This is a genomic window from Streptomyces sp. NPDC026515 (assembly GCF_055567595.1).
The window spans coordinates 112,004-168,556 of the sequence record NZ_JBVHQD010000003.1; the positions used below are offsets into that span (position 1 = coordinate 112,004).

Below are 56,553 nucleotides of genomic sequence, written 5' to 3' on the forward strand. Positions count from 1 at the left end.
CGAGGGCGGCGCGGACCAGGGGGGCCGACGAGGAGGCCGCGGGAGGGCAGGGCGCGCATGGGGTTCCTTTCGAGACTGCTGTCCTTTCACCCACCCTTGAAAGGCGCGCGGGACGCCGCAACCGGTGTCCTGACCGACGACCGGCCGGCAACTCCGCCCTGAGCTGGCGTTTTGTCGCGCCCCGAGGCCCGTTCCGGGTGGCGGTGGAAGGTGTGCCCATCAGAGCACCTGCGGAGGCCGCCGAAAGCCGCGCGCACCGGCACGGGTGGGCACAGGCGAAGAGCCCCGCCCCCGACGGATCGGGGGGCAGGGCTCTCGGGCGGAGCGCCGGGCAGGCCTTGCACCTGCATCTCCCCACAGGAAGTGGGGCGTCTTTCCTTGGACCACCAACGCATCGCGCGCCACCCGAGATCGGAGTGCCGCGCGCACGGTCGACCATAGCGTGGTCACAGGGCGGACGCCACGTCGCGGGCGGCGGCGCTATGCCTCGGGTACCCGTTCCAGGTCGTGCAGCCAGGCCGTGGCCGAACCGTCCGACGGGGCGCGCCAGTCGCCGCGGGGGGACAGGGAGCCGCCCGCCGAGACCTTCGGGCCGTTCGGCATGGCCGAGCGCTTGAACTGGGCGAAGGCGAAGAACCGGCGGCAGAAGTAGTCGAGCCAGTGCCGGATCGCGGCCAGGTCGTAGGCCTGGCGGTCGGACTCGGGAAAGCCGGGCGGCCAGACTCCCGCCTCCCTGTCGTGCCAGGCGTGCCAGGCCAGGAAGGCGATCTTCGACGGCCGGAACCCGTGCCGCAGCACCTGGTGGAGGGTGAAGTCGTGCAGCGCGTACGGGCCGATCCTGGACTCGGTGGACTGCAGTTCCTCGCCGGGCACCAGTTCGGGGCTGATCTCCGTGTCGAGGATCGCGGCGAGGGTCTCTCCGGTCTCCGGGTCGAACTGCTCGCTGCTGATGACCCAGCGGATCAGGTGCTGGATCAGCGTCTTCGGCACACCGGAGTTGACGTTGTAGTGGCTCATCTGGTCGCCGACGCCGTAGGTGCACCAGCCGAGCGCCAGCTCGGAGAGGTCACCGGTGCCCAGCACGATGCCGCCGCGCTGGTTGGCGAGCCGGAAGAGGTAGTCGGTGCGCAGCCCGGCCTGCACGTTCTCGAAGGTGATGTCGTACACCGGCTCGTCGGCCGCGAACGGGTGGTCCATCTCCTTGAGCATGAGCCGCGCGGTCGGCGTGATGTCGAGTTCGGCGGCGGTCACGCCCAGCGAGGCCATCAGCCGGTGGGCGTTGCCCTTGGTGTGCTCGCCGGTGGCGAAGCCCGGGAGGGTGAAGGCCAGGATGTCGGTGCGGGGGCGTCCCATCCGGTCCATCGCCCGGGCCGCGACGATCAGCGCGTGCGTGGAGTCGAGGCCGCCGGACACCCCGATGACGACCTTCGGACCGCCGATCGCCGTCAGCCGCTGCTGGAGCGCGGCGACCTGGATGTTGTACGCCTCGTAGCAGTCCAGGGCGAGCCGCTCGGGGTCGGCGGGCACGAACGGGAAGCGTTCGACCCTGCGGCGCAGGCCCAGGTCGGCGGCCGGCGCGTCGAGCCGGAAGGGTACGGTCCTGAAGTCGCCGGTGCGGGCCGCGTGGGTGCGCCGGTTGTCGTCGAACGAGCCCATCCGGGCCCGTTCCTGGCGCAGCAGGTCCAGGTCCACGTCGGCCACCGCGTACTGGTCGTCCAGCGGGAACCGGTCCGTCTCGGCGAGCAGCGCGCCGTTCTCGTAGATCATCGTCTGGCCGTCCCAGGACAGGTCCGTGGACGACTCGCCGAGCCCGGCCGCCGCGTACACGTACGCGGCCAGACAGCGCTGCGACGCCGAGCGGCACAGCAGCTTGCGGTCCTCCGCACGGCCGACCGTGATCGGGCTGCCGGAGAGGTTCACCAGCACGGTCGCGCCGGCCAGTGCGGCCTCGGCGCTCGGCGGCACCGGCACCCACATGTCCTCGCAGACCTCGGCGTGCAGCACCAGACCGGGGACGTCCTCCGCGTCGAACAGCAGGTCCACCCCGAACGGCACGGACTCGCCGCCGATCCGGATGCTGCCGCCCCGCTCGTCGTCGCCCGAGGCGATCTGCCGGCGCTCGTAGAACTCCCGGTAGGTCGGCGGGTACGACTTCGGCGCCACACCGAGGATCCGGCCGCGGTGGACGAACACCGCGCAGTTGTAGATCCGGTTGCGATGGCGCAGCGGGGCACCGACCACGAGGACCGGCAGCAGTCCGGCCGAACCGGCCGCCACCGTCGCGAGCGCCTCCTCGACCTGGTCGAGCACCACGTCCTGGAGGAGCAGGTCCTCGATCGAGTAGCCGGTCAGTCCCAGCTCGGGGAAGACGGCCACCGCGACCCCGTCCTCGGCGCAGCGGCGGGCCTGGCGCAGGACGGCCTCGGCGTTGGCACGCGGGTCGGCGATGACGGTGTGGCCGGTGCACGCGGCGACACGCGCGAAGCCGTGCTCATAGATCGACCAGAAGTTCAACGGGGCTTCCTCGGGAGAGACGGACACGGTGCGGATACCGGACGAGCAGCGTCGCCGTACCCGGGCGTCCTCTCCTTCGACGGTCCGGCGAACCTCCTGCTCCCAGAAGCATAGATCGGCGGCGATCGGTGCTGACCAGCGGATTCCGGGCGAGCCGCGGTGCCCGCCGAGCGGATGTACGGGGGCGGCCGCGGAGGTACGGGCAGGACCGCCCGGTGCGCGCCGTGCCCGCCCGGCCCGCTCTTCCGGCGGCCCGGGCGCTACGCGGCGGTGCCGCCCCGGCAGTCGCCGTCGAACGTGGACAGGGAGCTGCCGCTGATGTTCATGGGGCCGGGCCTCGCGGGTGTCGTCGGTGAACACCCCCTAGTCCCGGCCGGTCGGGTAGTACGGCGAGGTCAGGTCGCCGGTCAGGACCAGCGACCTGGCGGTGTCCACGGTGATGGTCCTCTGGTGGGTGCGGACGAATCCGGAGGGCGACCACGCGACCTCCACGCCCGCCTCGGTCAGGGCGCTGTGCGCGGAAGCGCCGGCACTCTCTGTGACGGACCCGGTCCAGGACCACCCGCACGGTGACGCCCTTGTTCCCGAGGGCGACGAGGTCGTTGACGTCCGTGGTGTCGTCCAGTTCGTACACCGTCATGTCGAGGGAGCTGGGTGAACGCACCATCACCCGTGCGCCGCCGGGGCGGACATGACGGACCCCGTGCACGTCGGGGCCGGTTCGTGGACGTCCCGTGAGAACAGGAGATCTTCGTGGCCGAGCCCGGCGGGGCGGGCCGGCGGATCGCGGTCGGCCGGAGCGGTCAGGAATGGAGAAGCGCCAGGGTTCGACCCCGGCTAGCGTGGCGGCCGTCGACGGAGGCCCCGCGCAGCGGATGGAGACGGGTTTGAGCATGGCCGGAAAGACCGAGAAGCAGGTGTCCACGCCGCACGTGGCGGACGGCCACGACCTGATCCGTGTGCACGGCGCGCGCGAGAACAACCTCAAGGACGTCAGCATCGAGATCCCGAAGCGCCGGCTGACGGTATTCACCGGAGTCTCCGGCTCGGGCAAGAGCTCGCTGGTGTTCGACACCATCGCCGCCGAGTCGCAGCGGCTGATCAACGAGACCTACCCCGCGTTCGTCCAGGGCTTCATGCCGAACCTGGCCCGCCCCGAGGTCGACGTGCTCGACGGACTGACCACCGCGATCATCGTCGACCAGCAGCGGATGGGCGGCGACCCCCGCTCCACCGTCGGCACCGCCACCGACGCCAACGCACTGCTGCGGATCCTCTTCAGCCGGCTCGGCACCCCGCACATCGGCTCGCCCAAGGCGTTCTCCTTCAACATCGCCTCCATCAGCGGGGCGGGAGCCGTCACCGTCGAACGCGCCGGACAGCAGGTCAAGGAGCGCCGCAGCTTCAGCATCACCGGCGGCATGTGCCCGCGCTGCGAGGGCCGCGGCGCCGTCACGGACCTCGACCTCGGCCAGCTCTTCGACGACACCAAGTCGCTCAACGAGGGCGCGATCACCGTCCCCGGCTACAAGGGCGGCGGCTGGAACTCCCGCCTCTACGCCGAGTCCGGCTTCTTCGACCCGGACAAGCCGGTCCGCAGGTTCACCAAGAGGGAACTGCACGACTTCCTGCACCGCGAGCCGACCCGGATGAAGATCGCGGGCATCAACATGACCTACGAAGGTCTGATCCCGCGCATCCAGAAGTCGATGCTGTCCAAGGACAAGGAGTCGATGCAGCCGCACATCCGCGAGTTCGTGGAGCGGGCGGTCACCTTCGCCACCTGCCCCGACTGCGACGGCACCCGCCTGAACGAGGGCGCGCGCTCCTCGAAGATCGCCGGGATCAGCATCGCCGACGCCTGCGCGATGCAGATCAGCGATCTGGCCGCCTGGGTCGGCGGCCTCGACGAGCCGTCGGTGGCACCGCTCCTGAAGACACTCCGTGACACCCTGGAGTCGTTCGTGGAGATCGGCCTCGGCTACCTGTCGCTGGACCGTCCGGCGGGCACCCTGTCCGGCGGCGAGGCACAGCGCACCAAGATGATCCGCCACCTCGGCTCCTCGCTCACCGACGCCACCTACGTCTTCGACGAGCCCACCACCGGCCTGCACCCGCACGACATCCAGCGCATGAACGGCCTCCTGTTGCGGCTGCGCGACAAGGGCAACACCGTCCTCGTCGTCGAGCACAAGCCGGAGGTCATCGCGATCGCCGACCACGTCGTCGACCTGGGCCCCGGCGCCGGTGCGGGGGGCGGCACCGTCTGCTTCGAGGGCACCGTCGAGGGCCTGCGCAAGTCCGGCACCGTCACGGGCCGCCACATCGACGACCGGGCCGGCCTCAAGGAGAGCGTCCGCAAGCCCACCGGGGCGCTGGAGATCCGCGGCGCGAGCACCCACAACCTCCAGGGCGTCGACGTCGACGTCCCGCTCGGGGTCCTCACCGTGGTCACGGGCGTCGCCGGCTCCGGCAAGAGCTCCCTGGTGCACGGCTCGATCCCGGCAGGGGCCGGGGTGATCTCCGTCGACCAGGGCGCCATCCGTGGCTCCCGGCGCAGCAACCCGGCGACGTACACGGGCCTCCTGGAGCCGATCCGCAAGGCCTTCGCCAAGGAGAACGGCGTCAAGCCGGCCCTGTTCAGCCCCAACTCCGAGGGCGCCTGTCCCACCTGCAACGGCGCCGGCGTCATCTACACCGACCTGGCGATGATGGCCGGGGTGGCCACCACCTGTGAGGACTGCGACGGGAAGCGGTTCGAGAGGTCGGTGCTCGACTACGCACTGCACGGCCGGGACATCAGCGAGGTGCTGGCCCTGTCGGTGAACGAGGCCGTGGTGTTCTTCGCGGCGGACGAGGCGAACGTCCCGGCCGCCCAGCGGATCGCCCAGCGGCTGCGGGACGTCGGTCTCGGCTACCTGACCATCGGCCAGCCGCTGACCACCCTGTCCGGCGGCGAGCGTCAGCGTCTCAAGCTGGCCACCCACATGGCCGACAAGGGCGGCGTCTACGTCCTCGACGAGCCGACCGCGGGCCTGCACCTCGCCGATGTCGAGCAGCTGCTCGGCCTGCTCGACCGGCTGGTCGACGCCGGCAAGTCCGTGATCGTCGTCGAGCACCACCAGGCGGTCATGGCCCACGCGGACTGGATCATCGACCTCGGCCCCGGCGCCGGCCACGACGGCGGCCGGATCGTCTTCGAGGGCACCCCGGCCGACCTGGTCGCCGCCCGCAAGACCCTCACCGCCGAGCACCTCGCGGAGTACGTCGGCGCCTGACGTTCTCCCAGTGGTGTTTGAACATTCAAACAGAGGCGATCATGGTAGGCCCATGACCACGACGCCACGCCAGCTCAAGCCGTAGGAACGACGGGCGTGGCTCGCCTGCGTCCAGTTCTCCACCCATCTGTCCGACCACCTCGACCGCCGGCTGCGGCGCGACGCGGGCATGACCCATGCCGACTACACCCTGCTCGTGCATATGTCCTCGGTCAGGGATCACAGCCTGACCATGTCCGAACTGGCCGAACGCCTGACGATCACCCGGAGCCGGCTCGCCCACGCGGTGACCCCCCTCCGGGGGACCGGCTGCCCCGACCGGCGTCAGGACCCCGGAAACCGCCGCCACCAGTTCGCCGTCCTCACCGAGGAGGGCATGCGGCTGCTGGAGCGCGCGGCCCCGGCCGTGTGGAGGCGGTCCGCCGGGCCGTCTCCGACGCCCTGAGGCCCGAGCAGGTGACCCAGTTCGCGGCGATCGGCGAGGCGGTCGGCACCGCGCTCCAGCGCAGGGAGGCCGACAGTGACGAGCGGGACGCACTGCCCTGGCGCCGACGCCAGCGACGGCTTCGGCGTGTCCCGGGGCCCGCACGAGCCCCGGGGCCGCCGCGGACACGGAAGTCCACGGCGGCCCGGGGCCCGGGTCCGGTTCAGCCCTGGTGCTGGGGCTCCGGGGCGAGCAGGATCGCGGTGTGGGCGCGGTGGGCGACGGCGTCGCTGACCCGCGGGTCGAACAGCGCCCGCGCGGCGCTGCGGTGGTGCGGGCTCAGCACGATGAGGTCGGCACCGAACTCCTCGGCGGTCTCCGAGATCGCGGCCGCGACCTGCGTGGTGAGTCCCCTCAGGAGGGTTCCGTCGGCCTTGACGCCGAGGTCCCGGAGTGCGGCGAGGGCCTCGTCGAGAACGGCCTGCGCCTCGGTGTCCTCCTCCAGCGGGACGATCGCCGCGAGGGAGGCGGCGGAGGCGATGACGTGCACGACGCGGACCTCGGCGTTGGCGAGCTGCGCCAGCTCGCCCGCCAGTCGTACGGCGGAAGCGCGGGCGGGACTGGGATCGACGGCGACGAGAATGCGCTGGAACACGGACACGGTACTTCCCCTTTCGGGGTGCGGAAGGTCGACTCGGTGGTCTGGGACGCCTGCTTCCGGCGTGACGGCTCGGCGCGTCCGGCGCCGAACGAGTTCTTCCGTCCCCATGGTGTGATCATCTCACCACCGGCCGATCGGGGAGACAGCGGTCCATGTAACACCCACTGAACTGCGGTCGTCGTGGTCAGGGTGTGCTGAGGTCGATGGCGCGGTCGAGGGCCTGCGGGTGGAGGATCCGGTGGATGCCTTCGAGGAGGTAGTAGTCGGCGTAGGGGAGGGAGACCTCGATGCCGTCCTCGGCGGGCCGGTTGCGGGTGCACCGGGCGACGACGGCGTCCGCCCGGGTGGAGGCCCTGGTCAGACAGGTCTGTGCGAGTGCGGTCAGCATCCGCAGAGCGACCGTGCGGTACTTCTGGTGGCCGGTGGCGGCGGCAAGGTCGAGGAGCCCGCAGGCCATCACGGCGCCGGCGGACGCGTCCTTGATGTCGTGGGGGTGCTGGGGCGCCCGGTAGTCCCAGACGGGCACGTGGTCGGGGGTGAGTACGCCGATGGCGTACTCGGCGAGACGCGTCGCCGTGGTGAGGAACCGGGGGTCGGCGGTCCGGCGGTAGAGGGTGGTGAACCCGTAGATCCCCCAGGCCTGTCCGCGGGACCAGCAGGAGGTGGGGCTGTAGCCCTGGACGGTGTCGGGGCCGATGGGGGCGCCGGTGGCCGGGTCGAGGTCCCAGACGTGCGGGGTGGAACCGTCGGCCCGCGGGAAGAGGCGCTGCGCGGTCTCGGCGTGGGCGACGGCGATGTCGCGACAGGCGGTGTCTCCGGTCTGCTGCGAGGCGAAGAGGAGCAGGTCGAGGTTCATCATCGTGTCGATGATGATGCGCCCGGCGTTGGCGGGGTCGTTCAGCGCGCCCCAGGCCCGCAGGAACCGGCCGCGCGGGTTGTAGCGCCGGCTGAGCGAGCGGGCCGCCTCGATGGCGCCGGTCCGCCACTCGTCCTGTCCGGTCAGGCGCCAGGCGGTGACCCAGGAGGGGGTGAAGAGGAAGCCGAGGTCGTGCGTGGTGGTGTCGGTGCGGCGGGGGGCGAGCTTGCGGGCGGAGTCCTGGGCGAGGGTGCGGAACCGCTCGTCGTCGGTGTGGAGCCAGCACATCCACAGGGTGCCGGGCCAGAACCCGCCCACCCAGTCGCCGTTCTGGGAGTAGGTCCACTTCTCGAACCGGGTCGAGACGGGGAAGCCGGTGACGCCGGGTGCCACGGCGCGGACCTTCTCGACCGCGTAGTCGGCGGCGGCTCTGAGGACCTGCGTGGTGGCGGCCGGCACGTGCCCGGCCTCGGCATGCGCGGGCAGAGGTGCGCTGGCGTAGGCGGCCGCGGCGCCGCCTGCCGTGGCCAGCACGGCCCGCCGGGAGATGGACATGACTGCCTGCCTCTCCAACTGGACTGTGGTGCACAGAAGTTGAAGGAGTGTGGCATGCAGTCTCGAACCCTGTACACCCATGTGCATGATGTTCACCTATGTGGACGCGCCATGCGACTTCTTCCCCACCCGGCCGACGCAGCTGCGGCTTCCTGACCGTGGTCGTCCGGCGGATCGGGGGGATGGTGCGGCGGTGGGACCCGGCGGGCGGGGTCAGCGGGTCTGTCGGGCCGGGTGCGCCGCGCTCGGGTTGCCGGGCGGGGCCGCCCAGCCGAGCAGGATGCCGGCGACGGTGGCGAGCGGCCGCGACCGGATCTTCACGGCGAGGCTTTCGAGGAGCCGGACCGTCGTGTAGTACGCGCCGGTGAGAACCGTGGTGACCACGCTCGCCACCGACGCCGAGCCGACGTCGACGCCGAGGTGGACCAGCAGGGTCAGCAGGAGCCCGGCGACGATCGGCACGACCGTACGCATGAAGCGGGCGAAGAGGTTCACGGGACAGCCCTTCCGGCGTCTCAGGACGTGGGGTCGAGGTGGATGACGACCTTGCCCACGGCCGTCTCGATCGCCGTGGTGATGGAGGAGACGAGAGCGGCGGGGTCGGTGTTCTTGTCGAACGTCGCGAGGGACGCGGTGAGTTGCGCGATGACCGCGTTCTGGGGCGCCTCCGTCGCCTGCGCGAGCCGTATCCGGCCGTTGGTGTCCTTGATGCAGGACTGGAGTGCCCAGTAGGGATTGGTCTTCGTGTCCGGGGCGTCGGCCGGAGCCTTGATGACTCCGTTCATGGTCAGGACCGCCTTCGACGCGGCGGACGCGACGTGCGTGATGTCCGCCGTCTCCGGCACACCGCCGCCGCCACGAGCTTCGCGACGACCGCGGCCGCGACCTTGTTGATGTCGTCCGTGGTGAGCGCCATGTCTTCGGTTTCCTCTCCGGCGGCCCAGGCGCGCAGCGCCGGCTCGCTCGGACAGCAGATGGACAAGTCCAGGGGAGTCGAGGTGAACTGCCGGAAGAGCGGAGACCGGCCGGACGGGCTGGGCCTCGGGTGGGCCTCGGCCTGTGTGCAGGCCGGCGCACCGGACCGGGGACAGGCGGGGTACCAGAGCGGGACCGCGGCCGGCGCATGGCCGGCCGCCAGGTCACTGCCCGCCGTGTACAGGCCGACCCGCTGGTGCGTGAACGCGGTTTCCACCTCGGCGATCCAGGCCGTCGCGGAGACCCTGATCCCGGCCGCCGTGACCCCCGCGTAGTTGGAGCCGTCGGGCCTGCGTTCCAGGTCCGGCCAGTGCACGAAGCCCGGGCCCGCGTACGGCTTCACGGCGGCGATGCGGTTGGCCGCCTCGGTGGGCTCAGCGTGCTGCGGGAGGGCCGGACGCTGGTCCTGGACTGGACCCCCGGGGACAACGCCGGGGCACTCGGCCGCACCCTGGACGCCGGGACCTGGCCGTGGGTCACCGCTGCGGGAAAGGTCCTGGTCGCCGGGGCGTATCCGCGGATCCCGCTGGGCCCGTTGCCCGGGTCCTGGCGCCGGGAGACCGAGACGATCGGGGACCGGGGCGCCGCCTTCGACCGGGAGGACGGGGCGGCCGGAATCTGCTGTGCGGCCGTGCCGGTGTAAGGCCCGCACGGCGCGCCGTCGGCGTCCCTGAGCGTCGTGACCGGTCAGCCTGTCGTCCAGTGAATGAGTTTGTCCGGGTTGCGCATCACCCAGATGTTCCTGATCCGGTCGCCCGCGACATCGAACGCGAACACCGACACGACCACGCCGTCCTGGAGGGCCACCAGTCCGGGCTGACCGCTGACCGTACGCTCCAGGAGCGCCATGCCGCCGGTCCTGCGGCGGGCGATCTCCAGCCAGGCGGACGCGATCCGCTCACCGCCTTCGATGGGGTGCGGGAAGGTCACGGCGAGGCCGCCGCCGTCGGCGGTCGCCGTGGCGTCGGGGTCGAGCAGCGCGATGAGCGCCGCGATGTCCTGTGCCTCCCACGCCCGTTTGAAGTCCCTGACGACGTCGGCGCGTTCGGCCGCCGGAGCCGCCGCGGGCCGCGAGGCCCGGACCCGGCGGCGGGCCGAGGAGGCCAGCTGGCGGCAGGCCGCCGGGGCGCGGCCGACGATCCCGGCCACTTCGGCGAAGGGCAGGCAGAACACATCGTGCAGGATGAACGCGACGCGTTCCGCCGGGGTCATCGATTCGAGCACGACCAGGAAGGCGAGGTCGACCGACTCGTCCAGGGTGACCCGTTCGGCCGGGTCGTCGGTGGCACCGCCGGACCGCCCGGTGGTCCACTCCGTACGTTCGGGCAGCGGTTCGGGGATCCATTCACCCACGTAGGTCTCCCGGCGCACCCGCGCGGAGCCGAGCACGTTGAGGCAGACGCGTCCGGTGACCGTCGTCAGCCAGGCACCGGGGGACTCGATGGCGTCCCGCTGCGCCGGTGACAGCGCGTACCAGCGCGCGCAGGTCTCCTGGACGGCGTCCTCGGCCTCGGCCAGGGAGCCGAGAAGCCGGTAGGCGATGTTCATGAGCTGTCGCCGCTCGCTCACGATCGCTTCCAGGCCCCGATCGGCCTGTCCGTGTCCCTGCCCGGATCGGGTGGTCATGGTGCCGGCGGCTCCCTCGGTCGCAGCTGTCCTCACCGGTTCGACAGGACAGCGCACCGGAATGTGAGGCCGCGCGCCGCCTCACATTCCACCGCGCCGCGCTGTCGAACGGTCAGACGCACACATCATCCAGCGAACAGGGAGTCCGGAGACACCATGACCACCTCCATGCCGGCGACACAGTTCACCGATCCGGCGCCCGCACAGCGCCTGGAACGGGCGGCCGCGGCGCTCACCGCACACGGCTTCACCGTGGAGATCCTCGACGACGTCATCGCCGCACGCGCCCGCGTCAAGGAGCTGATCCCGGAGGGTGCCAGTGTCTTCACCGGGGCGAGCGAGACCCTCCGGCTGTCCGGGATCGACGAGGACATCAACGGCGGTGACCGGTACCGGGCCGTCAAGCCCCGTGTCCTGGCCATGGACCGGGCCGCCGAGGCCGACGGCATCCGGCGGCTGCTCGCCTCCCCCGACGTCATCGTGGGCAGCGTCGCCGCGCTCACCGAGACCGGCTCCCTCGTGATCGCCTCGGGCAGCGGAAGCCAGCTGCCCGGCTACGCGGGCGGCGCGGGCCGCGCGATCTGGATCGTCGGGGCGCAGAAGGTGGTACCCGACCTGGACACCGCGCTGCGGCGCGTCGAGGAACACTGCCTTCCGCTGGAAAGCGCCCGCACCCGGAAGGCCTACGGGTGGCCCAGCGCCGTCAACCGGCTCCTCGTCCTCAACGGGGAACACCAGGCCGGACGCGGCACCGTCCTGCTGCTCCGCGAGGCCATCGGCTACTGAACCCGCGGGGGCGCCGCCGCCGTGAACGATCCCGAGCGGTACACGGCCGGGAGGGCGCGCGGCAGGTTCGGGTCCGCGTGCGGCGGGGGGCGCCTGCCACCGGCCGCCAAGGGTGCGGCCGGCGGCAGGTTCTTCATGACGCCCAGCGGGGCGACTCGCGGCATCGGGGATCCGGTGACAGGGACCGGCTTCCCTGTGGGTGAGCGGATGGCTCCGCGGCCTGACGTCGTGGGTGTCGCCGAGTGGCGGCAAGCCACCCGAGTGGCGACGATGCAGCCAGGAGCACGACCACGGCGTGCACGTGCCCGGCTGCCACGCGCAGGCTGATCATCCGATTGGAACCACCCGTCATGACCGTGCCCCGTCCCGACCGAGGTCGAACGCCGGCACGGGCGGGGCGTCCACCGGGGCAGCGACCAGGCGTTCACCGGCTGACGCCGGGCTGCGCCAGTCCCGTTGACCCAGCACACAGGAGGAACGCTCATGCGAGCCGTCACCGCTACCGACCGCGACGCCGGAGCCGGCGGGCTGACCCTGACCGACCTGCCGTATCCCCACGCCGCCGAGAACGACGTGGTCGTGCGCGTGCATGCCGCGGGATTCACCCGGGGGGAACTCACCTGGGCCGGCACGTGGACCGACCGCGCCGGCCGCGACCGGACACCGAGCGTGCCCGGGCACGAGGTCTCGGGTGTCGTGGCGGAACTCGGCTACGGAACCACCGGTCTCACGGTCGGCCAGCGTGTCTTCGGGCTGACCGACTGGGCCCGCGACGGCTCGCTGGCCGAGTACGTCGCCGTGGAGGCCCGCAACCTCGCCCCGCTGCCCGCCGACGTCGACCACACGGTGGCGGCCGTGCTGCCGATCTCCGGGCTGACCGCCTGGCAGGGCCTGTTCGGCCACGCGCGGATCGTGACCGGCCAGACCGTCCTGATCCACGGCGCGGCGGGGGGCGTCGGCTCGCTCGCGGTGCAGCTCGCGCAGGAGGCGGGAGCCCGGGTGATCGGCACCGGCCGGTCCGCCGACCGGGACACCGTCCTCGCACTCGGCGCGCACACGTTCCTGGACCTCGACGCCGTCGGTCTCGCGGACGCCGGTGAGGTCGACGTGGTGTTCGACGTGATCGGCGGTGACGTCCTCGATCGGTCGGCGGCCCTGGTACGGGCCGGCGGCACGCTCGTCTCGATCGCCGAGCCGCCCAGGGTCCGGCCCGAGTCCGGCCGGGCGGTGTTCTTCGTCGTGGAACCCGACCGGTCGCGCCTCGCGGACCTGGCACAGCGTCTCCGGGACGGACGCCTGCGGGTACGGGTCGGCGCGGTCCGCCCGCTGACCGAGGCGGTCGCGGCCTTCGCCCCCGGCCAGCGCGTCCCCGGCCGGACGGTCATCCGGGTCGCCGAGGACTGAGCCGCCGGCCGTCACTGCGCCGGTGGCCCCCTCGTGATCCGCATCGCGGAGCCCGGCCCCCCGAGCGCCGGCGCCCCCTGTTCAGCCGGCCGGGACCGCCGGACGTCGTGCCACGAAGACGAACTCCCTTCCCGGTCGGTCAGGGGCGCCGCGGACCTCCTCGACCACGTAGCCCAGCGTGGACAAGTCCCTTTCGACCTCGGCCCGTTCCCGGAAGCGCAACGTCGAATCCGACGTCAGCACCTGTCCGTCCGCGGCGAAGACGTACGTCTGCCGGAAGGTCACCAGGGGCGGGTCAACCTCGATCAGCTCGACCCAGTTCTCGACGGGGCCGACGCCCGGGATCTCCGTCACGCGGAAGGAGATCTCGCGGGTCCACTCCTCCCAGGCGCGCCGGGCCGGATCACGGGTCTCCAGGACCAGACGCCCGCCGGGTCGGAGCGCTTCGTAGGCTCCGCGCAGCGTCCTCCGCCACGCCTGCGGATCCACGACGGCCTGGGCGACGTTCGCGGTCATCGTCGCGAGGTCGGCCTGCATCGGCGGCAGGTCGCTCACGTCACCCCGGACCCAGCGCACCCGCTCACCTCCCGGCTTGGCCCGGGCGACATCGACGGACGCCGCGGCGGGATCGACGCCGACGACCTCGATCCCCCGGCCGGCCAGCAGAAGCGCGAAGACTCCGGTGCCGCAGCCGATGTCCAGGACCTGGCGCACCCCGAACTCCTCCGCCATCCGCAGATAGGCGTCGAGATCGCTGCGGTCGGGGTCGAGGGGGTCGTAGATCGCGGCGAGCCGTGGATGCCCGAAACACTCGTCAGCCATCGCAAGAACGTACGCGAAACCGGGACAGGACGGCTACACCGTCGCACCCACGGCGGGTATCCGCCCCAGCCGGCCACACGGACGCCCGGCAGCGGTGACCGAGGGCGGCGACTGCACGTGGGCCGGTGCGGTCGACGGCCTGCGGATCGGCCGGACCGTCCACGGCGTCGAGGCCGACGGAGTCAGAACGCGCAGGGCCGGCTGAGCGAGCGGCCGTGCGCGCCTGGACCGAGCGGGTGCCTTCCGGCGTGCCGGGCGGAGCTTCGGGTGCGGGCACCACCTAGCCTCGACGCCGTGCGCACCCGGACCGCGAAGGCACGTGCGGCCGCCCGGAACCGTCCGTGCGACGAATGTCTCCGCAAACACGTTGCCAGTGAGACGACCGGATCCAGGAGTCGCGGTGATCACTCATCCCAGTTTCACGGTGGAGCCATGGTGTCTGCGTGAGAACGAGCTGAACCTGGACCTGCTCGCCCAGAGCGAGTCGGTGTTCGCCCTGTCCAACGGTCACATCGGATGGCGGGGCAACCTGGACGAGGGAGAGCCCCACGGGCTGCCCGGCGCCTACCTCAACGGCGTGTTCGAGCGGCATCCCCTGCCCTACGCGGAGGCCGGCTACGGGTATCCCGAGTCCGGCCAGACGATGATCAACATCACCGACGGCAAGATCATCCGTCTGCTGGTCGACGACCACCCGTACGATCTGCGCTACGGCAGGCTCCTGGAGCACGAGCGGGTACTGGACTTCCGTACCGGTGTGCTCAGCCGTACCGCACGGTGGATGTCTCCCGGCGGCCGTACGGTTCGGATCACCTCACGGCGGCTGGTGTCCTTCACCCAGCGGGCGGTGGCCGCGATCGTGTACGAGGTCGAGCCCGAAGACGGACCGGCCACGGTGGCCGTGCAGTCGGAGCTCGTCGCCAACGAGCAACTGCCGCGCCTGCAGGGCGATCCGCGGGTCGCCGCGGCGATCGAGTCCCCGCTGACGCCGGAGGAGAGCTTCGCACAGGGCACCCGCCTGCGGCTGCTGCACTGCACCGACCACAGCGCGCTGCGGGTGGGGGCGGCGGCCGACCACCTGGTCGAGGGGCCGGAGAGCACCCACTGGACGGCACAGAGCGAGCCCGATGTCAGCCGCCTGACGGTGACGGCGGACCTGGCTCCCGGACAGCCCCTGCGGCTGTACAAGTTCGTGGCCTACGGCTGGTCGGGCGAGCGTTCGCAGTCGGCCGTGCGTGACCAGGTGGACGGCGCGGTGGCGTCGGCGGTCAGCGCCGGCTGGGACGGGCTGGTGGCGGGGCAGCGGGCGTATCTGGACGAGTTCTGGGCCGGAGCGGACGTGGAGGTGGAGGGCGACGCGCAGATCCAGCAGGCGGTGCGGTTCGCGCTGTTCCACGTGCTCCAGGCGGCCGCCCGGGGCGAGAACCGGGCGATCCCCGCGAAGGGGCTGACCGGCACCGGATACGACGGGCACTCCTTCTGGGACACCGAGTCCTACGTGCTGCCGTTGCTGACGTTCACCGCACCGGAGGCCGTCGCGTCGGCGCTGCGCTGGCGGCACAGGATGCTGCCGGCGGCCCGGGAGCGCGCCCGTGAGCTGAACCTGGCGGGGGCGATGTTCCCCTGGCGGACGATCGACGGTTCGGAGTCGTCCGCCTACTGGCCGGCCGGGACGGCGGCCTTCCACATCAATGCGGACATCGCCATCGCCGCGGTCCGGTACGTCATGGTCACCGGCGACGAGGAGTTCGAGCGGAACGAGGGCTTCGACCTCCTCGTTGAGACCGCCCGGCTGTGGCGCCGCCTCGGCCACCACGACGCCGACGGGGTCTTTCACATCGACGGCGTCACCGGGCCCGACGAGTACAGTGCGATCGCGCGGGACAACCTGTACACCAACGTGATGGCCCGCCAGAACCTGATGGCCGCGGCGGACGTGGCCGCGCGCCACCCGGACCGGGCCGAGGAACTCGGTGTCGACGACGAGGAGACCGCCGGCTGGCGCGAGGCCGCGGCCCGTATGGCGATGCCGTACAACCACGCCCTCGGCGTGCACGAACAGTCGGCCGGATTCACCACCTTCCAGCACTGGGACTTCGACGCCACTCCGCCCGAGCACTACCCGCTGCTGCTGCACTACCCCTACTTCGACCTGTACCGCAAACAAGTGGTCAAGCAGGCCGACGTGGTACTGGCGATGCTGGAGTGTCCGTACTCCTTCACCGACGAGGAGAAGGTACGCAACTTCGCCTACTACGAGGCGATGACCGTCCGTGACTCCTCTCTGTCGGCATGCTGCCAGGCGGTGCTCGCCGCCGAGACCGGACATCTGCGGCTGGCCTACGCCTACCTCACCGAAGCCGCACTGATGGACCTGGACGACCTGGAGCACAACACCCGCGACGGTCTGCACATCGCCTCCCTCGCCGGGACCTGGCTCGCCCTGGTCGGCGGTTTCGGCGGCCTGCGGCGACACCTCGACGCCGACGGGAAGCCGGGCCTGCTCGGCTTCGCACCGCGTCTGCCCGAGGCACTGTCCCGGGTGGCGTTCACGGTGCAGACGCGCGGGCAGAGGCTGAAGGTCGACATCGGGCCGACCCGTGCGCGCTACCGTCTGGTGGAAGGCGAACCCCTCACCGTGCTCCACTTCGGGGAACCGCTGACCGTGACCGTCGACGAGCCGGTGGACCGGCAGGTGCCGCCCGGCTCCGTCCGCCCCGAGCCCCAGCAGCCGCGCGGCCGCCGCCCGGAGGGCCTGCCGAGCGAGGAGGAGCCCCACGACGAGACGCCGGACTGACCCGGGCGGCTCAGGACCCGCTCCGCCGCCCCGGCCGGGCGAACCGCACCCTGGGCTCCCGGAGCGGCGGATCCATGGACGTACCCCCGCGGCAGGTGCCATGATCATGCGGACACACCCGGGGGAGAGACCATGAAGCTGTACCTGGCCATCGCGCCCCTGCTGGGGGCGGCACTCATCGCCGCCTCCGGCGCCGCCTCGGTCACCCGTGGCTGGGTGCTCCCCATGAACCGTCGCCATGTCCGCTCCCCGCGCGTCTACGGCTGGGGCCAGCTCGTCATCGCCTTCGCGCTGTGCTGGCAGGTCGTCTTCGGCCTCGTGATCGACACTCCCGGTGTCCGCCAGTCGGGCACGCTGATCGGCAGCGTGATCCTCCTGGCCGGCCTCGCCGTGATGATCACCGGGCAGGTCGCCCGCGGCGGCCGCGGCGGCAGCGGTGACGACGCCGGCCGTACGACTCGGCGCTCCGGGTAAGCCTTTGACGGCACCGGCGCGGGGCGTCCAGGGTGTGCTCGTCATCACGGCGGCCCACGGCCGCCCATGTCGATGACACACCGTCAATCCCGCCTGGACGAAGGAGACGTGGGTGATCGTCGTGTCGGCGGCCTCGGCGGCCTCGGCGGCCTCGGCGGCCTCGGCGGCCTCGGCGGCCTCGGGGGCACTGGGGCGGCTGGTCGTGGAGCGGTTGCTGGCCCGGATCCCGGCGACGGATCGCACCGTCGCCGTGCGCTCCCCCGATCGCGTGGACGACCTCGCCGCCCGGGGCGTCCGGGTCCGCCGCGGCGACTAAGACGAGCCGGCCACCCTGAACGCCGCGTTCAAGGGCGCCGACCGGCTGTTGCTCGTCTCGTCCCCCGAGCTCGACCCGACCCGCGGCCACCACCGGGCCGCCGTCGACGCGGCCCGGGACGCCGGGGTCGGCGCGGTCGTCTACACCAGCTTCCTGGACGCCGGCACCAGGGCCGACGGGCTCACCTCGGCACATCACCTCACCGAACAGGCGCTCCGGGACAGCGGTCTGCCCCACACCCTGCTCCGCCACCCCTTCTACAGCGAGGCGTTCCTGAACCCCGGGCTGCACGTGGCCGTATCCGACGGGGAGCTGTCCGACGGCACCGGCGGGCACGGGATCAACACCGCCTCCCGCGCCGACCTCGCCGAGGCGGCCGCCCGCGTGCTCACCGAGGACCACCCTCTGGGCCGCGCCTACGACTTCACGGGCGTCCGGTGGACGTTCCCCGAGCCGGCCCGGATCCTCAGCCGCATGCACGGCAGGCCCATCCGCCACCGCGAACGCGATCCCCTCCCCGGCGTCAGCGGCTGGCTCGAGCGACAGGTCCGGTCCGGCGCCCTGGAGCGGCAGACCGACGATCTCACGCGCGTCCTCGGCCGCCCGCCGACCTCACTGCGCCAGGCCGTGGGAGAACTCTTCCCGGCCGCCGGTACCTGACCACGAGACGCCGCGGGACAGGGGGGCCGCCGAGGTCCGCAGGGCGAACGCGATCTACACTGGCGGCCCGTACCCGCCAGGTGACCTGGGAGGCCGCTCGCTCATGGATCTGCAACTCGCCGGAAAGTGCGCGATCGTCACGGGCGCGAGCCGGGGCATCGGATACGCCGTCGCCCGCGCGCTGGCCGCCGAAGGTGCCGCTGTCGTGCTGGCCGCCAGAGGCGGGGACGCGCTCGACGCGGCGGCCGCGCGCATCGTCGCCGACGGCGGCCGGGCACTGGCCGTGGTCACGGACACCACCGACGAGGCGTCCGTACAGGAACTGGTGCGGCGCGCGGCCGACGAGTTCGGGAGCGTGGACGTCCTCGTCAACTGCGCCGCCACCCCTGCCGCTTCGGGGTTCGCCAGTGCGCTCGCCGACATCGACGACGACCGGCTCCGCCAGGAGGTGGAGACGAAGGTCCTCGGCTACCTGCGCTGCGTGCGGGCGGTGGCACCGCTGATGACCGCGCGCGGTTGGGGGCGCGTCATCAACGTCAGCGGTCTGGCGGCCCGGCAGACCGGGTCGGTGATCGGCTCGGTGCGCAACGTCGCGGTGGCGGCGATGACGAAGAACCTGGCGGACGAACTCGGCCCCCAGGGCGTCAACGTCACCGTCGTCCACCCCGGCGCGACGATCACCGAGGCGTCCCCGGCGTTGTTCACCGCCATGGCCGAGGCGCAGGGCGTGGACGAGACGGAGGCCGTACGGCGCCTCGCCTCGGAGGTGAGCATCGGACGTCTGGTCACCGCGGAGGAGGTCGCGAGCACCGTCGCCTTCCTGGCCAGCCCGCTGAGCGTGGCGATCAACGGCGAGTCGATCGCCGTCGGCGGCGGGAAGGCCGGCCCGATCCACTACTGACCCGCTCCCGCCTTCCGTCCGGCGGTGCGGTCCTGGGGCGCCCTCACCGGCTGCCGGCCGGGGTCACAGGGCTGCCAGCCAGGCCGTGGTGTCCTGGGGGCGGCGGAAGCGGAGGGTGTGCAGCGGGGCGAAGCGCGGATCGTGCAGACGGCGCTCGATCTCGCGGGTACGGGGCGCGTGCTGCGCCCAGGCCCACCAGGCGGGGTGGTCGCGGTGCAGCCAGCCGGTCCAGGTCTCCCTGTTGCCGCCGAAGACGACCTCGCGGGTGACGGTGCGTCCCAGGGAGCGGCGCAGGACGCGGGGCATGATGACGTGTCTGGGGTAGTCCAGCCAGATCACGGTGTCGGCGCGGTCCCACATCAGGTCCCGGACCTCGGGATATCCCAGTGAGTCGATGATCCAGCCCTGCCCGGCGGTGAGCCGCGAGACGTCCGCGGCCAGGTTGCCGTTGGTGGCCCACTGGGGACCGTTGTAATACAGGGCGTCCATCTCGTGGTAGGGCAGGCCCAGGCGGCCGCTCAGCGCACGTGCCAGCGTGGACTTGCCCGCGCCGGTCACACCCACCACCAAGATCCGTTCCACGGCTGCACCCTACCGGTCAGCCGATGGGGCGCATGACGCCGGTTCCGCAGCCGAGGCCGAGGCAGATACCGCCCGCGCCGCCGTTGCCGCCGCGGCCGCCGGTGCCGGTGCCTGCCGCGGTACCGCCGGTCCCACCGGTGCCTCCGCCCGCGCTGTTGGTGCAGATTCCGGCGCAGATCCCGCCGTTGCCGCCGTTGCCGCCGTTGCCGCCGGTTCCGCCGTCGGTGTCCTGGCGACCAGGTGTGCCGGGTGTACCGGTGCCGCCGTTGGCGCTGTTGTCGCACAGTCCGGCGCAGATCCCGCCGCGGCCGCCGTTGCTCCCGTTCACGGTTGACTTGCAGTTGCCCGCGCACACCCGGTCCCCGATGCGGACGCTGCCGTCGCCCGCCTTGACGGTGACGATCCGGCCGCTGCCGAACAGGCTGCCGCCGCCCGGCCGGGCACTGTCGGCGGGAAGCTGCCGGGTGGGTGCGGCTGTGGCCGCGGCCGACGTGGCGGGGTGGCCCTGCGGGACCGGTGCCGCCATCGCGGCCGGTGCCGCGACCGCCGCAGCCGCACCAGCGGCCAGGACGGTGGAGACCGTGAGACCGAGACGGACCTTCCAGGAGCGCGTACGCATGGCAATCCTCTTTCCAAAGGCTCGGGCTTGGCAGAAGGACACCGGCCCGCACCGGGCCGGTGCGGGCCGGGAACAGCTCCTCAGGAGCCGAACAGGGAATTCAGGCCGGTCAGTGTGGCCCAGTTCCCCTCACGGAACTGTTTGTCCCAGGTGTCGAACTCCTTCTCGGAGATCTTGTATTTCTTGATCACGTCGTCCTTCTTCGCCTGTCCCGACTCCACGGCCAGCACGATCCTTGTCCGGTCCAGGCCGGTGAGATCCGATCCGTTCCTGTCGGGCAGCTCGCCGATCGCGAGGCAGCCGGGTCGGCCGGGTCTGCCGGGCTCTCCGGGCCGGCCGGGAGCACCGCCCTTGCCGCCTTCCCCGCCCGCTCCGCCCTTCCCGCCGTGGCCGCAGAGGTGCGGGTCGGCCGGGGCGGCGTGGTGGGTGCCGGCAGTGCGGTACGAGGCTGCCTGGGCGGCGCAGGCCGTGCCGGAGGCGAAGGCCACCGAGGCGACAGCGAGGACGAGCGGACGCCGCCAGAGACTTATGGACATGGGGTTCTCCGTTTTCGTTGGTCGGGTCGGATCGGATCGGGGCCGGGGGTGCAGGCCCGCCGGCCTGCACCCCGCCCGGGACGGGAGGTCAGAAGAGGCTGCCGCCGCCGGCGCCACCGTTGCCGCCCAGGCCGCCGAAGAGCAGACCGAGCCCGCCCGCGCCGCCCTTGCCGCCGTTGCCGCCCTGGAAGACACCGAAGCCGCCGTTGCCGCCCTTGCCGCCGTTGCCGCCCTTGAGGATGCCGGAGCCGCCGGAGCCGCCGGATCCGGCGCTGCCGCCGAACAGCCCCGTGCCGCCGTTGCCGCCGGCGCCGCCGTTACCACCGACGACACCGTCGCCCCCGCCTCCGCCGCCGCCCCCGCCACCGCCGGACAGGATGCCGGCGCCCCCGTTGCCGCCCTTGCCGCCGTCGCCCCCGGCCCCCAGGACGCTGCCGCCGCCGGAGCCGCCGGAACCACCGCCTCCGCCGATGAGACCGCCGCCTCCGGCGCCTCCGTCCCCGCCGGCGCCGCCGCCCTGGACGAGGCTCACGACATGCCCGGTGGGCATCGGTGCGGCCATCGCGGCGGACGTGGGAAGGAGGATGCCCCCGGTGATCACCGCGGCCGATGCGGCGAATGCCGCGAGACCGAGGCCCCGGCGCCTGGAACGGACGCCGCTGTCGGTGCGGCGACGGCCGGCACGGATCTTGCTGTTGGTGTGGAAAACACGGCTCATGGGATTTCTCCTGTCGATGGGGGCTCCTGTTCCTGCCCCGGAAAGTACGGACGGTCCGGATGTCCTTCCGGTGAGGCCCGCACTTCAAGTAGGCCCGAGGGGCACGACAGGGTCACGTTCCGAGGGATCGTGACTTGACCCGATGGAGCAAACCGGGTAAAGGCCGCAAAAGGACCGTGCCGGAGGGGCGGTCGTGGACGGCTGTCGATCCGGCCGTCTCCCGTTCGACGTCATGGTGTGCGGCGCCCCGCCGCACGACGACGCACCAGGACCTGATGAGGAACCCCATGGATCAACTGCTGAAAGTCATGAATTTCTGCGTCTCGAGCGACGGTGTCGGCGCGGGTGAGCAGCAGAGTCTTGAGCGGCCGTTCGGTCTCGACGGTGCCCAGAGACTGTTCGCCTGGGCGGGAGCCACGGCGAGCTGGCCGATGCGCACGGAACCCGGTGGCAGCCGGGGCCTCGACGACTGCTTCACCCGGGACTTCGCGCGCAACATCGGCGCCGAGATCATGGGCCGCAACAAGTTCGGGCCCCAGCGCGGGCCGTGGTCCGACGACGAGTGGCGCGGCTGGTGGGGTGAGGAACCGCCGTTCCGCACGCCGGTGTTCGTCATGACCCACCACGAGCGTCCGTCGTTCACGCTCTCCGACACCACGTTCCACTTCGTCGACGGCGACGCGGCCGCGGTCCTCGAACGGGCGCGGGAAGCGGCGCAGGGCCGGGACGTGCGGCTCGGCGGCGGGGTGTCCACGGTCCGGCAGTTTCTCGACGCGGGCCTGGTCGACACCATGCACGTGGTCGTCTCGCCGGTGAAGCTAGGGCCGGGGCTGCGGCTCTGGGAGTCCCCCGACGAGCTGCTCGACCGCTTCCATCTGGAGGTCGTACCGAGCCCGAGCGGCGTGACGCACCACCTGTTCTGGCGAAGGTGACGCGAAGCCCCGCGTGAGCGCACGCCGGTGCCGGCACCGGAGCGCGGCCGGCGGCCGCTCGGACCTGGGGCCGCAGAGCGGTGCCGGGTGCGCCGCGGCACCCGGCACCCGCTCCGCGGGCGACCGGCAGTGGGCCCCGGTCGCCCGCCCGGGTCAGGCGGCCGGGCCGAAGTAGTGGCCCTTGTCCAGGTCCTCCAGCAGGCCCGGGTGGGCCGGCCGCCACTCCAGCAGTTCACGGGTGGCCGTGCTGGAGGCCGGGTTGTGCATGCCGATGAAGCCGCCCAGCCAGGTGAAGTGTTCGGCCGCGTCCGCGGGCGGCACGGAGACGACCGGCACGTCCAGGTGACGTCCGATCACCTCGGCGACGTCACGGATCGCCACGCCCTCCTCGCCCGCGCCGTGCAGCACCGAACCGGCCGGCGCCTTCTCCACGGCCAGCCGGAACAGCCGGCCGACGTCGAGCCGGTGCGCGGCGGGCCACCGGTTGGCGCCGTCGCCGACGTATCCGGAGGCGCCCCGCTCCCGGGCGATCCCCACGAGTGCCGCCATGAATCCGTTGTCGCCCTCGCCGTGGCAGGTGGGCGCGAGCCGGACCACCGAGGAACGCACACCGTGCGCGGCCAGTTCCAGCGCCGCCATGGCGGTGGCCTGCCGTTCGGATACCGGCGAGCCGTCGACCGCCGGCATGTCCCGCTCCGTGGCCAGTCGCCCGGGAGTGAGCCCGAGCAGGCCCGATGCGAGCACGAAGGGCCGGTCCGAACCGGCCAGCACCTCGCCGAACGCGTCCACGGCCCGGCGGTCCGCCTCGGCCGCCCCTCGGAAGTCGCCGCTGAAGGCGATGTCGTGCTTGAAGGCGAGATGGATCACGCCGTCCGACGCGGCGGCGGTCGCGCGCAGCACGTCCAGATCGTCGACGGTGCCGCGGACGGCTTCGGCCCCGGCGCTGGTGAGCGCGGCGGCGGAGGAGTCCGAGCGGGCCAGTCCGACCACCTGGTGCCCGGCGTCGAGGAGTTCGGGAACGACGGCGGAGCCGAGCCAGCCGGACGCGCCGGTCACGAAAACACGCATGGGGAACTCCTGACTATCGATGACAGTGACTGACATCGACGGTAGCACTCGATGTCAGTCACTGTCATCGCGTAGGATTCGGGCCATGGGCAGATGGGAGCCGAACGCGCGGGAGCGCCTGGCGGCAGCGGCGTTGCAGCTCTACGCGGAGCAGGGGTACGAACAGACGACGGTGGCGCAGATCGCCCGGCAGGCCGGCCTCACCGAACGGACCTTCTTCCGGCACTACGCCGACAAGCGCGAGGTGCTCTTCGCGGGCTCGCCGCTCCAGGAGCTGTTCGTGGCCGCCGTCGTGCAGGCCCCGGCGTCCGCCCCGCTGCTCGACGTGCTCGGCGCGGGACTGGACGCGGCGGCTGAGATGTTCGCCGGCCGCCACGAGTACGCCCTGCGCAGGCAGGCCGTGGTCGTCGCTCACCCCGAGCTCCAGGAGCGCGAGCTGATCAAGCTCGCCTCGCTGGCGGCCGCCCTCGCCGAAGCCCTGCGCGGGCGCGGCGTGCCGGAGCCCACCGCGACCCTGACCGCGGAAGCCGGGGTGGCCGTCTTCAAGGTCGGCTTCGAGAGGTGGCTCGCGGCGGCCGAGGAGACCGACATGGCGCCCCTGACGCGGGAGCTGCTGGACGAGCTCGGCAGGGTGACCGCCAGGTCCTGACGAGGGCCGGCAGCCCGGCGCGGCGCGGCGGTGCCGGCGTGAAGCCCGTCGGAGCCACGCCCGGCACGGCCGGCGCGTCGGATATCCCGGTGCCGCGCCGGGCGGATGCCCCCGGCGCGGCCGGAATGTGCCCCGGCTCAGTCCCGTCCGGTGCGCGGCAGGACCTGGACCGTGTCGCCGACGGCACGCTCGCCGGTGGCGTCGGACGTGACGTTGACCAGGCTGCCGTCGACGGCCATGGCGGAGGAGCCGCCGCCGTCCAGGTTGAGTGCCTGTACCGCGCCGAGTGAGCGCATGAACCGCGCGGCCTCGGCGAGCGTGAAGCCCTCGCTGACACCGGGCTGCCGGCCGTCCACGGTCACGAGCAGCAGCCGCCCGCGGCCGTCGATGCCGGCCAGGGTGCGCGGCTGGCGCACGTTGGACCAGGCGAACCCGAAGGAGAGGTCGAGCGGGTCGAGTGTGCCCTCGGTGGCCGCGTCGATGTGGACCCGGCCGTCCTCGACCAGCGTCGGGGCCGCGCTGACGACGCTGTCGTCGGGACCGAGCCGGACCTGCCTGCCCGAGGCGTCCCGGACCGTCTCCCGCAGCTTCAGCCGGCTGCCCGTTGCGGCGTGCTCGGTGAGCCAGCCGGCCGCGGCCCCGGTGCCCTGGAGGACCGAGCCGCCGTCGGGTACGGAGCCGCCCCGGTCGCCGCGGGACACCACGACACCGTGCCGGTCCAGGACCACCTGGACGCCGGCGCCGGCCGGCAGTGGCGCCCCGAACTCGGAGGTGAACTTCACCAGGTCGTCCGCGAGCGAGCAGGTGACGTCCTGGCGGGGGAGTTCGGTGGGCACGGAGCCGGGGCGGCCGCAGTTGCGCACCTTGCCAGGGACCCGGTTGATGCCCTCCACCGCGCGGACGGCGGAGCCGGAACGGACGGTCACCGTGGTGGACAGGTCGGCGACCCGGGTGTGGCGTCCGCCGTCGGCGAGGATCAGCGCGGCACGGGCGCCGGCCGCCATGGACTGCAACTCGCCGTGGACCGCGGACAGTCCGGCCGAGGTGCCCTGGACGCCGTCGGCGTCGGAGGTGACGAAGAATCCGCCGTTGACGCCGACCAGGGAGCCCAGGCGGGCAGCCACCGTCGAGGTCTTCTCGCGGTCCGCGGTGTCGCCGCCGTCGCTGACCTCGACCGTGCCGCGCAGCCGGGCCGGATCGACGACGGCGACATGGATGCGTTCCGCGTCGGTGCCCGTGCGCCCGTCGTAGCCCGTCCACTCGACGGAGGTACGGAACCCGGCGGCCGACACCGCCGAGCCCAGCGTCGCCGCTTCGGCCTGCGTGGCGTACCGGCCGACCCGGACCTGCCATCCCATCGTGCCGTGCGGGGTGTCGGTGTACTGGTCCCACGGCACCCGCTCGGCGCGCGGTGTGAACCCGGCGGCCCGCAACTGTCCGGCGGTGGTGTCGGCCCAGCCGCGGTCACCCAGCGGGGCCCAGGCGGCGGCGCCCGTGAGGCGGTTGACGGCCGGGGCCTGGACGGTGACCGTCCACACGCCGGCGGCCCGCGGATCGCTGAGCACCCCGGTACGGACCTCGACGCCGGGGGCCACGTACCGAGTGGTCCACGCGACCGCGTCCGCGTCGGGGTCGTCGGCCTGCGCGCTCGCGCCGGCCGACGGAACGAACGCGACCAGGGTCAGTACGGTCCCCAGCACCAGACCTCGTCCGGCCCTCCGGCGCACACTCCGTACCGCGCACCCGAACGTCTCGGCTCTGACAGACATGCCTCTCCCGACGTACGACTCGACCTGTGCGGCGCCACCGGTCGTACCCGCACCGCCCTGCCATCCCAGGCCGACGCGAAGGCTCCTGGGTGAAGCGGCGGACACGTGCGGGAAAAGCCTGTCTGACATCCGACACACCGTCATGTCCCCTCCCGTGGGCGAGCATTCCTCCTCGCGACCCCGGTCCGGTGCACGGCTCACCGGTGGGCGCGGCGCTCCGCCCGCCCATGCCCCTCGAATATATGGACGGCGCGTTCATTTAGTGGTTATATGAACGAGCGGTTCATTTGAGTGCCACCTCGGACAAGGAGTCCCTCATGAGCACGATGAGCACCCCCATCACCGACCGCGTCGCCCTGGTCACCGGAGGCTCCGGCGGCATCGGCCGGGTCGCGGCCGAGCGGCTCGCCAAGGACGGCTTCGCGGTCGCCGTGCAGTACGCGGGAAACAGGGCCAGGGCCGAGGAGACCGTGGCCGCGATCACCGCCGCCGGCGGCAGGGCCCTGGCCGTGGGAGGCGACGTAGCCGACGAGAAGGCGATGAGCGAGGCCTTCGACGCGGTCGAGTCGGCCTTCGGCGGCATCGACGTGGTCGTGAACACCGCCGGGATCATGGTCCTGGCGCCGATCGCGACGTTCGACCTCGCCGACCTGGACCGGATGCACCGCACGAACGTCCGCGGCGCCTTCGTCGTCTCCCAGCAGGCGGCGCGCAGGGTCCGTCCGGGCGGCGCGATCGTCAACGTCTCGACCTCGGTGGTCCGCACCCAGCTGCCGGGCTACGGCGCCTACGTCGCCGGCAAGGCCGCGGTCGAGGGGCTGACCCTCATCCTCGCCCGTGAGCTGCGCGGCCGGGACGTCACCGTCAACGCCGTCGCCCCCGGCCCCACCGCCACACCGCTGTTCCTGGACGGCAAGGACGACGCCACCATCGCGAACTTCGAGAAGGCCACCCCGCTCGAACGGCTGGGCCGGCCCGAGGACATCGCCGAGGTCGTCTCGTTCCTGGCCGGTCCCGCGCGCTGGGTCAACGGACAGGTTCTCTACGCCAACGGCGGACTCGCCTGACCCCGCCGCACTCGCACCACCCCGCTCCTCCACCAGCACTGCGGAAAGGAACCACGCCCATGTCCACCACCGGCCACGTCGTCGTCATCACCGGCGCCTCCAGCGGTTTCGGAGCACTCACCGCCCGCGCACTCGCGGACGCCGGCCACACCGTCTACGCGGGCATGCGCCAGACCACCGGCCGCAACGCGCGCGAGGTCCAGGCCGCCGCCGGCTACGCCGACGAGCACCACGTCGACCTGCGGTCCGTCGAGCTCGACGTGAACTCCCAGCTCTCGGTCGACACCGCCGCCGCCCGGATAGAGGCCGAGCACGGCCGCATCGACGTACTGATCCACAACGCCGGGCACATGGTGACCGGGCCGGCCGAGGCCTTCACCCCCGAGCAGCTCGCCGAGCTCTACAACGTGAACGTCCTGTCCACCCAGCGCGTCAACCGCGCCGTGCTGCCGGGTATGCGCCGCCGCCGGCAGGGACTGGTCCTGTGGGTGTCCAGCAGCAGCGTCAAAGGCGGCACCCCGCCCTACCTCGCCCCCTACTTCGCGGCCAAGGCCGCCATGGACTCCCTCGCGGTGTCCTACGCCGGTGAACTCGCCCGCTGGGGCGTGGAGACCTCGATCGTCGTCCCGGGTTCGTTCACCAGCGGCACCAACCACTTCGCCCACTCGGGCCACCCCGACGACACCACCGTCGAGGCCGAGTACGAGAGCCGGTACCCGGGCCTGATGGACCAGGTGGCGACGGAGCTCGCCGCCCTCGCTCCCGGGGGCGCCCCCGCGTCGCTCGTCTCCGACGAGATCGCCCGCATCGTCGCCCTGCCCGCCGGACGGCGCCCCTACCGCGTGCACGTCGACCCCGCCGACGACGGATCCGAGGAGGTCTCCGAGACCGCCGACCGGATCCGCCGCGGCTTCCTCACCCGCATCGGCCTCGCCGACCTGCTCACCGTCCAGAGCTGAGACGCGTGTCGCGGAGCGGCAAGAGGGGCGCCGGTTCCCGCGTCCCGGCCCCACCCACCGAGGAGGCACCCCGCATGAGCACCGACGACATCCCCGCCGCGTTCACCCAGGACGCCGAACTCGACGACCGGGGCCGCGAGTACCACGGCCGCGAGGGCGTGCGCGCCTGGGACCGGACCGACAACATCGGCGTCCAGGCACACTTCGTACTGGACGCGATCGAGCCGGGCACGTCGTCCGACACCCATGTCGCCACCCTGACCGTGACCGGCAACGGTCACAACGGCACCGGTCCCCTGGCCTTCCGCCTGCGCGACGGGCTGACAGCGAGCCTGCGGATCGCTCCGTGACACCCGCGCGGGACACGAGCGTGCAGACTCGATGGGGGAAGCGCCCACCGCGGACACCGACACGACACGACACACGCCCCCGGGCGACCGAGCAGGAGCACACATGACGAACGAGGCCAACCGACCCGCCGCCGGGGAGGGCAACGGTCGCGGACGGGGGCGCCGGCCGGCGGGCGAGGTCCGGGCGGACGTGCTGCGCACCGTCGGGGAGCTGCTGCTCAGCGAAGGCATCGGCGACCTCACCTTCGAACGTGTCGCCCGGGCGGCGGGCGTCAGCAAGACCACCCTCTACAAATGGTGGCCCTCCAGGGGCGCGCTCTGCCTGGACGGCTACTTCCACGCCGTCGAGAACACGCTCGCCTTCCCCGACACCGGGGACATCCGCGCCGACCTGCTCGCCCAGCTCCGCGCCTTCGCCGAGGTCATGACCCAGACCCCGGGAGGCCGGATCCTGGCCGAACTGATCGGTGAGTCACAGACGGACCAGGACCTGGCCACCGCCTACCGCAAGCTGTACTCATCGCAGCGGCGCCGGCTGGCGGGGGAGCGCCTGCAGCGGGCGCAGGAACTCGGTCAGATCCGCGCCGACACCGACGTGCAGATCCTCGTCGACCAGCTCTGGGGCGCCGTCTACCACCGGCTGCTCATCCCCGACGAACCCGTCACCGACGACTTCGTCGTCGGACTCGTGAGCAACCTGCTGGACGGAGTCGGCCCGAAGTAGTCCCCTCCGGACGGTTCAGGCGCCCGTGGCGGCGGGGTCGGGCGACAGGTGTTCGTGGACGGCGCGCCACAGTGCGCGCAGGATGCCGGGCCGGCGTGTCCCCGACGGCGCGGCCCGCCGATGGGCCGCCCTGTCCTCCGGCAAGGCCACTCGGCACCCGTGCGGCTCCGTACGGCGCCCGTGCCCGCAGGTGCCGGGCGGCCTCCGGCGCTTCGTCGACGCCCGCGTGGGCCGCACCGCCCCGGCAGGCCGGGGTCGTTTTGTCCTGCCCCGGGACCACCGGCCCGTGCCCCCGGCCACCCGCCGCCCCCACGATGGAATCGCCCCCCGCGCGCGCGGACCGCTCGCCTGCGGGACCCTCACCGTAGGAGGTGGAGATCGTGGTCCGCACCGTCACCGCAGGACTGGACGGCTCACCCGAGAGCCGGGCCGCCGCCGAATGGGCCGCCCGCGAGGCCGGGCTGCGCGGCCTCTCCCTGCGGCTCGTCCATGTCCGGGAGCCCACCCCGGCCCATGTCGCACAGGCCCCGCTGGTCGGACCCGAGACCGTGCAGAACTGGACCGAGAACATCTGGCGGGAGTCCGCCGATGGCCTTCACCTGCGCCACCCCGGCGTCGAGGTGTTCGGCGAACTGCTCGCGGGGCGCCCCGGAGACCTGCTGACCCAGGAGGCGGACGCCTCCGAACTGCTCGTCCTCGGCTCCCGGAGCCTCGGCGGTGTCGGCGGCTTCCTGGCCGGCTCCGTCGGGCTGCGGGTCGTGGCACACGCCCGGCGGCCCGTGGTGCTGGTCCGGGCGGGGGAGCAGGCCGCCGACGAGCACCTGATGGACCCCGCGGGCATCCCGTCAGCGGCGGCGCCCTACCGGCCCGTCGTCCTCGGGCTCGACACCGAGGACCCGGACGCGGCGCTGCTCGGCTTCGCCTTCGGCAGCGCCGCCGTCCGCGCCGCCGAGCTGCGGGTCGTCCACGGCTGGAGCCTGCCTGCGACCTACGAGTACGCCATGGCGGTCGGCTACGACCCCGAGGACACCTTCGGCCGGTACATGGCGGCCGGGCTGGCCGAGGTACTCCGCCCCTGGCGCATGAAGTTCCCGGATGTCGAGGTGGCCGAGGCGAGCCGGCACGGAAGTGCGTCCTCCGCCCTGCTCCACGCCACCTGCGACGCCTCACTGGTCGTCGTCGGCCGGCGGATCCGCGCGGGCCGCCTCGGCGCCCACATCGGCCATGTCACCCACGCCGTCCTCCACCACTCGACCGCCCCCGTCGCCGTCGTCCCGCACGGCTGACCCATCCCCGAACCCGAACCCCCGTAACTCCGAGGAGCGGAAACCATGAGCCCAGCGGTCGTACGAGCCGAGGTACCGGGCCGCGCCGAGGCCCGGATCGTCCTCGGCCGCCACGCCGGACGGTGAGCGGAATGTCTGCCGTCCTGCCCGTGGTGGTCGGTGTCGACGGCTCCGCACCGAGCCTGCGGGCCGTCGACTGGGCGGCGGACGAGGCCGTGCTGCGCGGGCTGCCACTGCGCCTGGTCTACGCCTCGCTCTGGGAGCGGTACGAGGGCACCCACCTCGCCGAGGACCCGGACCAGGCGTCCGAGGAGATCATGGCCGACGCCGTCGTCGGGGCCGCGGCCCGGCGCGCCCGCCGCCGGCACCCCGACGTGACGGTGGCCACCGACGTGCTCGCCGAGGAACCCGAGTACGCCCTGGTCCGGGAGAGCCGGGACGCCACCTTGCTGGTGACGGGCACCCGGGGCCGCAGCGGTCTCGCCGAGGCGCTGCTGGGCTCCGTGAGCCTGACCCTGGCCGGCCACGCGCACTGCCCGACGGCCGTCGTGCGCGGCGGCCAGGACGACCGGGTCGCGGTTGCGCCGTACGGCAGGGTCGTCGTGGGCGTCGGGAAGGACGGCAGGGAGTTCCGGGCCGTGCGCTTCGCCTACGAGGAGGCCCGCCGGCGTGGAGTGCCCCTGGACGTCGTACGGGCGTGGCGCACCCCCGTGTACGAGACCACCGATCAGCCCCGGACGTCCGGGGAGCTCGCCCGGCTCCATGAACAGGAGGCGGTGGAGGCCCTGGACGCGGCACTGCGGAACCTGCCCGCCGACGTCGAGACGCACCGCCGTACGGTCGAAGGCCACGCGCGGTCCGTGCTCGCCGCCGCCTCGCACGGCGCCGGCCTCCTGGTCGTCGGAGCCCGGCGCCGGCCACGGACCTTCGGGCTCCAGTTGGGCCGGGTCGCCCACGGCGTGCTGCACCGCTCGGCCTGTCCGGTCGTCGTCGTGCCCGAGCCGGTGTGACAGCGGTGACCGGCCGCTCAGAGACTCGCCGCGTGGTCGGGGACGTAGGTCTGCAGATCGCGTGGCGTGCGCTGGTACCCGGTTGACGGCGGCCGCTCGGGCAGCGCCAGCACCTGCGGCGGCACCTCGTCGTAGGGCACCGACGACAACAGGTGGGCGATCATGTTCAGCCGGGCCCGGCGCTTGTCGTCGCTCTCCACGGTGAACCAGGGCGCCTCGGAGATGTCGGTGTGCACCAGCATCTGGTCCTTGGCCCGGGAGTACGCCTCCCAGCGGGTGATCGACTCCAGGTCCATCGGCGACAGCTTCCAGCGCCGCAGCGGGTCCTTCAGCCGCCTGCGGAACCGCTCCTGCTGTTCGGTGTCGCTCACCGAGAACCAGTACTTGCGCAGCAGGATCCCCGCGTCGACCAGCATCCGCTCGAAGATCGGGCACTGGCGCAGGAAGAGCTGGTACTCCTCCTTCGTACAGAAGCCCATCACGTGCTCGACCCCGGCCCGGTTGTACCAGGAACGGTCGAACAGCACGATCTCCCCGGCGGCCGGCAGATGCTCCACGTACCGCTGGAAGTACCACTGGGTGCGCTGGCGGTCGGTCGGCTTCGGCAACGCCGCGATCCGTGCGATGCGCGGGTTGAGGTGCTCGGTCACCCGTTTGATCGTGCCGCCCTTGCCGGCGGCGTCCCGTCCCTCGAAGACCACCACGAGCCGGGCACCCGTCGCCCGTACCCACTCCTGCATCCTGACCAACTCGGTCTGCAGGCGCAGCAGTTCCTTCTCGTACGTCTTGCGCGGCAGCTCTGCCGCCCGTTCGCCGGCCATGCCGCCTCCACCGCCCGATGACCTCAGTGACCCCCGGAGTTTCCCCCATGTCCATGGTCGAACACCAGGACGCCACCGTACTGTCCGACGACGAGCTGCGCACTGTGGACGCGCACCGGCGGGCCGCCTCTGCCCGACGGCCAACCCGCTGCTGACCGAGCCGCTGCGACCGGAGCACATCGAGCCGAGGCTGCTGGCTCACCGGGGTACCTCACAAGCCGGTGGCTCCGTGTCACCGGCCGGGCGGGGCCGTTCAGCCCGTGGAGACCTCCCACGGCCGCGGTTCACGACGGACCCCGTCGGCCCCGCGAGGTGACCCGACCGGCCCATGCAGGTCGACGCGGGCAGCGCTCAGGCTGGACCTGCGCAGCGGATCCGGCAGGAGACCGCCGCCGTGCGCACGGCCCGACGAAAGGACGTGAGGGACATGGCCGAAGGGAAAGGGAGCAGTGCCGGCCCGGCGGCGGAACGGCCCCGGGGCGACCTGGGACGACGGCTCGCCGCCCGACGCGCACAGCTTGGCCTGAACCGGGAGGAGACGGCCGCCCGGGCGGGCGTGGCGCTCAGTTACCTGAAGCATCTGGAGGAGCATCCCGGCGCCGCCCCCGACCGGGGCACCCTCCTCCATCTGGCCGCCGCCCTGGAGACCACGGTCCCGGTGCTGGCCGGCGCGGCCGTCGACCAGCCGCCCGGCCCGGAACGGGCAGTCCGCGGCGCGGCGTTCATCGAGCTCAGCGCGGAGGAGTGCGGGTCCCTGCTCGGCCTGCACGGTGTCGGGAGAATCGCGGTGTCCATGGCCACCGGCCCGGTCGTCGTACCGGTCAACTACAGCGTCGTCGACGGATCGATCGTCTTCCGGACAGCCACCGGGGCCACCCCGGCGCTGGCGGCCGGGCAGCCGGTGGCCTTCGAGGTCGACCGCGTCGACGACGCGTTCAGCAGCGGCTGGAGCGTGCTCGTACGCGGCCGTGCCCGTGCCGTCACCGACCCGGACGAGATCCGCCGGCTCGGCGAACAGGCGTTCAGCGCCCCGTGGGCGGGCGGCGGGCGTGACCTCTGGATACGCGTCGAACCGGCCGCGGTCACCGGACGCCGGATCGCCGTCTGATCGTCCCCGGCCAGGTGCTGTGAGCCGCCCGGCTCCGGCTCAGATGTCGCCCGGGCGGCCGTCCGCGCTGAGCAGGACCCCGGAGACAAGATCCGGACGGACACGGACCGCCAGGTCCATGGTCTGATCCACCCATGGGCTCACCATCGCCCGATAGCGGGCGAGTTCGACTGGGTCGGTGACGAGGCGGGCGTATCCCGTCACCACCACGCTCCAGCCCAGATGGGTGGCGGGGTCGATGCTGTCGGCCTCGTAGGCGACGACGACGCCGAGACCGTCCGCCCGCCGTATACAGGCGCTCAGGTCGGCGCCCTCGTGGGTGCGGACGACGATCTCACCGCCGTCCAGGACGTGATTGACCGGACGCACGGTCGGAAGGGCGTGCCGGGTGAAGACGATCCTCCCCAGGGACACACTTCCCAGCAGGCGCAGCGCCTCGTCGGTGTCGAGGTCGACGCGGCGGCGCTCGCCCGCGGTGACGGGCCCGTGGTGGTCGTGATCCATGACGGCTTCCGTGGGAGTGGCGGACCGCTCGCTGCCGGCGGGCGGACGTGCGGAGCGGCACCGCGGGGGATCAGTGCCGCTCCTGTTGTCACTGTCTCCCGTGCGGCGGACCTTTCCTAGGGCCGGTCGGCCCCCGGCCCGGGTCCGTACGGACCATGGGCCTGCCGCGTTTCCCCGCTCCGCGTCGGGGTGCCGCCTCACCGGGTGCCGTTCCCGGCGTCGTACCCGAACCCGTGCGGTCACCGGCCGTCGGCCGGTACGGTGACAGATGACCGGAGCGGCCGGTGTCACCCCGCCCGAAGTGCCCGAAAGGAAGCAGGTGGGAAGCCTCTGAGGAGCCCCGGCGGGTTCGCGTACACCTGCCGCGGCCGGACGCGACCCGTGGCCCCCCCCGGGACCGGGTGCACCGCCTCCGGCTGGCTGCGCACAGCATCGTGGCGGCGGCCGTGCCTGTGGACGCTGTCCGCCTTCCACACCGCCGGTGTCACCGAGGAGCAGATCGCCCGGAGCGCGTGGCACGCGCGGTCGACGACCCGGACGAGACACCAGGATCACCAGGCCGACGATCTTCGGGTTGCGGACCCGGGAAGGCGACGCGGGGACGGGTCTGCGGTCCCGCGCGGTACGGGTGGCCGGGAGTCGGCTCCGGTGCTCGGCCTCGCCCGAGCGTCCCCGCGGAGGGTCTGCTCGACACCGATGTGCCGTGGAGATCACCGACCACGCTGTCGCCGTCCTCCCCGAATCCTCACCGACATCGCCCGGCACGCCCGCGCCGACGCCGTCCTCTTCACCGACGACCGACGGCCGCCGCAGCGGTCCGACCGACATGGCGGAGCGCGCGGAGCACCTCGGCGGCCGGCTGGAGTGGGACTGCCCCGGCGCGGGCGGTACGGCGCCGGTGTGGCGGGTGCCGGTGACGAGGACCTGACGGGCCGGGGAAACCCGGACCGGGAACCGGTTCCCCGTCCCGGGTGCGGTCCGCCGTCGTTCGGGCGACGGCGGACCGCACCCCTTTCATTCATGGCGCAGGAGACTCGGCGCGACGCGGGGAGGCGTTCGCCGATTCCGGGCGGGTGTCAGGAGCACCCGGCCGGGGTGGCCCGTGAGGCGTCGGAGATCAGCGCCTGCTGGGCCTTCCTGAGCCGTTGGACGTCGGGCTTGACCACCTTGCGGTCGTACGTCAGCAGGCCGTTGAGCTCACCCTCGACGTCCGAGATCTGGGTGTACACCGCGCCGTTGCCGCCCTTGCAGGCCAGCGCGTGGACCTCGGCGAGCTTGGCCAGGTAGTCGTCGGTGTAGGCCGCCGGGTCGACGTCGACGTACGACTGCTGCACCGACCAGGCGTGTCCCGGTACGGCAAGGCCGAGGCCGCCGTACTCACCGCTGACCAGGGCACGCCGCCCGTCGGGGTGGGGCGGCAGCGCCGGACTGGGATAGCCGTGTTCGTCCATGATGTCGCCGGTGCCGCCGTCCTCGCCGAGGTTGAGTCCGGACATGGAGTTGACCAGCCGGGTCGGGTCCCAGGACTTGGCCTGGTCGGCGATGCGGGCCATGTCGTACTGGCCCCAGCCCTCGTTGAAGGTGACCCACATGACGACCGACGGGCTGCTGTAGTGCTCGTCGATCATCTGCTTCATCTCGCGCTCGTACTCGGCGCGCGCCGGGGCCGACGGGTTCACTCCGGCCGTCATCGCGGGCATGTCCTGCCACACCATCAGACCGAGCCGGTCGGCCCAGTAGAACCAGCGGTCGGGTTCGACCTTGATGTGCTTGCGCACGGCGTTGAAGCCCATGTTCTTGTGCATCTTCAGGTCGTAGGCGAGCGCCTCGTCGGTCGGGGCGGTGTACAGGCCGTCCGGCCAGAAGCCCTGGTCCAGGGTGGCCATCATGAAGACCGGCTCACCGTTGAGAACGGTGCGCGGGACACCGTTCACCTTCTCGACCCCGATCGACCGCATCCCGAAGTAGCTGCCGACACGATCGGCTCCGACGCTCACCTTCAGGTCGTAGAGGAACGGGTCGTCGGGCGACCACAGACGCGGGTTGCGGATGCGCAGGGTCAGCGGCCCGCCGCTGCGGCCGGTGACGGTGGCCACCTTGCGTTTGCCCTGGTAGGCCGTCGCCGTGACCGGTAGGCCGTCGCGGACACCCTGCGGTTCGACGGTGAGGGTGCCGGCGTCGACGTCCGGGGTGAGCTTGAGCTGGCCGACGTGGTCGGCGGCCACCGGTTCCAGCCACACCGTCTGCCAGATGCCGGAGGTCGGCGTGTACCAGATGCCGCTGGGATCCAGTCGCTGCTTGCCGACCGGCGGGTTCTCGCCGTCGGCCGCGTCGGTGGGGTCGTAGACGCCGACGATCAGCTCCTGGGTGCGGCCGGGCTTCAGCGCGTCGGTGATGTCGGCGCTGAACTTGTCGTATCCGCCCTGGTGTTCGGCCACCTTGGTGCCGTTGACGTACACCTGCGCCTGCCAGTCGACCGCGCCGAAGTTCAGCTGCAGCCTCCTGCCGGAGCCGATCTTCCAGCCCGCCGGGACGGTGAAGGTGCGCCGGTACCACATCCGGTCCTCGTGCCGTTCGAGCCCGGACAGCTGCGACTCGACGGGATACGGGACGAGGATCCGCTCGCCGAGCTTCCTGCCCACCGGCGGCTGTTCTCCCGCCGCGGCGGCGGCGAACTGCCAGGAGCCGTTGAGGTTCTGCCAGGCGTCGCGCGTGAGTTGGGGCCGCGGGTACTCGGGATGGGCGTTGTCCGGCCCGACCTTGCCGGCCCATCTGGTGCTCAACTCGTACGTCGACCTGTTGGCGCCGCTGCTCCAGAAGGATCCGACAACGTTGCCATCCGTACCGGTCAGGCCGCCTTGACCGTCGTAGCGCACGTCGGCGAGACCGGACGCGGTGCCGGTCTTGTTCCCGACGACGGGCTCCTTCAGCGTGATCAGCAGCTTGTGGGGGTCGGCGGAGTCCAGCCGGGCATCGCCCAGTGGCCAGGTGGCGCCCCCGATCACGGCGTCGAGATGCTCGCCGAGACCGGCCGGCGGCGCGCCGAGCGGCTGCGCGAACTCGAGGGCGAGGGTACGGCCGCTCGCCAGGACCGCGGTGGAGACGGCCCCGTCGTAGTCGTAGCCGTCGGGCAGGCGGAACGCGGACGACGGTACGGCCGTCTTGGCGCCGCCGGGCGGGGTCCAGCGCAGATGGAGGTTGGAGCCGCCGTAGTGCTCGAAGTACTCGACTTTGATGTCATAGGCCGTGTCGGCCGTCAACTCGACGGGCTGGCCAGTCTGTTCGCGGTCCCAGTCGTCCACCCAGTGGTCGATGACCAACTGCCCGCCGACCCACAGCCGGAAGCCGTTGTCGCCGATGATGGAGAAGGTGGTCGGCCCGGTCTTCTCCGGGACGATCTTCCCGGTCCAGCGGACGCTGACGTCGTCCGACTGGCCGGTGGCGAAATTCAGCCGCGGCTCCAGGGTGTCGAAGTCGAGGTTCGGGTCGAACCCGGTGGCCTTGAGCTTGTCGAAGTCGAAGGCGCCGGGTGCGGACTGGGTGTAGTACTCGCCCTTGAGGCCGTGGACTTCCACGGGATCGCCGGCCGCGGTGGCGGCGGGTGCCGCGGTGAGGCCGGCGAGGCCCAGTGCCGCGGCGAGCAGCAGGGCGAGGCGCTGTCCGAGAGGTCTGATGCGCACGAATCCTCCTTGGGTGAGGAAGGGTGGCGGCTCGTTGCTTCAGTCTGTACAACGTTGGAAGGAACGGCAGTTGGCATGAGAGCACGGCTCTCGGCCTCTGTCCAGGGGCATGACAATCCCCGGGACGCGAGGCACTCATCGACGCTGAGGAGATCCCTTGCGGGTCAGCCTGAGGGACGTGGCGGAACGCGCGGGCGTTTCGATCAAGACCGTGTCCAACGTGGTGAACAACTATCCGCACGTCACCCCGGCCATGCGCGCCAGGGTGCAGGCGGCGATCGACGAGCTCGGCTACCGGCCCAACCTGACCGCGCGACATCTGCGCAAGGGCCGGACGGGCATCATCGCGCTCGCCGTTCCCGAACTCGGCAACCCGTACTTCGCGGAGCTGGCCGGCGCCGTGATCGACGCGGCCGCGGAGCACGAGTTCACCGTCCTGCTCGACCACACGCGGGGCGAGCGCGAACAGGAGATCCTGGTCAGCCAGGGATTCCGGGGCGGGGTGATCGACGGGCTGATCCTCAGCCCGCTGACCCTGGAGGCCGAGGACCTGCGCGGCCGGTCCGGCGACGTACCGCTGGTGCTGCTCGGCGAGCGCGTGTACGGCCTGCCCTTCGACCACATCGCGATCGACAACGTGGCGGCGGCCCGCTGCGCGGTGCGTCATCTGCTGGGCCGTGGCCGGACCCGGATCGCCTACCTCGGTGTGCGCACCGACTCCGTGAACCAGCCCGCCCACCTGCGACTGGACGGCTGGCGGGCGGAGTTGACGGCGGCCGGGGTGCCTGCCCCGGACAGCCTGGTGGTGCCGGTCGGCGGCTGGGACCGGGACGACGGGGCGCGTGCGATGGCCGAGTTGCTGGACTCCGGCGTGCGTCCGGACGCCGTCTTCGCCTTCAACGACCTGATCGCGATCGGGGCGATGCGGGTGTTGCACGAGCGGGGCCTGCGGGTGCCCTGGGACGTGGCGGTGGTGGGTTTCGACGACATCGCCGAGGGGCGTTTCGGTGCCGTCACCCTGACGACGGTGTCGCCCGACAAGCAGGCCATCGCGAAGATGGCCGTGGCCTCGCTGCTGCGCAGCCTGTCGGGCCGCGTGGAGCCCGGCGGACGCGAACTGACCGCGAAGTTCGAGCTCGTCGAACGGGAGAGCACCTTGGGCCGGCGGTGACGAGATTTCGGACGGAAGGCTTTACACGGCCCTTCCAACGATGTAAAAACCTCCCCTGAACGACGAGCTCGCCGAGTTGACGCAAGAGCAAGCCTCCCCGAGAGCGCTCTCAGCTCCGGGGCCGTGCCGTTTGGGGACACTCATGAAGCCCACCGCACTTGCCCGTCGCACCTCCGTACGAACACTTCTCGCCGCCGGCCTCGTGGCGAGCCTCGCGCTCGCCACCGGATGCACCAAGTCCGAGGACGACTCGGACGCGAAACCCTCCGCCTCGAAGCAGGACGACGCCGGCCAGGTGGTCGCCTCGCCCGGCACCGCCTCCGGCCCGACCTGCACCATCGACGCCTACGGCGGTCAGAAACTCGATCTGAAGAGCGCCACCGTCGGCTTCTCCCAGTCCGAGAAGGAAGCCAACCCCTTCCGGATCGCGGAGACCGCCTCCATCAAGGCCGAGGCCAAGGCGGAGGGCGTCAAACTGCTCACCGCCAACGCCCAGTCACAGTTCTCCAAGCAGATCAGCGACGTCCAGGACCTCATCGCCAAGGGCGCGGACCTCCTGGTCATCGCTCCGCTCAACTCCGACGGCTGGGAGCCGGTGCTGCGCACCGCGGCCGCCAAGCACATCCCGATCGTCACCATCGACCGCAAGATCAACGCGGCGGCCTGCAAGGACTATGTGAGCTTCATCGGCTCCGACTTCGTCGAGCAGGGCAAGCGGGCCGCGGACCAGATGATCCGGGCGACCGGCGGCAAGGGCGAGATCGCGATCCTCCTCGGCGCGGCCGGCAACAACGTGACCACCGAACGCACCAAGGGCTTCGAGGACCGCATCAAGGAGAAGGCACCCGGCCTGAAGATCGTGTTCCGTCAGACGGGAGAGTTCGCCCGCGAAAAGGGCCAGTCGGTCACCGAGAACCTCATCCAGTCCAAGCCCGGCATCACCGGGATCTACGCCGAGAACGACGAGATGGGCCTCGGCGCCGTCAACGCCCTCAAGGGTGCGGGCAAGAAGCCCGGCGACGTCAAGATCGTGACCATCGACGGGACCCGCAACGCCGTACAGAGCATCGTGGACGGCTGGATCTACGCGGTGATCGAGTCCAACCCGCGCTTCGGGCCGCTCGCCTTCCAGACCCTCGACACCTTCACCAAGGGCGAGAAGGTCGGGCAGGACATCGTCATCAAGGACAGCGCCTACGACGGGAGCAACGCACAGTCGGACCTCGGCAAGGCCTACTGACGTGCTCTCGGTCACCCAGCTGTCCAAGACCTTCCCCGGCGTGCGCGCGCTGTCCGACGTGGACTTCACCGCGCGCGCCGGGGAGGTGCACGCGCTCGTCGGCGAGAACGGCGCGGGCAAGTCGACGCTCATCAAGGTGCTCACCGGGGTGTACCGGCCCGACCGCGGCGAGGTCACGTACGGCGGAGAACCGGTCCGTTTCAGTACGCCGCTGCAGGCCCAGCAGGCGGGCATCTCCACCATCTACCAGGAGGTCAACCTCGTCCCGCTGATGAGCGTGGCCCGCAACCTGTTCCTCGGCCGCGAACCGCTGAACCGGCTGGGCCTGATCGACTTCCGGCGCATGCACCGGGAGGCCGACGAGGCACTGCGCGGTCTCGGCATCCGGGTCGACGTGCACCGGCCGCTGCGTGAACTCGGCGTCGGCGCCCAGCAGATGGTCGCGCTGGCCCGTGCCGTCGCCGTCGACGCCCGCGTCGTGATCATGGACGAGCCGACCTCCTCCCTCGAACCACGCGAGGTGCAGACCCTGTTCGAGGTGATCCGCATGCTGCGCGGGCGCGGCGTCGCGGTCGTCTACGTCAGTCACCGCATGGACGAGCTCTACGAACTCTGCGACACGATCACCGTCCTGCGCGACGGACGCGTCGTGCACACCGGCCCGCTCGCCGACCTCGACCGGCTGCGGCTGGTGGCCATGATGCTCGGCCGGGAGATCGGGGAGGTACGCGCGGAGGGCATGACCAAGTTCACCGGCTCGCACGACACCGACGCCGAACCCGTCCTGACCGCGAGCAATCTGACGGCACGGCACACCCTGCGGAACGTGTCGCTGACGGTCCGCCCCGGCGAGGTCGTGGGCCTCGGCGGCCTGCTCGGCTCCGGACGCAGTGAGACCGCGAAGGCCATCGCCGGGGCCCTGCCCACCGACACCGGCCGGGTCGTCGTCGCCGGCGTGACGGTACGGGCCGGTTCGACCGCCGCCGCGATCCGCGCCGGCATCAGCCTGCTGCCGGAGGACCGCAAGAGCGAGGGCATCATGCCGGGCCTGTCGGTCCGCGAGAACATCGCGCTCGCCGCGCTGCCCGGGCTGTCCCGGTTCGGCCTCGTCGACGACGCCCGGGTCGACCGGATCGTGGAGACGTTCATGAAACGGCTCCGGATCAAGGCCTCCGGAGCCCACCAGAAGGTCGGCGAACTCTCCGGCGGCAACCAGCAGAAGGTCCTGCTGGCCCGCTGGCTCGCCCTGCACCCCAAGGTCCTGCTCCTGGACGAGCCGACCCGCGGCATCGACGTCGGCGCCAAGGCCGAGGTGCAGGCGCTCATCGACGAACTCGCCGACGACGGCCTCGCCGTGCTGCTGATCTCCTCCGACACCGAGGAACTGATCGAGGGCAGCGACCGCGTGGTCGTCCTCAAGGACGGCGCCGTGGTCCGTGAGCTGACCGGTGACGCCGTCACCGAGGGCGAACTGATGCGCGCCATTGCCGCCGTACCCGCTGGAGAGAGCGATGACTGAACTCACCCTCGGGCGCGGCACGCTGGACCGTGCCCGGCTGCTGCGCCTGCTCCAGGACTACGGCGTGTACACCGGCGTCCTGGTGCTGCTGCTCTTCAACTTCGCCTTCACCCCCCACTTCGCCTCCGCGGAGAACTTCCGCACCCAGGCCGTCCAGGTCGCCCCCGTCCTGATCGTCGCCCTGGGTATGGCGTTGGCGATCGGCACCGAGGGCGTCGATCTGTCGGTGGGCTCCGTGATGGCGCTTGCCACCTCGCTGCTCTCGCTCTACCTCGGCTACGGGCCCTGGATCGCCACCTTGATCGCGGTGATCGCGGGCGCCGTGATCGGCCTCGCGAACGGTGCGCTGATCGCGTTCGTGGGCGTCCAGCCCATCGTCGCCACCCTCGCCCTGATGGTCGCCGGACGCGGACTCGCCCTGGTCCTGCTGCCCCAGCTGAAAGACGTACGCGACCCGGGCCTTGCGGCACTCGGCTCCGGCGCCGTCCTCGGCGTGCCCTACCTGGTCCTCATCGCCGCCGCGCTCGCCGTGCTGGTCGCGTTCGTGATGCGCCGCACCACCTTCGGGCGGCAGGTCCTGGCCGTGGGCGACAGCCGCCCGGCGGCCCGGCTCGCCGGGCTCCCGGTCCGCCGGGTCCTGGTCGTGGTCTACGTCGCCTCCGGCGCCCTCGCCGCGATCGCCGGCGTGCTCGCCACCGCCCGCCTCGCCGCGAGCGACCCCACTTCCCTCGGCACCCTGATGGAACTGTCCGCCATCACCGCCGTGGTCGTCGGCGGAACCCCGCTCAGCGGCGGCCGGGTACGCATCGGCGGCACCGTCGCGGGTGCCGCGCTCATCCAACTGCTCACCACCACCCTCATCAAGCACGATCTGCCGCCGTCGTGGACCCAGATCGCCCAGGCCGTGGTGATCGTCCTCGCCGTCTACGCGGCCCGGGAACGAGGCAGGCGATGACCACGCAGACCGAAGAGGCCGGAATGCCGTCCGACACCGTGAGCCGCAAGGGCGCCGGTCCCGGGCGCACGAACCGTTCCGAGCGGCTGAGCGGGCTCGCTCAGCAACACGGCGCCCTGGTCACCCTCGTGATCGCCATGGCCGTGGCGTCGTTCAGCTTCGACACCTTCCTGACGGGCGACAACCTGGAGAACATGGCGCTGTCCTCGGCGTTCCTCGCCGTGGTCGCCCTCGGCATGACCTTCGTGATCGTCACCGGCGGCATCGACCTGTCGGTGGGCTCGCTGTTCGCCCTCGGCGGCGTCCTCGCCGCCTGGGGTTCGCAGTACGGAACGGCGGTGGCCCTGCTGCTGCCGCTCGCCGGCTGCGGACTGATCGGCCTGGTCAACGGAGTACTGATCGCACATGTCCGGCTGCCGCCGTTCATCGTCACCCTCGCGGCGATGCTGGGCGCCCGGGGCATCCTGCTCGCCATCACCGACGAGGGTTCGAGAACGTATCTCGTCGACAAGGACTCCTTCTTCGCCACCCTCGGACAGGGCTCCCTGGGCGGCATCGGCGTGCCCGTGTGGATCACCGTGGCGCTGTTCGTGCTCGGTGCCGTCGTGCTGCGCCGGACCAGGTTCGGACAGTACGTGTACGCGGTCGGCGGCAACGAGGACGCGGGAGCCCTGATGGGCGCACCGGTGGCCCGTACGAAGATCTCCGTCTACACGCTCTCTGGCCTGTGCGCCGGGCTCGCCGGCGCCCTCAACGCGGCCTGGCTGCTGTCCGGTGTGACGATCCTCGGCAGCGGCATGGAGCTGGAGGCCATCTCGGCCGTGGTCATCGGCGGCACACTGCTCAGCGGTGGGTCCGGCTTCATCAGCGGCTCGCTCGTCGGGGTGCTGCTGCTGAAGGTCATCCAGAACGTGATCAACCAGATCGGCTCGCTCGACTCGGCCTACCAGCAGGTCGTCAGCGGGGCGTTCCTTGCCGTCGTGGTGGTCGCCCAGACGTGGCTGGGCCGGAGACGGAGAGTGCTGTGACAGCTTCCTTGGCGAGATCCCGCCGCGGACCGGCCCGCCCGTCCCTCCACCGTGACCGTGCAGGACGCCCGTTTCCAAGTCCTGTCACCGACGCTGATCCGGACCGAGTACGCGGGGGACGGCCACTTCGAGGACAGCCCCGCCTTCGACGCCGTCGGGCGGGACTCCTTCACCCCGCCCCGCCACACCTCGTCTGCAGGACGACGGCACCACGCGCTCCGGACGTAGGGCGACCTCCGGGATCCGCCGCACCGAGCACCAGGACACCCAGCCGCTGACGATCGACCCGGCCCGGGGAACCTTCCCCGGGCAGACCGTCCGCCGCAGCTGGACCGTGTCCTTCCTCGGCGTGGACGAACCGCCGAGCCGGGTCAGCGCGGGAGGCACCCGCCTGACCCGTTCGGTCTGGCACCGGGACGCCGACGCCCACGTACTGCGGATCACCCCGCCCACGCGGAGCATCCGCGCCGCCACGGCCGTCGCGTACCGGCAGGGGGCCGGGCCGTGGCCGCTAGACCCCGTCGGCCACGGCCGGCGCCCCGGGCTTCTCCTCGGAGGCGGTCCCGGTGCCGGTGACGATACGGCGGATCGTCTCCAGCGGCAGTTTCGGCGAACCGTCCGTACAGAGCAGGCCGTTGGTCTCCTGGGCGGTGTCCATGAACTGCGTGTAGCAGAAGCCCGCGACGATCGGGCTCCTGTGCAGCACTCCGAAGATGTCACCGAGGAGGGCGGCGTACTGCGTGTCCGAGCTGGTCCGCGTGTAGGAGAACTCGTCCTCCTCGGCGCCCACCGACAGACCGCCGAACTCGGTGACCATCAGGGGGACTTCACCGGCCCGGTAGCGCTCCGTCTGCCGGGCGTGGAGGGAGAGGCTCCGCCCGGCCGGACCCGGCGAGGCCAGCAGTTCCTCGAACCCGGCGGCGTCACCGTAGCGACGGGTGAGCAGCTCGGGCTCGGAGGAGTAGTCGTGCACGCCCATGATGTCGCTGTCGGTGTGCTCCCAGCCCTCGTTGGACATGACCGGCCGGGTCGGGTCCAGCGCGCGGGTGAGGTTGGCGAGCGCGACCGTGTAGGCCTGCTGCGCCGGGTCGCCGGCGATGTCCGAGCAGCCCCAGCTCTCGTTGACCGGCACCCAGGTGACGATCGAGGGGTGGCTGCGGTCACGCCGTACCATGTCCAGCCACTCGCGGGTGAGCAGCTCCACGGCCTCGGTGCCGTACTCGTACGCGGCGCCGGTCTCGCCCCACACCAGCAGACCGAGCCGGTCGGCCCAGTACAGGAAGCGCGGGTCCTCGGCCTTCTGGTGGATACGGACCGCGTTGAAGCCCATCGCCTTGATCAGCTCGACCTCGCGGCGTAGTTCGCCGGTGCCGGAGTTCGCGATGAGGGTGTCGGGGCGGTAGCCCTGGTTGAGGACCGAACGCACGTAGTAGGGACGGTCGTTGAGCAGGAAGGCGCCCCGGCCGACGCCGGCGCTGCGCAGGCCGACGTAGCTGTCGACGGTGTCGAGCACCTCGGCGGTGGCGGCGTCGCGGACGGTGACCCGCGCGTCGATCAGGGTGGGCCGCTCGGGGCTCCACAGCAGATCCTCGCGGTCGATGCCGTTGCGCAGGGCCGGGACGACGAGGTCGACGCGGCCGCGCGGGGTGCGGACGGCGGTGGTGGACTCGGCGAGCACCTCGCCGTCGTGGCTCAGCACGATCTCCACGCTCACCGGGCCGGCCGCCACCGAGGCCAGGGTGATCTCGGCCCCGACACCGCGTGCCGGGTCGGGGAACCAGGCCAGGTCGGTGACGTGGCGAGCGGCGACGGTCTCGGTCCACACGCTCTGCCAGATGCCCGTGGTCCGCTCGTACCAGACCGCGTGCGGGCGGTCCTGCCAGTCCTGCTTGCCGCGCGGCTGCGCGAGGTCGGCCGGGTCGTCCTCGGCGCGGACGACCAGCACGTGCTCGGCGGTGCCGGGCAGCATCGCGTCGGTGACATCGGCGGTGAACGGCGTCTGGCCGCCCACGTGCTCGGCCACCAGCCGCCCGTCCAGCCAGACCTTCGCACGGTGGTCGACGGCTCCGAAGTGCACGAGCGACCGGTCGCCGCCGCCGACGGCGAGGACCTCGTGGGGTATGCGCCGGCGGTACCAGACCACCGCGTGCGCGGCGGTCTCCCCGATGCCCGAGGCGGGCGCCTCGGGCGGGAACGGGACGGTGATCTCCCGGTCGAACGCCTTCGTCGCCGCATCGGAGAACCACGCGTCGCGCTCGCCCTCGCGGGCGTCGTCGTACCCGAACTCCCAGGCACCGTCGAGGCTGTGCCACCGTTCCCGCCGCAGGATCGGCCTCGGATACGTCCCGTCCTGCTCGCTCGCCTTCACGGACCCTCCTCCTGCCTCTTTCCGGAATTCCCGGCATAGGCGTTTCTACGATCGAAGCCCTGCCATCATGAGTGATCGTTTGCATCGATGCAAGGTCCGAGTGGGATGGGACGATGAGTCGAGGCTCCCCGGTGCGGCAGACTCTGGGAGCCTGCCGGGCGCCGAATGAGGCCACCCGGCGGGCTCCGAGTGCCGGCACGACGGGAAGAAGGAGGCCCCAGTGGCCAAGGTGCGGATGCGGGACGTGGCCGAGCATGCCGGGGTGTCGGTACGGACGGTGTCGAACGTGGTCAACGGCTTCTCGCACGTCAGCCCCGAGACCCGTGCCAAGGTGCAGCGCTCGCTCGACGAGCTGGGCTACCGCATGGACTACCTGGCCCGTGGCCTGCGCTCGGGCCGCACCGGCTTCATCGCCCTCGCGGTGCCGTTCCTGGCCGAGCCGTACTTCGCCGAGCTGGCCCAGGCGGTGATCCGGGCCGCGGGCCGGCGCGGCATCACGGTGCTCGTCGAGTCGACCGCGGGCGACAGCGAGGTGGAACGACGGATCATCGAGGGCGGTCTGACCAATGTCGCCGACGGTGTGCTGCTGAGCGCGCTGACCCTGCCCGCCACCGACATCGCCGCCAAGAAGCCGGACTTTCCGCTGGTCATGCTGGGTGAGCACAGCGTCGGTGACCAGTTCCCGCGGGTCGGCATCGACAACGTGGCGGCCGCGCGCACCGCGGTCGAGCACCTGCTGGAGCAGGGCTGCCGCTGGATCGTCGCGCTCGGCCGCAACGGCAGCGAGAACGGCCGCCAGCGCACCGAGGGCTACGAGCAGGCGATGTCGGCGGCCCGGGTGCGGCGGGTGAACTGGCTGGTCGTACCGGTCGAGGACTGGACCAGGGAGCAGGGTTACGTGGCCGTGCGCGAGCTGCTGGAGGGCGACGGACCGCTGCCCGACGCCATCTTCGCCTTCAACGACGCGCTCGCCGTCGGTGCGCTGCGGGCCTTGGACGCCTCCGGGGTGCGGGTGCCCGAGGACGTCGCCGTCGTCGGCATCGACGCCGTCCAGGAGTCCGCCTACACCCACCCGCCGCTCACCTCCGTCGCCCCCGATCTCGACGTCATCGCCGAGCGCTCGCTGGCCCTGCTGGAGGAGCAGATGCAGGCCTCGGGGGAGTCCGGTGAGGCCGCGTCGGGTGAGGGCGCGCAGGTGGGGGCGGTGGTGGCGGCCCCCCAGGAGGCCACGCCGTACCGGTTGGTCGTGCGGGAGTCCTCGCGCCGCGAGCCCGTGCGCGAGCCCGCACCGGAGTGATCCGTGGCGGTGGCAGCGGGCCCCGGGGACTTCTTCCCGACCATCTATTGCATCGTTGCAAATCGTGTGCGAGGGTCTGCGCCATCGAGTTCACATCGAATTAACGAGGTGAATACCCCTATGAGCGGAGCGATGGCGCGCCGGCGGTTTCTTGCCCTCGGTGGTGGCCTTGCCCTGACCGGAGGGCTCGCGGCGTGTTCCTCCCCGCTCGCGTCCGGTCTGACGGGCTCGCAACCGGACACGGCGGATGTCATCTTCTGGAACCTCTTCACCGGTGGTGACGGCGCCAACATGGTGGTGATGGAGAAGGCCTTCCAGAAGGCCAACCCGGGCACGACGGTCGAGGCGACCGTCCTGGGCTGGGGCAATCCGTACTACACGAAGCTCGCACTGGCCACCGCGAGCGGCACGCCGCCGGACGTCGGCATCACCCACCTCTCGCGGCTTCCGCTGCTGGCCGCCTCCGGCCTGCTGGAGCCGATCGAGCGGACCCCCCTCGGCGAGCTGGGTGTCACCGAGGACCAGTTCACCCCGGCGGCCTGGAAGAAGGCCACCGTGGACGGCATCGTGTACGCGGTCCCGCTCGACACGCACCCCTTCGTCCTCTATTACAACGTGGACATCGCCCGCAAGGCCGGGCTGCTGAACGCCGCGGGCGACGACCTCGTGCCTCTCAAGGGCAAGGAGGACTTCGTCGACGCGGTGAAGGCGATGAAGGACGCGGGCGGAGCCCAGTACGGCGCGGTCATGTCGATCACCGCCGACCCGTCCACGGCCTGGCGCTTCTTCAGCATGATCTACTCCGGACTCGCCGGCCCGATCGTCACCGACTCCGGCACGAAGATCGCCATCGACGACGAGGCGATGCAGGAGACGGTCGCCTTCATGCAGAGCCTGACCGGTCCGGACCTGATGCCGAAGAACCTCACCGGAGCCGGCGCCAACGTCCTCTTCAGCACCAAGAAGGCCGGCTTCCTCTTCGACGGCGAGTGGCAGATCCCCACGTACCGGCAGGTCAAGAACCTGAAGTTCAACGTCGTGCCGTTCCCGGCGCTGCTCGGCGCGAAGCCGGTGGCGTACGCCGACTCGCACGCCCTCGTCCTGCCGCGCAACGACCGCGGCAACGAGACCCGCACCCGCGACGCGTCGAAGTTCGTCAGGAGCCTCCTGGACAGCAGCGCGGTGTGGGCCGAGGGCGGACACATCCCGGCCTGGCTGCCGACGCAGCGCAGCAAGGCGTTCCTCGAGCAGTCACCGCAGCACAACTACGTCGAGGCCGCGTTCAACGCCCAGTACGACCCGGTGGCCTGGTACACCGGCGCCGGCTCGGACTTCCAGGGCGTGATCGGCGGCACGGTCATCGAGGCGCTCGCCGGGCGGATCACGCCCAAGGGCATGGCCGCCGCGATGCGCTCCGCCCTGAAGCGGTACACCACGTCCCGACCGCCGGTCACGATGAAGTAGGAGGCAGTCACCATGACGACCGTCGTCCCGGCGCGACCGGCCCGAGCCGCATCACGCACCGACCTCACCGCCGACCGGCCCTCCCCTTCCGAAGGCCGGGCGGGCAGACTCCTCACCGCCCCCTTCCTCGTCGTCTACCTGCTGTTCCTGGTCGGCCCGCTGCTCGTCGGCGTGGTGCTGAGCTTCTTCAACACCACCACCGTCAAGAGCGGACTCGGTGACTTCGTCGGCCTGTCGAACTACCACGAGGTGCTCACCGACTCCCTGTTCTGGGAGAGCATGTGGCACTCGGTGCTCTTCACCCTGCTGACCACGCCCCCGCTGGTGATCCTCGCCCTGGGCGTCGCCGTCCTCGCCTCGCGGATACGACGCGGCCGGCTCTTCTACCGCATCGCCTTCTTCGTGCCGTACGTCGTGCCGTCCTCCGTCGTCACCCTGGTCTTCCTGTGGATGTACACCCCGCAGATCGGCCTCATCCCGAAGGTCTTCGACGCCGTCGGACTACCGGTGCCGGACTTCATCGGCAGCACCTCGGGCGGCTGGACCGCCGTCGTGCTGATGACCGTGTGGTGGACGTTCGGCTTCAACTTCGTCCTCTACACCGCCGCGATCCAGGACGTCCCCGCGGACGTCTACGAGGCGGCGGCGATCGACGGCGCGAGCCCTTGGCAGCAGATCCGCCACATCACGGTGCCGCTGCTCGGCCGGACCACCAGCCTGGTGCTGATCCTGCAGATCCTCGCCTCGCTGAAGGTGTTCGACCAGATCTACCAGCTGCTCGGCGGCGGACCCAACCAGTCCACCCGACCGGTCATCGAGTACATCTACGACACCGGCTTCACCGCCTACCGCGGTGGCTACGGCGCTGCCGTCACCATGGTGTATTTCGTCATCATCGTCGCGATCTCGGCGGCCTGGTACGGGCTGCGGCGCCGTCGCGCGACCGGCAGCGCGGCCTGAGCGGAGGACCCCTTGACCACCATCACCCAGCCGCGGACCGCCGAGCCGAAGGGCGCGGTCAACGGCGCCAAGCTCTTCAACCGGCTCTGCGCCGTGTGCCTGACCCTGTTCGCCCTGATCTGGCTGGTGCCCTTCGTCTGGGCACTGATCACCTCGCTGCGCGACGACGCCGCCATCACCCAGAGCCCTGCGTCGATCTTCGCCGGCGGCTGGTCGCTGGACGCGTACTCGACCGCCTGGGACGACCACCCGATCGGCACCTGGTACCTCAACAGCCTGGTGATCTCGGTACTTGCCGTGATCTTCACGGTGGCCTTCTGCTCGATGGCCGGATTCGCGCTGGCCTTCCTGCGTTTCAGGGGCCGGGCCCTGGTCATGGCCGTCGTCACGGCCGGCCTGATGCTGCCGACCGAGGCGCTGGTGCTGCCGCAGTTCATCGAGTACCGGTCGTTCCATCTGCTCGGCACGTTCTGGGCGCTGGTCCTGCCGTCGGTCGCGGCACCGATCTCGGTGTTCGTCTTCCACTCGTTCTTCCGCGGCATCCCCACCGCGCTGATCGAGGCGGCGCGTATCGACGGCGCGAGCTGGTGGCGGGTCTACGCCAGCGTCTGCATGCCGATCTGCCGCCCGGCCGTCTCCACGGTCGCGATTCTCACCTTCATCACCTCCTGGAACTCCTTCCTGTGGCCACTGCTGGTCCTCAGCCAGACCAGGTCCCAGACCATCCCGGTGGGCCTCGCCTCGCTGGTGGACCCGAGCAGCCCCCAGTACGCCGAGATCATGGCCTCCTCGGTCCTCGGCTTCATCCCGCTCGTCGCCGTCTTCCTGGTCTTCCAGCGGCAGATCGTCCAGGGGATCGCCACGACGGGCATCAAGTGACGGATCTGTTCCCGCCGCCGTGAACTCCCGTGCTACGGCGTGGTCTCCACCGCCCTTCTGGGCGGTGGAGACCACGCCGTACCCGGTCGGAACACCGCGGGAGGACAGTCACCGGTGGGCAGCCCGCGCCCGACGACAACGCCGCAGACGTGCGTGCCAGACCCCGCGCCCGCGGCATGATCCGAACGACAGACCCTAGCGGTCGACCGCCGCCTTGGGGTTGACCTCGCAGTGCTCGATGTCGTCCACGCGTCCCGTGCCGGCGACGGCCACGCGCAGGGTCGCCGTGCCCTTCGCGGACACGTACGTCTGGTCGGAGGTCTTGACGATGGTGCCGCCGTACCCGTCCTTGAAGGTGATCTTCACGGTGAAGAGGCTCTCGCTCGCGTTCGGGTTCCTGACCTCGACGGTGGCGTAGGGGTCGTCCGGGCTCGCGCAGTGCACGAGGACAGCGGTGCCGTCCTTCTGCGGCCGGGCGGTGGCGCCGGAGGAGGACGGCGTCGGGGTGGAAGCGCGGGTCGGCCGCGAACGGCGGGTGACGTCGCCGCCGGAGGCCGGCGTCGAACTGTCGTGGTCCTGCCGGGAACTGCTGCAACCGCCACCGTCACCGCCGTGATGGCTGCGGCTTCGGTGGCCATGGGTCGACGAGAACCCGGTCAGGGCCAGTACGACCATGGCCGACACCGCTGTGAATCTGAGCCTGCGCCCCCGTGTGTACATGCCGTAACCCTATCCACAGGTGTCACAGACGATCCGGCGAGGAGCCGATCCGATCGGTGGGCGTGACCCGGTGCGCCGAGCTGCCGGACTCGGGTCCGGCCATGCGGTGTCGTGGCGTCACCGGCCGGGCCCGGATGCCGGGTACTTCCGACGGCAGGCCCAACGGCGTCACAGCTCGTCGTTCAGCAGTGAGTACATGAACATGTCCCGGCGTTCGCCCCCGACCCGCCGCCACCCGCGCAGCAGTCCCTCGCGTTGGAATCCCGCACGCTCGGCGGTTCGCACGGACGCCGTGTTCCAGGGCTCGACCCACAGTTCGAGCCGGGGAATCCGCAGATCCCGCAGCGCCCAGCCGTCCACCGCGCTGACGGCGGCCACGGCGGCCCCCTGGCCACGCGCTGCCTTGACGACCCAGTAGCCCAGCGACGCACGGCCCTGTTCGAGGGTGTCCAACCACAGCCCCGCCTGGCCGACCGGCCGGCCGGCGGAGGTCGCGATGACGAACGTGTACCCGGCCCTCGTGGTCGCCCGGCCCCACTGGCGTTCGACGAACGCGACGCCGGCCGACTCGGTGTAGGGCGAGGGCACCGTCGTGATCAACGGGATGTAGTCGTCCTCCGACGCCTCACGGACCAACGGAAGGTCAGAAAGACGCCATCGCCGCAGCACGAAGCCGGCACCGGCGGCGAGTTCGGGCACGTCAAGCGGTTGTTCCATGGACCCATCCTGCCGTGGCCCACGGCAGGCCCGCACTTGGTTTCCGCGGTGTGGCCGTGGCCGGAGGGGCGCGGGGTGAGCACGGCCCCAACGGCCCGTGACGGGCGCGGCCTTGCGCCCCGGCACGGTCCTCGCCGCGTCTGTGATGTTGATCTCAAGGTTACGGAGGGTGGTGTGGGTGTGAAATCGGTGAGGGGCCGGTAAGTGTTGCTCACAGGCTGCGCACAGGATCCGTCCGGCCCCTCCGTGCCGCGCGGAGGCTACCGACAGTAACTACCCCTGGCCCCAACGTCCTTGCCATCGGAATCAGCCGTATGTCTATGGTGGCGTCCGCTCCTGGACGGACCTGACCAGTCCCTTTGTCCAGGAGTGCTCGGCGTGTCCACGGGGGGAGCGCCACCACCATGTGAGGGCCCATGCGCGGGCCCGAGCTGTCCCTCCCAGGAGTGCGCCTGAAGCAGCCACCCCAACAGAGAGGGATACGCGTGTTGCGTAGACCTGTACGCCGGCAATTCGGACGCCCCAGATGGATGGCGGGCTTGGCGACTCCGGTCGTCGCGGTCCTCGCCCTCGCTCTTCTGGCGACCGGGGCGGTACAGCCGGCTTCCGCCGTCGCCGGTGACCCGCGCACCGCTCCGGCCGCCGACTCCTACGACGGGTACGACGCCAAGGCGGCCGAGCAACTCCGGTTCGACCAGTGTCTGATGGCCGACGGGCTGCGCAGGGGCGGGCCGGACATGTACGGCCTGTCCGCTGCCTCCCTGCCGTTGCCGGCGGACCAGTTGCACCAGAAGGCGGACCGCACCTGGGGCACCGGCGCGTTCGCCCAGGCGTTGCAGAAGGACCACGACGACTCCGACGCCTGGGTGAAGAAGACCGACGACACCCGTCAGGCATGGGGCAACGCCGTCAGCGGCCTGGACAGTTACCCCGGCGCCCCCGAGAAGGAGAACCTCTTCGACAAGACGGGGCTGCTGCCCTGGCTCTTCCAGTCGTACTTCAAGTCGATCGACCTGCTGTCCCCCTTCTACGACCCGTCACCGCAGGCGGACGACCAGGCGAAGAAGGCCGCTCTCGCGGTCGGAGACCCGCTGTACACCAACGGCGGGACGAGCCAGGAGCAGGAAGCCTGGAAGCTGTGGAAGAAGAACTCCGGCGACCCGGTCCCGAACGAGATCTTCGTCCCGCGGGTGTTCGCCGACGACGCCCGTGTCTTCCTCGCCTCCGGGGGCTTCCCCACGACCGCGCCGACGCCGGACACCCCGGAGTTCCGTATCGCGGTGGAGGACCTCAAAACCCGGTTCGCGTCGTGCGCCTGGCACGACCCGATCGACCCCGACCGTGTACTGGGCAAGGAGGTGGCGCAGGCGTCCGCCGAGTGGCAGCAGGAGATCACTTCGCAGGCCACCCAGCGCAACCAGGTCCTTGCCGCCTCCAGCAGCGCCGGAACGGCCCTGCGGGACGGCACGTTCGCGCTGGGCAAGTTGCTGGGGCAGTCGTGGATCGCGGACTACTCGACCCGCTGGCTGGACTACTACACCGAGGGCGGCTTCAACTGGATCGGCGACGGCGAGCTGGAGATCCAGGTGCCGGGCGCGGCCGGCAAGTGCCTCGACGTCCAGGGCGCCGGCAAGACCAACGGCACCCCCGTGCAGGTCTACACCTGTAACGCCGGGGCCGGCCAGAAGTGGCAGATGTGGGCCACTTACGACGGCGGCCGCACCCTGCGCAACCCCAACTCGGGCAAGTGCCTTGAGGTACTGAACGGCGGCACCGCCGACGGCACGAAGATCCAGATCCGCGACTGCGGCAGTGCCAAGGCCCAGCAGTGGAAGTTCGACGTGCGCAGCGCCGGTCCGCTGGTGAACGCGGCGTCCGGCAAGTGCCTGCATCTGCCGACGTTCGACAACAGCAAGGACGCCGTCTCGTCGGCGTGCAACGGCTCCGCGGCACAGAAGTTCCGGATCGTCGCCAAGACCCACACCGGCAGCGCGCCCGCCAAGGCCGACGTGGACAAGGCCAAGGCGGCCGTCACCGCGGCGCAGGCCGAGGCGAAGAAGCAGCTCGCCGTGGTCAAGACGCAGCTGGCCACGGCGCAGAAGGCCGCGACCACGTCGGACACCGCGCTCCAGGCCGCCTACGCCATCGCCGACGCGGCGGGTGCTCCGCGGGGCCGGGGTCTGCTGGTCGGTTTGCAGAAGGACCAGGTCATCAAGGGCGCGGCCGCCGCCCTCCAGGCGCTGGAGAAGGCCGGCGAGACCGCGGAGGCCGCAACGCGCGCCGCGGCCGGGGACAGCGCGACCATCACGCAGCGCGCCCTGGCACAGGCGGCGCAGTCGAACGCGGAGTTCCGCAAGAAGGCCGCGGAGGCGGCCGAGTTGCAGGCCAAGGCCGCGGCCGATGCGGCCAAGGTCCATCGCGACAACGCCAAGAAGGACAAGGAGACCGCGGAGGCGCAACTCGCCGTGGCGGTGAAGGCCGAGGGCGACGCGAAGGCGGCCGCCGCCGACGCGCACGCCAAGCGCCTCGCGGCCGAGGCCGAGGAGAAGACGGCCGAGGCGGAGAAGGAGAACGCCGCCGCCAGCCGGGCCGAGGCCCTGGAGCACCGCAAGAACGCCGAGTCCGAGGCGGCGAAGGCGAAGGACGCCAAGGATCGTGCCGAGGCCGCCGAGAAGACCGCCGAGGACCGGCGGGACGACGCGGTCACGGCCAAGGACCACGCCCGGGACATGCGCGACGACGCGTGGGACGCCGAACAGAAGGCGGACGCGGCGCGCGCCAAGGCCGACGCGAAGCAGGCCTACGCCGACAAACTCGAGTCCGGTGACGCTGCCGACGCGGCTCGTGCCGCGGCGAACCAGGCGGACACGGCGGCTGACGACGCCGAAGCCGCGGCGGGCAGGGCCCGTTCGGAGGCGGACGCCGCCACGCAGGCCGCGGCCGACGCGGACGCCGCGGCGACGCGTGCGGAAGCCGCGGCCAAGCGTGCCCGTTCTGACGCGGACGCGGCGCAAGCCGCCAAGCTGAGGGCGGACTCGGCGGTGAAGACGGCCACCAGCGCCGTGGCGGACGCCATCGCGGCCTCACAGCATGCCGCGTCCGAGGCGACGGCGGCGGTGAAACTGGCCGACGAGGCCGAGCAGCACGCGAAGGACGCCCGGGCCCAGGCCGACAGCGCCGGCAAGGAGGCCGGCAACGCGCTCGCGGCGGCGGCGAAGGCCGCGGGGTTCGCCCACGTCACCGCGCAGGCGGCCGTCGACGCCGGCAAGTCGGCCCAGCAGGTCGCCGCGCCCGCCAACGACGCCGTGGAACTCGGCTCGCCGTACGTGGACACGGACTCGGCCGCCGGTCTGGTGGTGCTGACGGGGCAGTCGTCGAAGACGATCGCCGAGCAGCAGCAGGCCGTCGCGGACGCGCACGCCAAGAACGCCGCCGCCGAGGCCGACGCGGCGAAGAACCTCGCCGACCAGGCCAAGGGCGACGCCAAGGAGGCCTACCAGCACGCGGCCAACGCCGCCCAGTACGCCGCCGACGCCCGCACCTACGCCAAGGACGCCCTCGGCTACGCGGCCGACGCCGCGAAGGCCGCGGCCGCGGCGCAGGCGTCACTGGCCCGGACCATCGGCTACGACCAGCAGGCCGCCGAGGACGCGGCAGCCGCCGACAAGGCCGCGGGCAACGCCGAGGGTTACGCCAAGGACGCCCGCGATTCCGCCGACGCCGCCGAACTGGACGCCGAAGCGGCCCGCTCCGCGGCCGGCCAGGCCGAGCAGGCCGCAAAGGACGCCCGCGCGGCGGCCGATCGCGCCGACGCCGCCGCCACCGAGGCCGAACAGGCGGCGAAGGACGCGGACAAGTACGCCAGGGAAGCTCAGGAAGCGGCCGACCGGACGGAACGGGGGGAGGCCAACAAGGAGGCGTCCCAGGGCACCGGCACGGGTATCCCGGGCGTGTTCGCCGTGCCGGACGAGTCAACCGTGCAGATCGTCAGCTCCCGGCAGATCGGGACCTGCCCGGGGATGCCGGACGCCGCGTTCGTGGGCTGTGACGCGACGTTCGACCTGGTCGTCACCTACGAGGCCGACATCTACCTGTGCACCGACGACCAGGCCCAGGCCACGGCCGACGGATGCCCGAAGCAGGCGTGGGAGTTCCTCAAGCGGGCGACGCTGAAGAACATCAAGATCGACGGCTGGACGCACAAGTTCTCCGGCAAGGACATCGTCCGCGCCGGATGGCAGAGCCTCTTCGGTGATGTCGCCGGATCGATCCTGTTCTCCTTCTTCGCCGAGGACCTGTTGGACTGCTGGCACGGCGACAAGTCCGCCTGTGCCTGGAGCCTCGCCACGTACGTCCCGCTCGAAGGCGCGCTCGCGCCGATCGCGCGTGCCGTCAAGGCCCTCGACGCCGCTGCCAGGACCGGGATCGGCTACGCGGACGCCTGGAAGGCGCTGCGCGCCCTCGACGGGCTGTCCAACGAGGCCCTCGCCGGGCTTGCCGCCAAGATCGGCAAGATCCTGGGCAAGACGTGCGAGCGCAACAGTTTCCCCGGCACCACCCGGGTGCTGATGGCAGACGGAACGACCAAGCAGATCCAGGACGTCCGGATCGACGACGCGGTCCTTGCCACCGATCCAGAAAGCGGCCGCACCGAAGGCCGTACCGTCACCGACACGATCTACACGCCGGACGACACCGACTTCGCGGACATCACGATCGACGCCGGCGACGCACGGATCACCGCCACCCAGCACCACCCCTTCTGGTCGCCCGGCTCCCACCACTGGATCGACGCCGGCGACCT

The 56,553-nt window shown here is 71.7% G+C and carries 52 protein-coding genes and 1 pseudogene (2 of these 53 only partly in view); 31 read left to right on the forward strand and 22 right to left on the reverse strand.

What is annotated here, in order from left to right:
• The 3 genes from ACZ4O3_RS06560 to ACZ4O3_RS06570 form a co-directional block, all read right to left on the reverse strand.
• Positions 1–59 carry the 5' end (the start) of a hypothetical protein gene (locus tag ACZ4O3_RS06560; RefSeq protein ID WP_467721432.1) on the reverse strand. Its footprint begins 418 nt before the window's first position, so the window shows 59 of its 477 coding nt (coding positions 1–59); the start codon lies at positions 57–59; its stop codon lies beyond the left edge, outside the window.
• 421 nt (positions 60–480) lie between these two features.
• Positions 481–2,514 (reverse strand): NAD(+) synthase, encoded by a 2,034-nt coding sequence (locus ACZ4O3_RS06565; RefSeq protein ID WP_362729828.1) that lies wholly within the window; start codon positions 2,512–2,514, stop codon positions 481–483.
• A 363-nt stretch (positions 2,515–2,877) separates the two neighbouring features.
• Complete coding sequence (locus ACZ4O3_RS06570; protein ID WP_362730358.1) at positions 2,878–3,006, reverse strand: phospholipase D-like domain-containing protein; 129 nt, start codon at positions 3,004–3,006, stop codon at positions 2,878–2,880.
• A 401-nt stretch (positions 3,007–3,407) separates the two neighbouring features.
• On the opposite strand from ACZ4O3_RS06570, the gene ACZ4O3_RS06575 reads away from it, so the two are divergent.
• Positions 3,408–5,792 carry an ATP-binding cassette domain-containing protein gene (locus tag ACZ4O3_RS06575; protein ID WP_467721433.1) on the forward strand — a complete coding sequence of 795 codons (2,385 nt, stop codon included), beginning with the start codon at positions 3,408–3,410 and terminating at the stop codon, positions 5,790–5,792.
• A gap of 169 nt (positions 5,793–5,961) precedes the next feature.
• Positions 5,962–6,237, forward strand: a complete 276-nt coding sequence (locus ACZ4O3_RS06580; protein WP_467721434.1) for a MarR family winged helix-turn-helix transcriptional regulator — start codon at positions 5,962–5,964, stop codon at positions 6,235–6,237.
• Positions 6,238–6,439: 202 nt separating this feature from the next.
• Here ACZ4O3_RS06580 and ACZ4O3_RS06585 read toward each other — a convergent pair whose 3' ends face one another.
• From ACZ4O3_RS06585 to ACZ4O3_RS06605, 5 genes are all read right to left on the reverse strand, one after another.
• Positions 6,440–6,877 carry a universal stress protein gene (locus tag ACZ4O3_RS06585; RefSeq protein WP_467721435.1) on the reverse strand — a complete coding sequence of 146 codons (438 nt, stop codon included), beginning with the start codon at positions 6,875–6,877 and terminating at the stop codon, positions 6,440–6,442.
• Between the two features lie 184 nt (positions 6,878–7,061).
• Positions 7,062–8,288 carry a glycoside hydrolase family 88 protein gene (locus ACZ4O3_RS06590; RefSeq protein ID WP_362732118.1) on the reverse strand — a complete coding sequence of 409 codons (1,227 nt, stop codon included), beginning with the start codon at positions 8,286–8,288 and terminating at the stop codon, positions 7,062–7,064.
• Between the two features lie 213 nt (positions 8,289–8,501).
• On the reverse strand, positions 8,502–8,783 hold the full coding sequence (locus tag ACZ4O3_RS06595; RefSeq protein WP_467721436.1) for a hypothetical protein: 282 nt from the start codon (positions 8,781–8,783) through the stop codon (positions 8,502–8,504).
• A 20-nt stretch (positions 8,784–8,803) separates the two neighbouring features.
• The gene (locus ACZ4O3_RS06600) at positions 8,804–9,073 is read right to left on the reverse strand and encodes a hypothetical protein (RefSeq protein ID WP_467721437.1); all 270 of its coding nucleotides are present in this window, start codon (positions 9,071–9,073) and stop codon (positions 8,804–8,806) included.
• A 2-nt stretch (positions 9,074–9,075) separates the two neighbouring features.
• Positions 9,076–9,606, reverse strand: coding sequence for a hypothetical protein (locus tag ACZ4O3_RS06605; RefSeq protein WP_467721438.1), 531 nt, complete (start codon positions 9,604–9,606; stop codon positions 9,076–9,078).
• A gap of 36 nt (positions 9,607–9,642) precedes the next feature.
• On the opposite strand from ACZ4O3_RS06605, the gene ACZ4O3_RS06610 reads away from it, so the two are divergent.
• On the forward strand, positions 9,643–9,906 hold the full coding sequence (locus ACZ4O3_RS06610) for a hypothetical protein (protein WP_467721439.1): 264 nt from the start codon (positions 9,643–9,645) through the stop codon (positions 9,904–9,906).
• Between the two features lie 44 nt (positions 9,907–9,950).
• Here the strand turns inward: ACZ4O3_RS06610 and sigJ are convergent, their stop codons facing one another.
• Positions 9,951–10,889: an RNA polymerase sigma factor SigJ gene (gene sigJ / locus ACZ4O3_RS06615; RefSeq protein ID WP_467721440.1), complete on the reverse strand. Its 939-nt coding sequence runs from the start codon at positions 10,887–10,889 to the stop codon at positions 9,951–9,953.
• A gap of 156 nt (positions 10,890–11,045) precedes the next feature.
• Between sigJ and ACZ4O3_RS06620 the strand changes: the two genes are divergently transcribed.
• Complete coding sequence (locus ACZ4O3_RS06620; RefSeq protein WP_362731498.1) at positions 11,046–11,675, forward strand: LUD domain-containing protein; 630 nt, start codon at positions 11,046–11,048, stop codon at positions 11,673–11,675.
• A gap of 483 nt (positions 11,676–12,158) precedes the next feature.
• Positions 12,159–13,079, forward strand: a complete 921-nt coding sequence (locus ACZ4O3_RS06625) for an NADP-dependent oxidoreductase (RefSeq protein WP_467721441.1) — start codon at positions 12,159–12,161, stop codon at positions 13,077–13,079.
• 81 nt (positions 13,080–13,160) lie between these two features.
• On the opposite strand, the gene ACZ4O3_RS06630 is transcribed toward ACZ4O3_RS06625, so the two are convergent.
• Entirely contained in the window at positions 13,161–13,901 is a 741-nt protein-coding gene (locus ACZ4O3_RS06630) for a class I SAM-dependent methyltransferase (RefSeq protein ID WP_467721442.1), read from the reverse strand.
• Between the two features lie 400 nt (positions 13,902–14,301).
• On the opposite strand from ACZ4O3_RS06630, the gene ACZ4O3_RS06635 reads away from it, so the two are divergent.
• The 5 genes from ACZ4O3_RS06635 (at position 14,302) to ACZ4O3_RS06655 (ending at position 19,049) form a co-directional block, all read left to right on the forward strand.
• Positions 14,302–16,698 (forward strand): glycoside hydrolase family 65 protein, encoded by a 2,397-nt coding sequence (locus ACZ4O3_RS06635; RefSeq protein ID WP_467721443.1) that lies wholly within the window; start codon positions 14,302–14,304, stop codon positions 16,696–16,698.
• Positions 16,699–16,830: 132 nt separating this feature from the next.
• On the forward strand, positions 16,831–17,172 hold the full coding sequence (locus tag ACZ4O3_RS06640; protein WP_362722688.1) for a hypothetical protein: 342 nt from the start codon (positions 16,831–16,833) through the stop codon (positions 17,170–17,172).
• Positions 17,173–17,284: 112 nt separating this feature from the next.
• Positions 17,285–17,488, forward strand: a complete 204-nt coding sequence (locus ACZ4O3_RS06645) for a hypothetical protein (protein WP_362722691.1) — start codon at positions 17,285–17,287, stop codon at positions 17,486–17,488.
• A gap of 15 nt (positions 17,489–17,503) precedes the next feature.
• Positions 17,504–18,148: an NAD(P)H-binding protein gene (locus ACZ4O3_RS06650; RefSeq protein WP_467721660.1), complete on the forward strand. Its 645-nt coding sequence runs from the start codon at positions 17,504–17,506 to the stop codon at positions 18,146–18,148.
• 103 nt (positions 18,149–18,251) lie between these two features.
• Entirely contained in the window at positions 18,252–19,049 is a 798-nt protein-coding gene (locus ACZ4O3_RS06655; RefSeq protein WP_362722694.1) for an SDR family NAD(P)-dependent oxidoreductase, read from the forward strand.
• 63 nt (positions 19,050–19,112) lie between these two features.
• On the opposite strand, the gene ACZ4O3_RS06660 is transcribed toward ACZ4O3_RS06655, so the two are convergent.
• From ACZ4O3_RS06660 to ACZ4O3_RS06675, 4 genes are all read right to left on the reverse strand, one after another.
• Positions 19,113–19,631 carry a P-loop NTPase family protein gene (locus ACZ4O3_RS06660; RefSeq protein ID WP_362722697.1) on the reverse strand — a complete coding sequence of 173 codons (519 nt, stop codon included), beginning with the start codon at positions 19,629–19,631 and terminating at the stop codon, positions 19,113–19,115.
• A gap of 16 nt (positions 19,632–19,647) precedes the next feature.
• Entirely contained in the window at positions 19,648–20,250 is a 603-nt protein-coding gene (locus tag ACZ4O3_RS06665) for a hypothetical protein (protein ID WP_467721444.1), read from the reverse strand.
• An 80-nt stretch (positions 20,251–20,330) separates the two neighbouring features.
• Positions 20,331–20,786 (reverse strand): DUF1153 domain-containing protein, encoded by a 456-nt coding sequence (locus tag ACZ4O3_RS06670; RefSeq protein WP_467721445.1) that lies wholly within the window; start codon positions 20,784–20,786, stop codon positions 20,331–20,333.
• An 88-nt stretch (positions 20,787–20,874) separates the two neighbouring features.
• Entirely contained in the window at positions 20,875–21,504 is a 630-nt protein-coding gene (locus tag ACZ4O3_RS06675) for a hypothetical protein (protein ID WP_467721446.1), read from the reverse strand.
• A gap of 287 nt (positions 21,505–21,791) precedes the next feature.
• On the opposite strand from ACZ4O3_RS06675, the gene ACZ4O3_RS06680 reads away from it, so the two are divergent.
• Positions 21,792–22,436, forward strand: a complete 645-nt coding sequence (locus ACZ4O3_RS06680; protein WP_384994573.1) for a dihydrofolate reductase family protein — start codon at positions 21,792–21,794, stop codon at positions 22,434–22,436.
• Between the two features lie 153 nt (positions 22,437–22,589).
• On the opposite strand, the gene ACZ4O3_RS06685 is transcribed toward ACZ4O3_RS06680, so the two are convergent.
• Positions 22,590–23,504 carry an SDR family oxidoreductase gene (locus tag ACZ4O3_RS06685; protein ID WP_467721447.1) on the reverse strand — a complete coding sequence of 305 codons (915 nt, stop codon included), beginning with the start codon at positions 23,502–23,504 and terminating at the stop codon, positions 22,590–22,592.
• Between the two features lie 85 nt (positions 23,505–23,589).
• Between ACZ4O3_RS06685 and ACZ4O3_RS06690 the strand changes: the two genes are divergently transcribed.
• Positions 23,590–24,153, forward strand: coding sequence for a TetR/AcrR family transcriptional regulator (locus tag ACZ4O3_RS06690; protein ID WP_467721448.1), 564 nt, complete (start codon positions 23,590–23,592; stop codon positions 24,151–24,153).
• Positions 24,154–24,290: 137 nt separating this feature from the next.
• On the opposite strand, the gene ACZ4O3_RS06695 is transcribed toward ACZ4O3_RS06690, so the two are convergent.
• On the reverse strand, positions 24,291–25,922 hold the full coding sequence (locus ACZ4O3_RS06695; protein ID WP_467721449.1) for a phosphodiester glycosidase family protein: 1,632 nt from the start codon (positions 25,920–25,922) through the stop codon (positions 24,291–24,293).
• A gap of 326 nt (positions 25,923–26,248) precedes the next feature.
• On the opposite strand from ACZ4O3_RS06695, the gene ACZ4O3_RS06700 reads away from it, so the two are divergent.
• The 6 genes from ACZ4O3_RS06700 (at position 26,249) to ACZ4O3_RS06725 (ending at position 31,318) form a co-directional block, all read left to right on the forward strand.
• Entirely contained in the window at positions 26,249–26,989 is a 741-nt protein-coding gene (locus tag ACZ4O3_RS06700) for an SDR family oxidoreductase (protein ID WP_467721661.1), read from the forward strand.
• Between the two features lie 59 nt (positions 26,990–27,048).
• A complete protein-coding gene (locus ACZ4O3_RS06705; protein WP_467721450.1) occupies positions 27,049–27,948 on the forward strand; it encodes an SDR family oxidoreductase in 900 nt (299 codons plus the stop codon).
• A gap of 74 nt (positions 27,949–28,022) precedes the next feature.
• Positions 28,023–28,298 (forward strand): nuclear transport factor 2 family protein, encoded by a 276-nt coding sequence (locus ACZ4O3_RS06710; RefSeq protein WP_362728560.1) that lies wholly within the window; start codon positions 28,023–28,025, stop codon positions 28,296–28,298.
• 103 nt (positions 28,299–28,401) lie between these two features.
• Positions 28,402–29,022 (forward strand): TetR/AcrR family transcriptional regulator, encoded by a 621-nt coding sequence (locus ACZ4O3_RS06715; RefSeq protein ID WP_362728562.1) that lies wholly within the window; start codon positions 28,402–28,404, stop codon positions 29,020–29,022.
• 380 nt (positions 29,023–29,402) lie between these two features.
• Positions 29,403–30,308 carry a universal stress protein gene (locus ACZ4O3_RS06720; protein WP_467721451.1) on the forward strand — a complete coding sequence of 302 codons (906 nt, stop codon included), beginning with the start codon at positions 29,403–29,405 and terminating at the stop codon, positions 30,306–30,308.
• Positions 30,309–30,439: 131 nt separating this feature from the next.
• Positions 30,440–31,318, forward strand: a complete 879-nt coding sequence (locus ACZ4O3_RS06725; RefSeq protein WP_467721452.1) for a universal stress protein — start codon at positions 30,440–30,442, stop codon at positions 31,316–31,318.
• 17 nt (positions 31,319–31,335) lie between these two features.
• Here ACZ4O3_RS06725 and ppk2 read toward each other — a convergent pair whose 3' ends face one another.
• Complete coding sequence (gene ppk2 / locus ACZ4O3_RS06730; protein WP_362728756.1) at positions 31,336–32,139, reverse strand: polyphosphate kinase 2; 804 nt, start codon at positions 32,137–32,139, stop codon at positions 31,336–31,338.
• Positions 32,140–32,566: 427 nt separating this feature from the next.
• On the opposite strand from ppk2, the gene ACZ4O3_RS06735 reads away from it, so the two are divergent.
• Positions 32,567–33,247 carry a helix-turn-helix domain-containing protein gene (locus ACZ4O3_RS06735; RefSeq protein ID WP_362728758.1) on the forward strand — a complete coding sequence of 227 codons (681 nt, stop codon included), beginning with the start codon at positions 32,567–32,569 and terminating at the stop codon, positions 33,245–33,247.
• A gap of 39 nt (positions 33,248–33,286) precedes the next feature.
• Here ACZ4O3_RS06735 and ACZ4O3_RS06740 read toward each other — a convergent pair whose 3' ends face one another.
• Positions 33,287–33,751, reverse strand: a complete 465-nt coding sequence (locus ACZ4O3_RS06740) for a pyridoxamine 5'-phosphate oxidase family protein (protein WP_362728760.1) — start codon at positions 33,749–33,751, stop codon at positions 33,287–33,289.
• 494 nt (positions 33,752–34,245) lie between these two features.
• On the opposite strand from ACZ4O3_RS06740, the pseudogene ACZ4O3_RS06745 reads away from it, so the two are divergent.
• Positions 34,246–34,679: pseudogene (locus ACZ4O3_RS06745) on the forward strand (sensor histidine kinase); the annotation flags it as partial.
• A gap of 148 nt (positions 34,680–34,827) precedes the next feature.
• Here ACZ4O3_RS06745 and ACZ4O3_RS06750 read toward each other — a convergent pair.
• Positions 34,828–37,431 (reverse strand): PA14 domain-containing protein, encoded by a 2,604-nt coding sequence (locus tag ACZ4O3_RS06750; RefSeq protein ID WP_467721453.1) that lies wholly within the window; start codon positions 37,429–37,431, stop codon positions 34,828–34,830.
• Positions 37,432–37,588: 157 nt separating this feature from the next.
• On the opposite strand from ACZ4O3_RS06750, the gene ACZ4O3_RS06755 reads away from it, so the two are divergent.
• The 6 genes from ACZ4O3_RS06755 (at position 37,589) to ACZ4O3_RS06780 (ending at position 43,572) form a co-directional block, all read left to right on the forward strand.
• Positions 37,589–38,602: a LacI family DNA-binding transcriptional regulator gene (locus ACZ4O3_RS06755; protein ID WP_362725487.1), complete on the forward strand. Its 1,014-nt coding sequence runs from the start codon at positions 37,589–37,591 to the stop codon at positions 38,600–38,602.
• A gap of 142 nt (positions 38,603–38,744) precedes the next feature.
• Entirely contained in the window at positions 38,745–39,842 is a 1,098-nt protein-coding gene (locus ACZ4O3_RS06760; RefSeq protein WP_467721454.1) for an ABC transporter substrate-binding protein, read from the forward strand.
• A 1-nt stretch (position 39,843) separates the two neighbouring features.
• Positions 39,844–41,361 carry a sugar ABC transporter ATP-binding protein gene (locus tag ACZ4O3_RS06765; protein WP_467721455.1) on the forward strand — a complete coding sequence of 506 codons (1,518 nt, stop codon included), beginning with the start codon at positions 39,844–39,846 and terminating at the stop codon, positions 41,359–41,361.
• Positions 41,354–42,316, forward strand: a complete 963-nt coding sequence (locus tag ACZ4O3_RS06770; RefSeq protein WP_384994623.1) for an ABC transporter permease — start codon at positions 41,354–41,356, stop codon at positions 42,314–42,316. The genes ACZ4O3_RS06765 and ACZ4O3_RS06770 overlap by 8 nt, the downstream gene beginning before the upstream one ends.
• A complete protein-coding gene (locus ACZ4O3_RS06775; protein ID WP_362729367.1) occupies positions 42,313–43,344 on the forward strand; it encodes an ABC transporter permease in 1,032 nt (343 codons plus the stop codon). Before ACZ4O3_RS06770 ends, ACZ4O3_RS06775 begins: the two co-directional genes overlap by 4 nt.
• Positions 43,345–43,395: 51 nt before the next feature.
• Complete coding sequence (locus ACZ4O3_RS06780) at positions 43,396–43,572, forward strand: hypothetical protein (RefSeq protein ID WP_467721456.1); 177 nt, start codon at positions 43,396–43,398, stop codon at positions 43,570–43,572.
• A gap of 283 nt (positions 43,573–43,855) precedes the next feature.
• Here ACZ4O3_RS06780 and ACZ4O3_RS06785 read toward each other — a convergent pair whose 3' ends face one another.
• Positions 43,856–45,712, reverse strand: coding sequence for a glycoside hydrolase family 2 protein (locus ACZ4O3_RS06785; RefSeq protein ID WP_467721457.1), 1,857 nt, complete (start codon positions 45,710–45,712; stop codon positions 43,856–43,858).
• Between the two features lie 220 nt (positions 45,713–45,932).
• Between ACZ4O3_RS06785 and ACZ4O3_RS06790 the strand changes: the two genes are divergently transcribed.
• The 4 genes from ACZ4O3_RS06790 to ACZ4O3_RS06805 all read left to right on the forward strand — a co-directional run bounded on the left by ACZ4O3_RS06790 (position 45,933) and on the right by ACZ4O3_RS06805 (position 50,312).
• The gene (locus ACZ4O3_RS06790; RefSeq protein WP_362727355.1) at positions 45,933–47,009 is read left to right on the forward strand and encodes a LacI family DNA-binding transcriptional regulator; all 1,077 of its coding nucleotides are present in this window, start codon (positions 45,933–45,935) and stop codon (positions 47,007–47,009) included.
• 120 nt (positions 47,010–47,129) lie between these two features.
• Positions 47,130–48,473, forward strand: a complete 1,344-nt coding sequence (locus ACZ4O3_RS06795) for an extracellular solute-binding protein (RefSeq protein ID WP_467721458.1) — start codon at positions 47,130–47,132, stop codon at positions 48,471–48,473.
• Positions 48,474–48,485: 12 nt separating this feature from the next.
• Positions 48,486–49,433, forward strand: coding sequence for a carbohydrate ABC transporter permease (locus ACZ4O3_RS06800; protein WP_467721459.1), 948 nt, complete (start codon positions 48,486–48,488; stop codon positions 49,431–49,433).
• A gap of 12 nt (positions 49,434–49,445) precedes the next feature.
• Positions 49,446–50,312, forward strand: coding sequence for a carbohydrate ABC transporter permease (locus ACZ4O3_RS06805; protein WP_362727361.1), 867 nt, complete (start codon positions 49,446–49,448; stop codon positions 50,310–50,312).
• 195 nt (positions 50,313–50,507) lie between these two features.
• Here ACZ4O3_RS06805 and ACZ4O3_RS06810 read toward each other — a convergent pair whose 3' ends face one another.
• A complete protein-coding gene (locus tag ACZ4O3_RS06810; protein ID WP_467721460.1) occupies positions 50,508–51,032 on the reverse strand; it encodes a hypothetical protein in 525 nt (174 codons plus the stop codon).
• Positions 51,033–51,200: 168 nt separating this feature from the next.
• Positions 51,201–51,749, reverse strand: a complete 549-nt coding sequence (locus ACZ4O3_RS06815; RefSeq protein WP_467721461.1) for a GNAT family N-acetyltransferase — start codon at positions 51,747–51,749, stop codon at positions 51,201–51,203.
• A gap of 530 nt (positions 51,750–52,279) precedes the next feature.
• Here ACZ4O3_RS06815 and ACZ4O3_RS06820 point away from each other — a divergent pair.
• On the forward strand, positions 52,280–56,553 hold the 5' portion of the coding sequence (locus ACZ4O3_RS06820) for an RICIN domain-containing protein (protein ID WP_467721462.1). It continues 517 nt past the right edge of the window; only the first 4,274 of its 4,791 coding nucleotides appear in the window; the start codon lies at positions 52,280–52,282; its stop codon lies off the right edge, out of view.

Coding starts and splice junctions, on each gene's coding strand:
- ACZ4O3_RS06700 (WP_467721661.1), top strand. CDS start 26,249: ATGAGCACCCCCATCACCGACCGCGTCGCCCTGGTCACCGGAGGCTCC.
- ACZ4O3_RS06695 (WP_467721449.1), bottom strand. CDS start 25,922: ATGTCTGTCAGAGCCGAGACGTTCGGGTGCGCGGTACGGAGTGTGCGC.
- ppk2 (WP_362728756.1), bottom strand. CDS start 32,139: ATGGCCGGCGAACGGGCGGCAGAGCTGCCGCGCAAGACGTACGAGAAG.
- ACZ4O3_RS06795 (WP_467721458.1), top strand. CDS start 47,130: ATGAGCGGAGCGATGGCGCGCCGGCGGTTTCTTGCCCTCGGTGGTGGC.
- ACZ4O3_RS06640 (WP_362722688.1), top strand. CDS start 16,831: ATGAAGCTGTACCTGGCCATCGCGCCCCTGCTGGGGGCGGCACTCATC.
- ACZ4O3_RS06775 (WP_362729367.1), top strand. CDS start 42,313: ATGACCACGCAGACCGAAGAGGCCGGAATGCCGTCCGACACCGTGAGC.
- ACZ4O3_RS06630 (WP_467721442.1), bottom strand. CDS start 13,901: ATGGCTGACGAGTGTTTCGGGCATCCACGGCTCGCCGCGATCTACGAC.
- ACZ4O3_RS06705 (WP_467721450.1), top strand. CDS start 27,049: ATGTCCACCACCGGCCACGTCGTCGTCATCACCGGCGCCTCCAGCGGT.
- ACZ4O3_RS06800 (WP_467721459.1), top strand. CDS start 48,486: ATGACGACCGTCGTCCCGGCGCGACCGGCCCGAGCCGCATCACGCACC.
- ACZ4O3_RS06760 (WP_467721454.1), top strand. CDS start 38,745: ATGAAGCCCACCGCACTTGCCCGTCGCACCTCCGTACGAACACTTCTC.
- ACZ4O3_RS06580 (WP_467721434.1), top strand. CDS start 5,962: ATGACCCATGCCGACTACACCCTGCTCGTGCATATGTCCTCGGTCAGG.
- ACZ4O3_RS06770 (WP_384994623.1), top strand. CDS start 41,354: ATGACTGAACTCACCCTCGGGCGCGGCACGCTGGACCGTGCCCGGCTG.
- ACZ4O3_RS06740 (WP_362728760.1), bottom strand. CDS start 33,751: ATGGATCACGACCACCACGGGCCCGTCACCGCGGGCGAGCGCCGCCGC.
- ACZ4O3_RS06715 (WP_362728562.1), top strand. CDS start 28,402: ATGACGAACGAGGCCAACCGACCCGCCGCCGGGGAGGGCAACGGTCGC.
- ACZ4O3_RS06620 (WP_362731498.1), top strand. CDS start 11,046: ATGACCACCTCCATGCCGGCGACACAGTTCACCGATCCGGCGCCCGCA.
- ACZ4O3_RS06675 (WP_467721446.1), bottom strand. CDS start 21,504: ATGAGCCGTGTTTTCCACACCAACAGCAAGATCCGTGCCGGCCGTCGC.
- ACZ4O3_RS06725 (WP_467721452.1), top strand. CDS start 30,440: ATGTCTGCCGTCCTGCCCGTGGTGGTCGGTGTCGACGGCTCCGCACCG.
- ACZ4O3_RS06600 (WP_467721437.1), bottom strand. CDS start 9,073: ATGAACGGAGTCATCAAGGCTCCGGCCGACGCCCCGGACACGAAGACC.
- ACZ4O3_RS06735 (WP_362728758.1), top strand. CDS start 32,567: ATGGCCGAAGGGAAAGGGAGCAGTGCCGGCCCGGCGGCGGAACGGCCC.
- ACZ4O3_RS06575 (WP_467721433.1), top strand. CDS start 3,408: ATGGCCGGAAAGACCGAGAAGCAGGTGTCCACGCCGCACGTGGCGGAC.
- ACZ4O3_RS06670 (WP_467721445.1), bottom strand. CDS start 20,786: ATGTCCATAAGTCTCTGGCGGCGTCCGCTCGTCCTCGCTGTCGCCTCG.
- ACZ4O3_RS06625 (WP_467721441.1), top strand. CDS start 12,159: ATGCGAGCCGTCACCGCTACCGACCGCGACGCCGGAGCCGGCGGGCTG.
- sigJ (WP_467721440.1), bottom strand. CDS start 10,889: ATGACCACCCGATCCGGGCAGGGACACGGACAGGCCGATCGGGGCCTG.
- ACZ4O3_RS06665 (WP_467721444.1), bottom strand. CDS start 20,250: ATGCGTACGCGCTCCTGGAAGGTCCGTCTCGGTCTCACGGTCTCCACC.
- ACZ4O3_RS06680 (WP_384994573.1), top strand. CDS start 21,792: ATGGATCAACTGCTGAAAGTCATGAATTTCTGCGTCTCGAGCGACGGT.
- ACZ4O3_RS06590 (WP_362732118.1), bottom strand. CDS start 8,288: ATGTCCATCTCCCGGCGGGCCGTGCTGGCCACGGCAGGCGGCGCCGCG.
- ACZ4O3_RS06810 (WP_467721460.1), bottom strand. CDS start 51,032: ATGTACACACGGGGGCGCAGGCTCAGATTCACAGCGGTGTCGGCCATG.
- ACZ4O3_RS06655 (WP_362722694.1), top strand. CDS start 18,252: ATGGATCTGCAACTCGCCGGAAAGTGCGCGATCGTCACGGGCGCGAGC.
- ACZ4O3_RS06690 (WP_467721448.1), top strand. CDS start 23,590: ATGGGCAGATGGGAGCCGAACGCGCGGGAGCGCCTGGCGGCAGCGGCG.
- ACZ4O3_RS06815 (WP_467721461.1), bottom strand. CDS start 51,749: ATGGAACAACCGCTTGACGTGCCCGAACTCGCCGCCGGTGCCGGCTTC.
- ACZ4O3_RS06710 (WP_362728560.1), top strand. CDS start 28,023: ATGAGCACCGACGACATCCCCGCCGCGTTCACCCAGGACGCCGAACTC.
- ACZ4O3_RS06685 (WP_467721447.1), bottom strand. CDS start 23,504: ATGCGTGTTTTCGTGACCGGCGCGTCCGGCTGGCTCGGCTCCGCCGTC.